Origin of the sequence: Sorangium sp. So ce406 (assembly GCF_051474675.1) — a bacterium.
GTDB classification, from domain to species: domain Bacteria; phylum Myxococcota_A; class Polyangia; order Polyangiales; family Polyangiaceae; genus Sorangium; species Sorangium cellulosum_G.
The window spans coordinates 8,277,980-8,335,183 of the sequence record NZ_CP150340.1 but is presented as its reverse complement, the minus strand read 5'-3'; the positions used below and the strand labels follow the sequence as shown (position 1 = coordinate 8,335,183).

General features: G+C 72.9%; 49 protein-coding genes (2 of these 49 only partly in view). 31 read left to right on the top strand and 18 right to left on the bottom strand.

What is annotated here, in order from left to right; translation table 11 throughout:
* The 3 genes in view from WME96_RS31020 to WME96_RS31010 are tightly spaced (at most 15 nt apart) and all read left to right on the top strand, a layout consistent with a single transcriptional unit that may run on beyond the window.
* A protein-coding gene (locus WME96_RS31020; RefSeq protein ID WP_080682436.1) for an FHA domain-containing serine/threonine-protein kinase crosses the window boundary here: on the top strand, positions 1-510 show its 3' portion. The gene continues 1,176 nt to the left of window position 1, outside the view; the window shows 510 of its 1,686 coding nt (coding positions 1,177-1,686); its start codon lies off the left edge, out of view; its stop codon occupies positions 508-510.
* A 15-nt stretch (positions 511-525) separates the two neighbouring features.
* Positions 526-1,164 carry a hypothetical protein gene (locus tag WME96_RS31015; RefSeq protein ID WP_433927756.1) on the top strand — a complete coding sequence of 213 codons (639 nt, stop codon included), beginning with the start codon at positions 526-528 and terminating at the stop codon, positions 1,162-1,164.
* A 12-nt stretch (positions 1,165-1,176) separates the two neighbouring features.
* Positions 1,177-2,988, top strand: a complete 1,812-nt coding sequence (locus WME96_RS31010) for a hypothetical protein (RefSeq protein WP_437285200.1) — start codon at positions 1,177-1,179, stop codon at positions 2,986-2,988.
* Here WME96_RS31010 and WME96_RS31005 read toward each other — a convergent pair.
* Positions 2,945-3,952, bottom strand: a complete 1,008-nt coding sequence (locus WME96_RS31005; protein ID WP_437285199.1) for an FG-GAP repeat domain-containing protein — start codon at positions 3,950-3,952, stop codon at positions 2,945-2,947. The two genes, WME96_RS31010 and WME96_RS31005, sit on opposite strands and share 44 nt — an antisense overlap.
* 61 nt (positions 3,953-4,013) lie before the next feature.
* Here WME96_RS31005 and WME96_RS31000 point away from each other — a divergent pair, with 61 nt between their 5' ends.
* The 7 genes from WME96_RS31000 (at position 4,014) to rbfA (ending at position 12,777) form a co-directional block, all read left to right on the top strand.
* Positions 4,014-5,198 carry a phosphoglycerate dehydrogenase gene (locus WME96_RS31000; RefSeq protein WP_437285198.1) on the top strand — a complete coding sequence of 395 codons (1,185 nt, stop codon included), beginning with the start codon at positions 4,014-4,016 and terminating at the stop codon, positions 5,196-5,198.
* A gap of 357 nt (positions 5,199-5,555) precedes the next feature.
* Positions 5,556-6,140, top strand: coding sequence for a ribosome maturation factor RimP (rimP, locus tag WME96_RS30995; RefSeq protein ID WP_437285197.1), 585 nt, complete (start codon positions 5,556-5,558; stop codon positions 6,138-6,140).
* Positions 6,141-6,170: 30 nt separating this feature from the next.
* A complete protein-coding gene (gene nusA / locus WME96_RS30990) occupies positions 6,171-7,814 on the top strand; it encodes a transcription termination factor NusA (protein WP_061615128.1) in 1,644 nt (547 codons plus the stop codon).
* A 35-nt stretch (positions 7,815-7,849) separates the two neighbouring features.
* Positions 7,850-8,839, top strand: a complete 990-nt coding sequence (locus WME96_RS30985; protein WP_437285196.1) for a YlxR family protein — start codon at positions 7,850-7,852, stop codon at positions 8,837-8,839.
* A gap of 15 nt (positions 8,840-8,854) precedes the next feature.
* Positions 8,855-12,004 carry a translation initiation factor IF-2 gene (gene infB, locus WME96_RS30980; RefSeq protein WP_437285195.1) on the top strand — a complete coding sequence of 1,050 codons (3,150 nt, stop codon included), beginning with the start codon at positions 8,855-8,857 and terminating at the stop codon, positions 12,002-12,004.
* Between the two features lie 9 nt (positions 12,005-12,013).
* The gene (locus WME96_RS30975; RefSeq protein ID WP_437285194.1) at positions 12,014-12,406 is read left to right on the top strand and encodes a DUF503 domain-containing protein; all 393 of its coding nucleotides are present in this window, start codon (positions 12,014-12,016) and stop codon (positions 12,404-12,406) included.
* The gene (gene rbfA / locus WME96_RS30970) at positions 12,403-12,777 is read left to right on the top strand and encodes a 30S ribosome-binding factor RbfA (protein ID WP_061608726.1); all 375 of its coding nucleotides are present in this window, start codon (positions 12,403-12,405) and stop codon (positions 12,775-12,777) included. Before WME96_RS30975 ends, rbfA begins: the two co-directional genes overlap by 4 nt.
* Positions 12,778-12,816: 39 nt before the next feature.
* On the opposite strand, the gene aat is transcribed toward rbfA, so the two are convergent.
* From aat to WME96_RS30945, 5 genes are all read right to left on the bottom strand, one after another.
* The gene (gene aat / locus WME96_RS30965; protein WP_437285193.1) at positions 12,817-13,539 is read right to left on the bottom strand and encodes a leucyl/phenylalanyl-tRNA--protein transferase; all 723 of its coding nucleotides are present in this window, start codon (positions 13,537-13,539) and stop codon (positions 12,817-12,819) included.
* A gap of 62 nt (positions 13,540-13,601) precedes the next feature.
* Positions 13,602-14,603 (bottom strand): glycosyltransferase, encoded by a 1,002-nt coding sequence (locus WME96_RS30960; protein ID WP_437285192.1) that lies wholly within the window; start codon positions 14,601-14,603, stop codon positions 13,602-13,604.
* Positions 14,604-14,660: 57 nt separating this feature from the next.
* Positions 14,661-15,986 carry an ergothioneine biosynthesis protein EgtB gene (gene egtB / locus WME96_RS30955; RefSeq protein ID WP_437285191.1) on the bottom strand — a complete coding sequence of 442 codons (1,326 nt, stop codon included), beginning with the start codon at positions 15,984-15,986 and terminating at the stop codon, positions 14,661-14,663.
* A gap of 54 nt (positions 15,987-16,040) precedes the next feature.
* A complete protein-coding gene (locus tag WME96_RS30950) occupies positions 16,041-16,802 on the bottom strand; it encodes a hypothetical protein (protein WP_437285190.1) in 762 nt (253 codons plus the stop codon).
* A 92-nt stretch (positions 16,803-16,894) separates the two neighbouring features.
* Positions 16,895-19,792: a carboxypeptidase regulatory-like domain-containing protein gene (locus tag WME96_RS30945; RefSeq protein ID WP_437285189.1), complete on the bottom strand. Its 2,898-nt coding sequence runs from the start codon at positions 19,790-19,792 to the stop codon at positions 16,895-16,897.
* Positions 19,793-20,170: 378 nt separating this feature from the next.
* Here WME96_RS30945 and WME96_RS30940 point away from each other — a divergent pair, with 378 nt between their 5' ends.
* Together WME96_RS30940 and WME96_RS30935 are read left to right on the top strand one after the other, a co-directional pair.
* The gene (locus tag WME96_RS30940) at positions 20,171-21,598 is read left to right on the top strand and encodes a sigma-54-dependent transcriptional regulator (protein ID WP_437285188.1); all 1,428 of its coding nucleotides are present in this window, start codon (positions 20,171-20,173) and stop codon (positions 21,596-21,598) included.
* Positions 21,595-22,599, top strand: coding sequence for an ABC transporter ATP-binding protein (locus tag WME96_RS30935; protein WP_437285187.1), 1,005 nt, complete (start codon positions 21,595-21,597; stop codon positions 22,597-22,599). The genes WME96_RS30940 and WME96_RS30935 overlap by 4 nt, the downstream gene beginning before the upstream one ends.
* Before the next feature lie 191 nt (positions 22,600-22,790).
* On the opposite strand, the gene glmM is transcribed toward WME96_RS30935, so the two are convergent.
* From glmM to WME96_RS30905, 6 genes are all read right to left on the bottom strand, one after another.
* The gene (glmM, locus tag WME96_RS30930; RefSeq protein ID WP_437285186.1) at positions 22,791-24,233 is read right to left on the bottom strand and encodes a phosphoglucosamine mutase; all 1,443 of its coding nucleotides are present in this window, start codon (positions 24,231-24,233) and stop codon (positions 22,791-22,793) included.
* Between the two features lie 145 nt (positions 24,234-24,378).
* Positions 24,379-25,434, bottom strand: a complete 1,056-nt coding sequence (locus WME96_RS30925) for an SDR family NAD(P)-dependent oxidoreductase (RefSeq protein WP_437285185.1) — start codon at positions 25,432-25,434, stop codon at positions 24,379-24,381.
* Between the two features lie 155 nt (positions 25,435-25,589).
* The gene (locus WME96_RS30920) at positions 25,590-26,906 is read right to left on the bottom strand and encodes a bifunctional folylpolyglutamate synthase/dihydrofolate synthase (RefSeq protein WP_437285184.1); all 1,317 of its coding nucleotides are present in this window, start codon (positions 26,904-26,906) and stop codon (positions 25,590-25,592) included.
* Positions 26,903-27,760 (bottom strand): acetyl-CoA carboxylase, carboxyltransferase subunit beta, encoded by an 858-nt coding sequence (gene accD / locus WME96_RS30915; RefSeq protein WP_437285183.1) that lies wholly within the window; start codon positions 27,758-27,760, stop codon positions 26,903-26,905. The genes WME96_RS30920 and accD overlap by 4 nt, the downstream gene beginning before the upstream one ends.
* 10 nt (positions 27,761-27,770) lie before the next feature.
* Positions 27,771-28,436, bottom strand: a complete 666-nt coding sequence (locus WME96_RS30910) for a CoA transferase subunit B (protein ID WP_437285182.1) — start codon at positions 28,434-28,436, stop codon at positions 27,771-27,773.
* 29 nt (positions 28,437-28,465) lie between these two features.
* Positions 28,466-29,224, bottom strand: coding sequence for a CoA transferase subunit A (locus WME96_RS30905; protein ID WP_437285181.1), 759 nt, complete (start codon positions 29,222-29,224; stop codon positions 28,466-28,468).
* A 280-nt stretch (positions 29,225-29,504) separates the two neighbouring features.
* Here WME96_RS30905 and WME96_RS30900 point away from each other — a divergent pair, with 280 nt between their 5' ends.
* The gene (locus WME96_RS30900; protein WP_437285180.1) at positions 29,505-30,896 is read left to right on the top strand and encodes a penicillin-insensitive murein endopeptidase; all 1,392 of its coding nucleotides are present in this window, start codon (positions 29,505-29,507) and stop codon (positions 30,894-30,896) included.
* Positions 30,897-31,043: 147 nt separating this feature from the next.
* Entirely contained in the window at positions 31,044-31,670 is a 627-nt protein-coding gene (locus WME96_RS30895; protein ID WP_437285179.1) for a hypothetical protein, read from the top strand.
* A gap of 108 nt (positions 31,671-31,778) precedes the next feature.
* Here WME96_RS30895 and WME96_RS30890 read toward each other — a convergent pair whose 3' ends face one another.
* The gene (locus WME96_RS30890; RefSeq protein WP_437285178.1) at positions 31,779-32,960 is read right to left on the bottom strand and encodes a hypothetical protein; all 1,182 of its coding nucleotides are present in this window, start codon (positions 32,958-32,960) and stop codon (positions 31,779-31,781) included.
* Positions 32,961-33,008: 48 nt separating this feature from the next.
* On the opposite strand from WME96_RS30890, the gene WME96_RS30885 reads away from it, so the two are divergent.
* Together WME96_RS30885 and WME96_RS30880 are read left to right on the top strand one after the other, a co-directional pair.
* On the top strand, positions 33,009-35,837 hold the full coding sequence (locus tag WME96_RS30885) for an ATP-binding protein (RefSeq protein WP_437285177.1): 2,829 nt from the start codon (positions 33,009-33,011) through the stop codon (positions 35,835-35,837).
* 96 nt (positions 35,838-35,933) lie between these two features.
* Positions 35,934-36,425 carry an acyl-CoA thioesterase gene (locus tag WME96_RS30880; RefSeq protein WP_437285176.1) on the top strand — a complete coding sequence of 164 codons (492 nt, stop codon included), beginning with the start codon at positions 35,934-35,936 and terminating at the stop codon, positions 36,423-36,425.
* 9 nt (positions 36,426-36,434) lie between these two features.
* On the opposite strand, the gene WME96_RS30875 is transcribed toward WME96_RS30880, so the two are convergent.
* On the bottom strand, positions 36,435-37,154 hold the full coding sequence (locus WME96_RS30875; RefSeq protein ID WP_437285175.1) for a M15 family metallopeptidase: 720 nt from the start codon (positions 37,152-37,154) through the stop codon (positions 36,435-36,437).
* 243 nt (positions 37,155-37,397) lie between these two features.
* Entirely contained in the window at positions 37,398-37,793 is a 396-nt protein-coding gene (locus WME96_RS30870) for a VOC family protein (RefSeq protein ID WP_437285174.1), read from the bottom strand.
* Between the two features lie 260 nt (positions 37,794-38,053).
* Between WME96_RS30870 and WME96_RS30865 the strand changes: the two genes are divergently transcribed.
* Both WME96_RS30865 and WME96_RS30860 read left to right on the top strand, forming a co-directional pair.
* Complete coding sequence (locus WME96_RS30865; RefSeq protein WP_437285173.1) at positions 38,054-38,572, top strand: DinB family protein; 519 nt, start codon at positions 38,054-38,056, stop codon at positions 38,570-38,572.
* A gap of 343 nt (positions 38,573-38,915) precedes the next feature.
* On the top strand, positions 38,916-39,587 hold the full coding sequence (locus tag WME96_RS30860) for a DUF2378 family protein (protein ID WP_437285172.1): 672 nt from the start codon (positions 38,916-38,918) through the stop codon (positions 39,585-39,587).
* Positions 39,588-39,621: 34 nt separating this feature from the next.
* On the opposite strand, the gene WME96_RS30855 is transcribed toward WME96_RS30860, so the two are convergent.
* On the bottom strand, positions 39,622-39,846 hold the full coding sequence (locus tag WME96_RS30855) for a hypothetical protein (RefSeq protein ID WP_437285171.1): 225 nt from the start codon (positions 39,844-39,846) through the stop codon (positions 39,622-39,624).
* Between the two features lie 335 nt (positions 39,847-40,181).
* On the opposite strand from WME96_RS30855, the gene WME96_RS30850 reads away from it, so the two are divergent.
* Entirely contained in the window at positions 40,182-40,625 is a 444-nt protein-coding gene (locus tag WME96_RS30850; RefSeq protein ID WP_437285170.1) for a gamma-glutamylcyclotransferase family protein, read from the top strand.
* A 149-nt stretch (positions 40,626-40,774) separates the two neighbouring features.
* On the top strand, positions 40,775-42,577 hold the full coding sequence (locus tag WME96_RS30845) for an ATP-binding protein (RefSeq protein WP_437285169.1): 1,803 nt from the start codon (positions 40,775-40,777) through the stop codon (positions 42,575-42,577).
* A 57-nt stretch (positions 42,578-42,634) separates the two neighbouring features.
* Here WME96_RS30845 and WME96_RS30840 read toward each other — a convergent pair whose 3' ends face one another.
* Positions 42,635-43,666: an isocitrate/isopropylmalate dehydrogenase family protein gene (locus WME96_RS30840; protein ID WP_437285168.1), complete on the bottom strand. Its 1,032-nt coding sequence runs from the start codon at positions 43,664-43,666 to the stop codon at positions 42,635-42,637.
* A 329-nt stretch (positions 43,667-43,995) separates the two neighbouring features.
* Here WME96_RS30840 and WME96_RS30835 point away from each other — a divergent pair, with 329 nt between their 5' ends.
* Entirely contained in the window at positions 43,996-45,051 is a 1,056-nt protein-coding gene (locus WME96_RS30835; RefSeq protein ID WP_437285167.1) for a serine/threonine-protein kinase, read from the top strand.
* 34 nt (positions 45,052-45,085) lie between these two features.
* On the opposite strand, the gene WME96_RS30830 is transcribed toward WME96_RS30835, so the two are convergent.
* Positions 45,086-45,952 (bottom strand): oxygenase MpaB family protein, encoded by an 867-nt coding sequence (locus WME96_RS30830; RefSeq protein WP_437285166.1) that lies wholly within the window; start codon positions 45,950-45,952, stop codon positions 45,086-45,088.
* Positions 45,953-46,279: 327 nt separating this feature from the next.
* Between WME96_RS30830 and WME96_RS30825 the strand changes: the two genes are divergently transcribed.
* The 10 genes from WME96_RS30825 to WME96_RS30780 form a co-directional block, all read left to right on the top strand.
* Positions 46,280-46,624 carry a sigma-70 domain-containing protein gene (locus tag WME96_RS30825; protein WP_433927697.1) on the top strand — a complete coding sequence of 115 codons (345 nt, stop codon included), beginning with the start codon at positions 46,280-46,282 and terminating at the stop codon, positions 46,622-46,624.
* Between the two features lie 216 nt (positions 46,625-46,840).
* Entirely contained in the window at positions 46,841-47,200 is a 360-nt protein-coding gene (gene hpf / locus WME96_RS30820; RefSeq protein ID WP_061617637.1) for a ribosome hibernation-promoting factor, HPF/YfiA family, read from the top strand.
* Between the two features lie 385 nt (positions 47,201-47,585).
* Positions 47,586-48,065: a PTS sugar transporter subunit IIA gene (locus WME96_RS30815; protein ID WP_437285165.1), complete on the top strand. Its 480-nt coding sequence runs from the start codon at positions 47,586-47,588 to the stop codon at positions 48,063-48,065.
* Positions 48,062-49,357: an HPr(Ser) kinase/phosphatase gene (gene hprK, locus WME96_RS30810; protein WP_437285164.1), complete on the top strand. Its 1,296-nt coding sequence runs from the start codon at positions 48,062-48,064 to the stop codon at positions 49,355-49,357. Before WME96_RS30815 ends, hprK begins: the two co-directional genes overlap by 4 nt.
* Entirely contained in the window at positions 49,354-50,415 is a 1,062-nt protein-coding gene (gene rapZ, locus WME96_RS30805) for an RNase adapter RapZ (protein WP_437285163.1), read from the top strand. Before hprK ends, rapZ begins: the two co-directional genes overlap by 4 nt.
* Before the next feature lie 11 nt (positions 50,416-50,426).
* Positions 50,427-50,696, top strand: coding sequence for an HPr family phosphocarrier protein (locus WME96_RS30800; protein WP_433927693.1), 270 nt, complete (start codon positions 50,427-50,429; stop codon positions 50,694-50,696).
* Positions 50,693-52,771, top strand: a complete 2,079-nt coding sequence (gene ptsP, locus WME96_RS30795) for a phosphoenolpyruvate--protein phosphotransferase (RefSeq protein ID WP_437285162.1) — start codon at positions 50,693-50,695, stop codon at positions 52,769-52,771. Before WME96_RS30800 ends, ptsP begins: the two co-directional genes overlap by 4 nt.
* Positions 52,772-52,875: 104 nt before the next feature.
* Positions 52,876-55,068, top strand: a complete 2,193-nt coding sequence (locus WME96_RS30790) for a bifunctional metallophosphatase/5'-nucleotidase (protein ID WP_437285161.1) — start codon at positions 52,876-52,878, stop codon at positions 55,066-55,068.
* Positions 55,065-56,534, top strand: a complete 1,470-nt coding sequence (locus tag WME96_RS30785; RefSeq protein ID WP_437285160.1) for a hypothetical protein — start codon at positions 55,065-55,067, stop codon at positions 56,532-56,534. The genes WME96_RS30790 and WME96_RS30785 overlap by 4 nt, the downstream gene beginning before the upstream one ends.
* Positions 56,535-56,605: 71 nt before the next feature.
* Positions 56,606-57,204, top strand: partial view of a hypothetical protein gene (locus WME96_RS30780; RefSeq protein WP_437285159.1) — the 5' portion only. It continues 1,276 nt past the right edge of the window; only the first 599 of its 1,875 coding nucleotides appear in the window; it begins with the start codon at positions 56,606-56,608; its stop codon lies beyond the right edge, outside the window.

Below are 57,204 nucleotides of genomic sequence, written 5' to 3'. Positions count from 1 at the left end.
GAGGTGCAGGTCGGCGAGTGCCGGATGAAGCTCGTGACGTTCGGCCCGGACTCGCCGCAGCACCGGCGCGCGAAGCAGTACCTCGCGAAGCGCGACGGCCTCACCGGCCTGCTCGTGCGCGAGCACCTGATGAAGGCGATCGACGAGGACGGCCTGTTCGCCGACTGGGCCGAGGTCCCGATGCAGGTCGCGCGCTACGAGCTGCGCGGCCCGAACCGTCAGGTGAGCGAGCGCCCGACGATCCTCGAGATGCTCGCCCTGCGCAAGGCGGCGCAGCGGGTGATCGATCTGACCGAGATGCTCCTCCTCAGCCTCACGCCCGCCGTCGCGGGCCGGACGGGGCCGCTCAAGTTCGTGGTCTCGATCGTCGGCCCGAGCATCGACGAGGCGCGCCACGTGGTCGAGCAGGTGGTCGCGCAGGTGCAGGGGATGCTCCCCGAGACGCTCGAGCTCGGCGCGACGCTGGTGAAGGGCGAGCCCGGGCGCCCGGCGCGGACGCTCATCGACTGAACCCGAACGCGTCCGATGAACAGCCGGCCTCCGTTCCCGTCCAGCCCGCCGTCTCAGCCCTCGCCGTACCGCTACCTCGGTCGCGGCGGCAGCGAGCGCCCGGTGCGGCTGCAGATCATCATCGCGCTCGTCGCGGGGCTCATCGTGGTGGCGGTGCCGCTCTACCTGTGGCGCCGCCCGCGGCCCGAGTCGATCCCGTCCGCGGACGCCGCCACGGCGGACGCCGGCGCCTACGCGTGGGACGCGGGGGCGCTCGCGGACGCGGGCGCCGGGCTGCCGGAGGGCGTCACGCTGTCGCCGTTCACCACGATCCGCTGCGAGAACCCCGGCCCGGGCAGCACCCCGCCCGACCGGTGCGATCACGTCACGTTCTTCGAGGACGCGCTCTCGCGCGCGATCCGCGACAACGTCCAGTGCGCGCCGACCGGCAAGACGAGCATCACGGTGAGCTTCGTCCTCGAGATGGACTTCCGGCGCAAGCGGACCAACCTCTACGTGGGCAAGTCGACGACGGTGAGCCGCGCGAGGACGAAGGAGCTGCTCCGCTGCGTGAAGCGGGCGATGCCGACGCCGGACTGGGGGACGATCCCGCACCAGTACGTGAAGTACAAGGTCAACGTCATGGCGACCTACCCTGCCAGCGAGTCCTTCTGAGGCGAGCGGGCCTTGCGTCGCGCATCGATCGTGCTGGTGCGCTGCGCGCTCTCGCTCTCCGCGGCGCTCCTCGCGGCCGCGGCGCACGCCCAGCAGCGCGCGCCGGCCGGGGCCGCTGAGCACGCGGGCTACTCGAGCTACGAGAGCGCCACGATCGAGCGCGCCCTCGCGCGCCTCGGCGCGACGCTCGATCCTGCCCCCGAGGGCAAGATCGTCGAGGGCATCGACGTGGTCCCGTTCGAGGTGATCGAGGACCGCGATCCGGCGCCCGGCTTCCTGAACTGGTTCCACGTCCTCTCGAGGCCGTACGTCATCCGGCGCGAGGTGCTGCTCTCCGTCGGGCGCCCCTACGAGCAGGCGCTCGCCGACGAGTCGGCGCGCATCCTGCGCGGCCTGAGCCAGCTCTCGCTCGTCCTCGTCTTCGCCGTGCGGGGCAGCGCGCCGGACCGGGTGCGGGTCGCCGTCGCCACCAAGGACGTCTGGAGCCTGCGCCTCAACTCGAACTACCGCTTCGCCGGCGGGGAGCTCGAGTACCTGTTCCTGCAGCCCGCCGAGACGAACCTGTTCGGCGTCCACCACACCATCGCGGCGCAGCTCGCGCTCGATCCGGGCGCGCTCTCGCTGGGCGTCGCCTACGCGATGCCGCGGGTCGGGGGCAGCCGCGTGCGGCTGCGGACCGAGCTGAACGCGATCGTCGGTCGCGAGACCGGCGAGCTCGAGGGCTCCAGCGGGACGTTCGTGTACGGGCAGCCGCTCTACGCGACCGAGGCGGAGTGGGCCTGGGAGGCCGAGGTCACCTGGCGCGACGAGGTGACCCGCCGCTTCATCGGCACGCGGCTCGCCACCTTCGACGCCGCGGCGACGCCGGCCGACGACCGCATCCCTTACCGCTACCGGAGCGATCTCCTGGTCGGCGGCTACACGGTCACGCGCAGCTTCGGCGGCCGCGGCGCGGGGAGGTCGGCGGGCGTGAAGCACGACGTCTCGGTGGGCATCGAGGCGAGCCGCAAGGTCTACCGCGTGGACGAGCGCGCGGGCTTCGCCCCGTCGGCGGTCGCCGAGTTCGAGGAGCAGGAGATGCCTGTGAGCGACACCCGCGTCGCGCCGGTGCTCAAGTACTCCACGTACTCGACCCGCTTCTCGCGCGTGCTCGACTTCAACACGCTGGCGCTGCAGGAGGACTACCGGCTCGGCCACGAGCTCTCGATCGCGATCTACCCGGTCACGACCGCGCTCAACTCGACCCGGAGCTTCCTCGGCGTCTCCGCCGCCGCGGCGTACACGGTCGCGCTCGGCGACGGCCTCGCGCGCGCGGTGGTCGAGACGGTCACCGAGCTCGATCGATCGCAGATCTTCGACGCGTCGATCGAGGCGCGCGCGCGCGTGCACACGCCGAGCTTCGGCGTCGGGCGGCTCGTGTTCGACGTGCGGCTGTTCGACCGTTACCGGAACTACCTCAACCGGCGGCTGGTGCTCGGCGGCGACACGCGCCTCCGCGGCTATCCGTCGGCGGCGTTCATCGGCGAGGACGTTCTCTCCGCGAACCTGGAGTTCCGGACGCGTCCGATCGAGATCTGGTCGTGCCAGATCGCCGGCGCTGCCTTCTTCGACGCCGGCGACGCCTTCAACGGCTACGACGACCTGCGCCTCAAGCAGTCGGCGGGCTTCGGGATACGGGCCCTCTTCCCGCAGCTCAACCGCGTGGTCATGCGCGCCGACTGGGGCTTCCCGCTCACGCGCGGCTACAAGGAGCCCGACGCCCTCCCGGGCGACATCGTCGTTACCTTCGGTCAGGCGTTTCCGATGCTCCCTGCGGACGAGTAGCCGCGCCGCCCGCGCCGCGCGGTCCCTCCCTGGCCGGCGCGCCCGCCGGGGGGGTCTCGGCCACGTGCGCCACCCGGGCGCGGTGCGCCGCGAATGCCGGCTGCAGGCCGGACGGCACCGGCTCCCGATCGAGCACCGCCAGCGTCTCCTTCTCCGGCCTCCCCGCGAGCAGCGCGTGCCAGGCCTGCTCGAGCGCGCGCCGCAGGCGCGCCGCGTCGTCCTTCGGCGGCTCCTGCCGCTTGCCCCCCGGACCGTGGTCGTCCGCCCCCGCGCGCGCCTCGTGGAACGCGCGCGCAGCGTCGCCCCGGTGCGTGTAGCGGCCGCCCTCGAAGCCCGCGACGTCGAGGAGATCCGGCGCGATGGGATCCCCTTCCTTCACGGGTGCGCGTCCGGCCAGCTCCAGTATTCCGTCCTGGTCGACGTCCAGCGCGAAGCGCGGCGGCGTCGCGAGCTCGACGGCGTACCTCGAGGCGCCGAACGGCTGCACGGCCCATATTTCCAGGTCGCCTGCCTCGTTGCCGAGCACGACGTCCGGAGCGCCGTCGCGGTTGAGATCGGTCCCGGAGCGGAACATCCCGAGCTGCTCCGCCGCGTCCGGCGCCGCGCCTGGCAGGAGCGACGGCACGAGCCGGGTCGCCTGACTCCTGTCCACGCGCCCGCTGTCGAGGGGCCCGGCCGCCATGACCACGCCCCGCGGCGTCGCCACGCGTACGGCCGGGGTGCGGCGCCCGAGCGCGTCGGTGCCCGCATAGCCGCGCAGCACCACCTCGCCGCCTCCGCGCGGGAGCTCGCCGCGGAGCTCGACCTCCAGCTCGAGCCCGAGCTCGGCGGCCTCCACGTCGATGGCGCGCAGATGCGCGTCGAGGTCCGGGGGCGCGACGTACGCGCCGAGGGGCGGCTTGCGCGCGGCGCCCCAGGGAGAGACCTGATGATCGCTGGCGCAGGAGAGGAGCAGAACGCCCATCGTCAGCGTGAGCTTTTCTGTTACCGTTCCCGTCCGCATGCGCCTGCTAGTCGCCGATAAAATGGATCTCTCGGCTCTGGAAGAGCTCAAGGTACTCGGGATCCAGATCGAGTCCCGGCCGGAGCTGACCAAGGACACGCTTCCGGCGGCCCTGGACGGAATCGGCATCCTCGTCGTTCGTTCGACGGAGGTCACGGCGAAGGCGATCGAGGCGGGACGGCAGCTCAACCTGATCGTGAGGGCGGGGGTCGGCGTGGGCACGATCGACGTCGCGGCCGCGAGCGCGCGCGGCGTCTACGTGGCGAACTGTCCCGGCAAGAACGCCACCGCGGTCGCGGAGCTCACGATGGGGTTCATCCTCGCGCTCGACCGCCGCCTGGTCGACGCGACGTCCGAGCTCCGGGCCGGCCGCTGGGAAAAGGCGAAGTACTCGGTGGCCCGAGGCCTGTTCGGCCGGCGGATCGGGATCGCGGGGCTCGGCGCCATCGGCCGCGAGGTGCTGCTGCGCGCCCGCGCGTTCGGCCTCGAGCCGCACGCCTGGTCGCGCTCCCTGACGCCGGGGCGCGCCGCCAAGCTGGACGTCAGCTACGCCCGGACGCTGGAGGATCTGGCCGCCCGCTCGGACATCTTCACCATTCACCTGACGGCGACCCCGCAGACGCGCGGCATCGTCAGCCGGAGCGTCCTCGAGGCGCTCCCCGACGGCGCCATCGTCGTCAACGTCGCGCGCCCCGAGGTGCTGGACTACGCCGCGCTCGAGGAGCTCGTCCCGCGCAAGGGGCTGCGGGTCGGCCTCGACGTCTTCGCCAGCGAGCCCGACAGGCCCTCGGCGCCCTTCGAGTCGCACCTCCTCGGGCGAGGGCTCGTCTACGGGACCCCGCACATCGGCGCGCAGACCGAGCAGGCGCAGCGCGCCGTCGCCCTCGAGACGGCCCGGATCATCCGCGCCTTCATGACGGAGGAGGAGCTCCCGAACGTGGTCAACATCTGCGCGACCTCGCCCGCTCGCTACGCCGTCGTCGTCCGGATGCTGGACAAGGTCGGCGTCCTCGCGAACACCCTCAGCGTCATGAAACGGCACGGGATCAACATCGAGGAGATCTCAAACACCGTCTTCGAGGGGGCGACTGCCACCTGCACGAAGATGCGGGTCTCCGGCCGGCCGAGCGAAGCCTGCCTGAAGGAGATCGCGGCGTTCGAGGAGGTCCTGCATGTGGATATCGTCGCGCTGCCCAACCTCGCGTGACCGTGTGACGGGTGACCGCGTGACCCTGGCGTAGCCGCCGTGAAGCGCCGCGCCGTCGCGCTCCGGCGCGGCGCGGCGCGGGGAAATCGCACGGACGAGCCGGCCGGGAGATCCCCGGCCGCGCAGGGGCGGTTTGCCCGTATCCCCCCTTGCATGAAGGCCCGCATTCGACTAGCTTGTCCGCCGACAACTAGGCGGATCCGCTGAGCCGGGTTCCCAGTTCGGGAATCGGCTCTTTTTTTTTGGCGCAGGGGCGCCGGGCACCGTCGCTCGGGATCCATGGCGCTGAAAAGTCCCGGATTCCCCAGGGCTGACGTCTCTCACATGCCGGAACCGATGGAGCCTACGACCAGAGCCGTGTTCGATCTTGGTCGCGTCCGCGACGCGATCGCGCCGGTGCTCGCCTCGCACGGGGTCACGCTCGTCGATCTCGAGTGGACCACCGAGCGGGCTGGCTGGACGCTGCGGCTCACGATCGAGCGCGAGGGGTCGGCGGATGCGGGCGGCGGCGTCACCCTGGAGGACTGTGCGGACGTGTCGCGCGACGTCTCATCGGTCCTCGACGTCGAGGATCTCATACCCAATCATTACAACCTCGAGGTCAGCTCTCCAGGCCTCGATCGGCGGCTGCGCACGGAGGCCGAGTTCGCCCGCTTCCGCGGTCGGACGGCGAAGGTGAAGCTGTCGCGCCCCGCGCCGGACGGTCAGCGGCTGCTCCGGGGCGAGCTCCTGGAGTCCTCGGAGGGGCGGGTCGCGGTCCTGGTCGACGGCAAGCGGATCGAGGTCCCGTTTTCGGATGTCGTGGAGGCGCGCCTCGTCTTCGAGCTCGCGTCGCAGCCCAAGCCCAAGAAGGGGCAGCGTCAGGGCAAGGAGGCCGCCAAGGGGTCGGCTCCGCGGCCGGCCTCACAGCGGAGCGAGCGCGGCTCCGAGAAGCGCAAGTAGAGAGAAGAAAGATCAGGAGACAGGGACGTCATGGCAACGATGGCAGCGATGCCGACCTCGGAGACGAGCCTCGGCAGCATCCTCGATCAGGTCGCGAAGGAGAAGGGGATCGACAAGAAGATCCTTGTCGAGACGATCGAGGCCGCGATCTTGAAGGCCGCGCAGAGCGTCTTCGGCCCCACCCGCGAGCTCGAGGCGCGCTTCAACGAGGACACCGGGCAGATCGACCTCTTCCAGTACATGACGGTGGTCGAGGCCGTGGCGGAGCCGGAGCGCGAGATCTCCATCACTGACGTGGACAAGCTCAAGCTGGACGCGACCCTGGGCGAGGAGCTCGGCTTCCAGGTCTTCTGGCGCCCCGAGGACGCGGAGAAGGCGCGCGATCAGGACAAGGAGTACGGCGACATCCTGAAGCTGAAGCACGGCCGCACGACCTTCGGGCGCATCGCCGCGCAGACGGCGAAGCAGGTCCTGCTCCAGCGCGTGCGCGACGCCGAGCGCGATCTCATCTTCAACGAGTACAAGGATCGCAAGGGCGAGCTCATCCGCGGCATCGTGCGGCGGTTCGAGAAGGGCAACAACATCATCGTCGACATCGGCCGCACCGAGGGTGTGCTCACGTTCCGCGAGCAGACGCCGCGCGAGACGTACCGGCCCGGGGACCGCATCGTCGCGTACGTGAAGGACATCGATCGCGAGGCGCGCGGCCCGCAGGTCATCCTCTCCCGCTCCGACCCGCGCCTCGTCGAGAAGCTCTTCGAGGCCGAGGTCCCCGAGATCTACGAGGGCATCGTGCGGATCGTGTCGGTGGCCCGTGAGCCGGGCGCCCGCTCGAAGATCGCCGTGACGAGCCGCGACGCGGACGTCGATCCGGTGGGCGCGTGCGTCGGCATGAAGGGCTCGCGCGTGCAGGCGGTGGTCCAGGAGCTCCGCGGCGAGAAGATCGACATCGTGCCGTTCGACCGCGATCCGGCGCGCTACGTCATCGCCGCGATCCAGCCGGCCGAGGTGCACAAGGTGATCGTCGACGAGGCGGACGGGCGCATGGAGCTCGTGGTCCCCGACGAGAAGCTGTCGCTCGCGATCGGGCGCAAGGGCCAGAACGTGCGGCTCGCCGCGCAGCTCACGAACTGGAAGCTCGACATCATCAGCGAGACGAAGTTCAAGCAGATGGAGGAGGAGGCGATCTCCGCCCTCCAGCAGATGGACGTCGTGACGGAGCAGATCGCGAAGTCCATGTACCGGCTCGGCTTCCGCGCGCTGGAAGAGGTGAGCGAGGCGTCCGTCGAGGAGCTCGCCGCCATCCCGGGCCTCGGCGGCGCCGAGGCCGCCGAGCGGATCAAGGCGCAGGCGGACACGACGATGGAGCGGCTCCGGCAGGAGCGCATCCGCTCCGCGAGCTCGCGCACCGAGCCGCTCACCGATCGCGAGCGGCTGATGTTCATCCGCGGCGTGGGCGATCGGACGGTGGTGCTGCTGGAGGAAGCCGGTTACCGCAGCGTGGAGGACGTGCTGCGGGAGGACGAGGACCGGCTGGCGATCCGGACGGGGCTCGGCATCAAGAAGGCGCGCGCGATCAAGCAGGGCGCGCGGGATTTCGTTGAAAGCGAGCAGAAGGTGCTCGATGCGGCGCGGGCGGATGTTCGTCGCGCCGCGGAGGCGAGGCACGCGTAGGCTGGGGGTCGAGAGGACCGAGGATGGAATCAGCGGTGAGCAGACAGAACGGCGCAGGTGAGCGCGAGCCCCTCGGGGGGCGCGTGCGCACCTGCGTCGGCTGCGGGGAGCGCGTCGGCGTCGATGACGTCCGCGGCGCGCGTCCGCTCGTCCGGCTCATCCTCGGCCCCGGCGGCGTGATCGCGGTCGACCCGGGCGACGGCGGCTTCGGGCGCGGCGCGCACGTGCACCCGCGGAAGGACTGCCTGGCGGGCGCGGTGGCCCGGGGCCTCGCGCGCGCCGCCAAGGGGCGCGTCCACGCGATCGTGGGGAGCGCAGGCCTGGACGTGGAGGGCGCCGGCGCTCAGGCCGCGCCGGGCGCGGAGCCGCTCACGACCGTCTCGCTGGCGCGTGCGATCCGCGAGGCGACGGAGCGCCGGATCCAGGGGCTCCTCCGTTCCGCGGTTCGCTCGCAGCGCGCGGCGATCGGGGCGGGCGCTGTTGTGGCGTCGTGCGCGCGGGGCGAGGCCGCGCTCGTGCTGGTCGCGTGCGACGCGGCGGCGGGCGCGGATCTGCCGGAGGTCCGGCGGGCGATCGCCGAGGGGCGCGCCGTCGCATGGGGCAACGAGCTGGCGCTCGGCGCCCTCGCTGGCGGCCCGCGCGAGCGCGGCGTGGCCGTGATGGCCATCTCGTCGGCGTCGATCGCCGCCGCTGTCGCGAGCGCGGTTCACGTGGTGGATACTTGCGCCCGGATCGAGCGGGGCGAAGACACAGCAGAGGGTGGGCGGGGCAGCGCCGGTCGGCGAGGTCGACCGGCGCGCCATGCGTCCACGCGGTCGGAGCAGGGCGCGCGGCCTGCTAGCGGCGAGGAGCCGCCGGCGTCAAAGAGTGGGGTCGGTCGGCTTCTTGCAACTGCGCCGGGGACCGGGGAAGGCGGCGCGGTCGGGGGCAGGGGGGTGGTGTCCGGTTCCGCCGGACGCGCCTCGACGGTGGACAGAGTGGCCGCAAATCGTCGCCCGCGCGGATGGGTGAGGCGGATTGGTTAACGTGGAGCGAGGTGCATGAGCAAAGTCCGGGTCTACGAGGTCGCCAAGCAGCTGAACATGGACCAGAAGACGCTGGTCGCGCTCTTCCAGTCCATGGGTATAGGCGACGTGCGCAATCACATGAGCGCCGTCGAGTCCGACGTCGTCGAGCGGGTTAAGCGGCACCTCGAGCGGCAGAAGTCGCCTGAGGTGGTGGAGGAGCGGATCCGCCCGACGGTCGTCAAGCGCCGCGCGCGGCCCGGGGCCGAGCCCGAGGTCGAGGCGCCCGTGCGCGCGGCTCCGGAGCCGGCGCCCTCTCGGCCCGCGGCGGTGCCGGCCCCCGTTTCTTCGTCGCCCGAGCGCGCTGCTCAGGAAGAAGCGCAGGTCCGTCGCCCCGCTCCGCCGCCGCCCACCGCTCCCGCAGCAGCGCCCCCGGCGCCCGCGCCCGAGCCGGTGGTCGCCGCGAGCCCGCGCGAGCCCGAGCTGGCCACCGCCCCCAGCGCGCCCGCTCCCGCAGCGCCCGCCCCCGTCGCGGCTGCCCCCGCAGCGCCGCCCGTCGCGGCCACGCCGGCAGCGCCGCCCGCCGAGCCGGCGCCGGTTGCGCCGTCCGCCGCGGCCGCTGCTCCGGCGGCGCCCACACCCGCCGCGGCGCCTGAGGCCGCCGAGGCGAAGGCGGCCTCGCCGGAGCCGAAGCCGGCAGCTCCTGCCGCAGCGACGCCGCCGGTGACCGCCGCGGCGCCTGCGCCCGCTGCGCCCGAGCCCATCGCGGCGCAGGCTGCGGCGCAGGCCACCGCGCCCGCGGCGCCTGCAGCGCCCGCGCCCACCGCGGCGGCGCAGGCTGCAGCGCCCGCTCCGGCGCAGGCAGCGCCCGCCCCCGCGCAAGCGGCCGCACCCGCGGCGCCTGCGCGTGGGACGTCCGCGCCTGCCGCGTCCGCGCCGACCCGGCCGCAGTCCGCGGCGCCCGCGCCTGCTCCGGCGCAGGCGTCGTCTCGGCCGGCGTCCTCTGCGCCGCAGCGGCCGGGAGCGCCCGCGCCGACGACGAGCGCGTCCCGTCCGCCGCCCCGTCCGACGTCGCCGCCCGCGGCGCCCGCGGCCAAGCCGGAGGACGCCGCGGCCGGCTCGTCCGCGCAGGCGCCGCGCCGCCCGTCCTCGCCGCCGAAGACCGGCATCGAGGTGTGGCAGGGTCGTCCCGGCGTGACGATGCCCGCTGCCCGCCCCGGCCCGCCGCCCGCGCGGCGCACGACCTACGATCCGCGCGCCAACGCCCAGCAGGCGCGCCCCGGCGGCCCCAGCTTCGGGCCGGGCGGCCGGTCCATGCCCGGCGGCCGGAACACTCGCCCGGGGACGTTCGGGCGGCAGCGCCCCGGCGGCGGGCTCCCGCGCAAGCCGGTCCAGGTCTCCACGCAGGAGATGGCCTCGCACAAGAAGGTCATCAAGATCGAGGAGCAGGTCACCCTCCAGCAGCTCGCCGCCAAGATGAGCCTGAAGGCGACCGACGTGCTCATGCGGCTCCTGTCGATGGGCATGACGGGCGTGAACATCAACAGCACGCTCGACGCCGACACCGCGAAGATCCTCGCGAGCGAGTTCGGCTGGAGCGTCGAGGACGTGGCCGTCAGCGAGCAGGACACGCTGACCGCGGCCATGCAGGCGGGGGTCGACGTCGACGAGGACGTCGAGATCCGTCCGCCCATCGTCACCGTCATGGGTCACGTCGACCACGGCAAGACGTCGCTGCTCGACCGGATCAGGAAGGCAGCCGTCGCCGAGGGCGAGGCGGGCGGGATCACCCAGCACATCGGCGCTTACCGCGTCGAGACGCCCCGCGGCACGATCGCCTTCCTCGACACGCCGGGCCACGAGGCGTTCACGGCGATGCGCGCCCGCGGCGCCTCGCTCACGGACATCGTGATCCTGGTGGTCGCGGCCGACGACGGCGTGATGCCCCAGACCAAGGAGGCGATCTCGCACGCCCAGGCGGCGAAGGTGCCGATCATCGTCGCGGTGAACAAGATCGACAAGCCGGGCGCCGATGCGGACAAGATCAAGCGCGACCTCGCCTCGCTCGGGCTCCAGCCCGAGGAGTGGGGCGGCGAGACGATGTTCTGCAGCGTCTCGGCGAAGCAGGGGATCGGCATCGACCAGCTCCTCGAGTCGGTCCTGCTCCTCGCCGAGGTCCAGGACCTGCGCGCCAACCCGAAGAAGCGCGCCAGCGGCACCGTCATCGAGGCCCTGCTCGATCGCGGCCGCGGACCCGTCGCGCGCGTCATGATCCAGGACGGCACGCTCCGCACGGGCGACATCCTCCTGGCTGGCGCCGCGTGGGGCAAGGTCCGGGCGATGACCGACGAGCTCGGGCGCTCCGTCGCCGAGGCCGGCCCCGCCACGCCCGTCGAGGTCCTCGGCCTCAACGAGGTGCCGAGCGCGGGCGATCCTGTCCACGCCGTGAAGGACGGCAAGACCGCGGAGGAGATCGCCGAGACCCGCCGCAAGAAGGCGTCGAAGACGCTCATCCCGCAGGACTCGCGCGTCTCGCTCGAGTCGATCACGAAGAACCTGCAGGAGGCCGATCAGCTCGAGCTCAAGCTGATCATCAAGGGCGACGTGCAGGGCTCGGTCGAGGCGATCACCCACGCGCTGGCGAAGCTCTCGACCGAGAAGGTGAAGGTCACCATCGTGAACGGCGCCGTCGGCGGCATCACCGAGGGCGACGTCAACCTGGCGGTCGCGTCGAAGGCGATCATCGTCGGCTTCAACGTCCGGCCGGCCGGCAAGGCGGGCGCGCTGGCCGAGAACGAGGGCGTCGAGATCCGGCTCTACAACATCATCTACAACGCCGTCGACGACATCCGAAGCGCGATGGAGGGGCTCCTCCCCGCGACGAAGGTCGAGAAGGTCCTCGGCCGCGCCGAGGTCCGCCAGGTCTTCAAGATCACGAAGGCGGGCATCGTCGCCGGCTCGATGGTCATCAGCGGCTCGGTCAAGCGCACCGCCGAGGCGCGCCTCATCCGGGAGAACGTCGTGGTCTGGACGGGGCGCCTCTCGGGGCTGCGCCGCTTCAAGGACGACGCGAAGGAGGTGGTCGAGGGGTTCGAGTGCGGCATCTCGCTCGACGGCTACTCGGACATCAAGGAGCGCGACATCATCGAGAGCTTCGAGATCGAAGAGGTCAAGACGAAGCTCTGAGTTTCCTAGATGTTCGTCGGCGTCCTCCGTCTCCGTCTCGATATCGTCGGGGCCCGCTCCCTCAAGGACAAGCGCAGCGTGGTGCGCTCCTTGAAGGAGCGGGCGCAGAGCCGCATGCGCGTGTCGATCGCCGAGGTCGGCGTGCTCGACGACCCGCGGCGGGCGACGCTCGGCGTCGCGGTCGTCTCGAACTCGGCGGCGATGTGCGACAGGGTCCTCGCGGACGTGGCCGCGATGGCCGGGTCGCTGCCCCACGCCGTCCTCACCGATCGGGCGACCGAGATCGTGCCGTTCGGCGAGGGAGGCATGGGGGTGCAGGGCGGCATCGAGCAGGCGCTCGATCGCGGAGATGATGATCTGGGAGCGCCCTCGGGCATCGAGGACGCAGAGGACGACGAATGAGCGGCACGGTGAAGCGGGCGACGCGGGTGGCCGAACGGCTCCGCGAGGATCTGTCCAATCTGCTGCGGGAGCTGCGCGACCCGCGGCTCGCCGGCGTGCTCGTGTCGCGCGTGGACATCACGGACGATCTGCAGAGCGCCAAGGTCCACGTGCGCCACGAGTTCGGGGCGGAGGACGAGGCGTCGCGCCGGGCGCTGCTCAAGGGGCTCGACGCGGCGTCGGGCCGGCTGCGACGGGACGTCGCCCGCACGATGGGGCTGCGCGTCGTGCCGACGCTGCGCTTCTTCTACGACGAGGGCCCCGACGCCCAGCGGCGGATCGAGGAGCTGCTGCGGGAGATCAAGGACGACTCGGGCGGCGAGCGCTCCTAGCGCCGGGGACGGCCCGGGCGCGCCGCGCCCGGGGGGCGATCACCGGGGGATGAGCCGGTCGATCGCCTGAGCGGGATCGAGGTCGAAGCGCCACGGTCCCATCTTCGTCGGGGCGTCGAGCGCCGTCTTCAGGGCGCGGAGGAACTCGCGCCGCGGCCACTCCACGGCGCCGAAGCGCTCGAGGTGGTCCGTGTACACCTGGCAGTCCACCAGCGCGAAATCCCAGGCGACGAGGTTCCCGAGCAGCGTCGCGAACGCGACCTTCGAGGCGTCGGGCGCACGCGCGAACATCGATTCGCCGAAGAACATCCGGCCCAGCGAGACGCCGTAGAGGCCGCCGACGAGCTCGCCGTCCGACCAGCTCTCGATGCTGTGCGCGATCCCGGCGGCGTGCAGCGCGGTGTACCCGGCGATGAGCTCCTCGGTGATCCACGTGCCGCTCTGCCCCGGCCGGGGCGTCTCGCTGCAGGCCCGCATGACGTCCCCGAACGCCGTGTCGGCCCGCACCTCGATCCCGCCCCGCCGCACCCGCTTGCGCAGCGAGTGCGGGATGTGCGCCTCGCGCGGCGGCAGCACGAAGCGCGGATCCGGAGAGAACCAGAGCAGCGGCAGCCCCTCGTGGGGCCACGGGAAGATGCCCCGGCGGTAACCGGCCAGGAGCCGCTCCGGCGAGGCCTCGCCGCCCACGGCGACGATCCCCTCCGGGGTGGCGCGCTCGGGCGGAGGGAAGTCGAGCTTGCTCGTGAGCAACGGGACGCGCATCGCTGTGGAGCGAATCCTCCCATCAGCGCGGGCGCTTGCAAAGCGTCGCTCGGCGCGCGCGCTCAGGAGGCGCACACATAGTCGGAGCCTTCCACGAAGCCGCGCGCCCCGAGGTGATCGCGGATGAGCGCGCGCGCCCCCCGCGCCCCCACGGCGACCACGATCGTCTGCGCGCCTCGCTCCAGCCGCGACGGGTCGACGATCGGCGCGCCCTGCGCGGTCCGGCCGATCTTGCGCGGATCGATGTCCACGAACCGCTCCGGCGGAGCGCCGTTCCGGGCGAGCGCCCTCGCCAGCTTCCGGCCGGTCTTGCCCGCGCCCCACACCGCCACGGGGCGCGTCGTGCCCAGCTTCCTCGCGAGGTAGTGCGCCTTGGCCTCGAGGAAGCGCTCGATCGCGTACCGCGGATCCGCGAACGTGGCGCGGCCCTCGCGGTGCCGCCAGCGCAGGCCGAGCTCCGGGAGCTTCGCCATGCGCACGCCCGCGGCGTCGAGGCGCAGCCACAGGTCGTAGTCCTCGGCCCACGGCGCCTCCCGGAACCCGCCGACCTGATCGAGCGCGCTCCGCCGCAGCATCACCGACGGGTGGCACAGCGGCGACTCCACGAACATCTCCCGCGCGTGATCCTCGGGCGTGATGATCGAGTTCAGCCAGTCCACGTAGCGCAGCATGCCCTCGCCGACCGGCCCGGCCGCGAACGCCTCGACGCGGGCGCCGACGACGCCGAGCCGCGGATCGCTCCGGAGCGCCTCGACCTGCCGCGCGAGCCGATCGTCGACCGAGATGTCGTCGCCGTCCATGCGCGCGAGGAGCTCGCCCCGCGCTGCCTCCGCCGCGCGGGAGAGCGCCCGCGCGATCCCCACGCCGCCCGTCGCGACCGGGACGACGCGGCGGTCGCGCTGCGCGATGCGCGCGACCGTGGACGGGCCGGCGTCGGTCGAGCCGTCGTCCACGGCGATGACCTCGAGGTCGAGGTCGCGCTCGGCGAGCACGCTCTCCAGCGCCTCCTCGATCGTCGCCTCTGCCTGCCGGTACGGGAGCAAGACGGAGACGAGCGGCGCCACGCCAGGACCATGGCGGCGCGCCGGCGCAGCGTCCAGGAGAAGGGGCCCGCGCCCGCGTCAGACGTCGCGGGCCAGCCGGATGCCGCTCATCTGCCAGCGCGCGTCCGGCGGGAAGAAGTTCCGGTACGTCGCGCGGATGTGGCTCGCTGGGGTCGCGCAGGACCCGCCGCGGAGCACGAGCTGGTTGCTCATGAACTTGCCGTTGTACTCGCCGAGCGCCCCCGACCACGGGCGAAACCCGGGGTACGGCGCGTACGCGCTCGACGTCCATTCCCACACGTCGCCGAGCATCTGCCGCGGGGCTCCCGGCCGCGATGGAGCGACCGCGGGCGCGGGGTGATAGCGCCGGCGATCGGCGAAGTTCCCCTCGAGCGCCGCCTCGCCCCGCGCGGCGCCGCCGCGGCTCTCCTCCGCGCCGGCGAGCGCGCCCTGCGCCGCGGTCTCCCACTCGGCCTCGGTCGGGAGCCGCGCGCCTGCCCACCGGGCGTAGGCGTCGGCCTCGTAGTAGCTCACGTGGCAGACGGGCTCGTCGACGTCGACCTCACGGAGCCCGTGGAGCGTGAACAGCTCGAACCCGTCGTCGCGGCGCTCCCAGTAGAGCGGCGCCTCCCACCGGTTCGCCACGACCGCATCCCAGCCGCTCGACAGCCAGAGCTCCGGCCGCGCGTAGCCGCCGTCCCGCATGAACGCGAGGTACTCGCCGCACGTCACCGGCCGCTCCGCGAGCGCGAACGCGCCCACGAACACGCGGTGGCGCGGCGCCTCGTTGTCGAAGGCGAACGCGCCCCCGCCATGGCCGATCCAGCGTACGCCCTCGGCGTGATCGAGGTAGCGGAGCTCCCCGGCCGCGCCGCCGCCCCGGTCCGGCTGCGCGCCGCCGAAGATCGCGGGGCGCAGCGGGTTCTGCGCCATCGCGTGCTTCAGGTCGGTCAGGATCAGCTCCTGGTGCTGCTGCTCGTGGTGCAGCCCCACCTCGATCGTGAACGCGAGGTCGGCGACGTGTCGACCCGCGGCGAGCTTGTCGAGCAGCTCCCGCATGCGCTCGTCGACATGGCGCCGGTAACGGTAGGTCTCCTCCACGGTCGGCCGCGACAGGATCCCTCGCTGCGGCCGGCTGTGCCGCTCCCCCACGCTCACGTAGTACGAGTTGAAGAGGTACCCGAACTGCGGGTGAAACGGCGTGTACCCGGCGCGCTCCGCGAGCACGAACGTCTCGAAGAACCAGGCCGTGTGCGCGAGGTGCCACTTCACCGGGCTCGCGTCCGGCATCGACTGGACGACGTGGTCCTCGGGGCAGAGCGGCGCGCAGAGCGACTCCGTGAACGCCCGGACGGCGTCGTACCGCGCTCTCAGCCCGACCGCGGCGCGTTGCGCCTGTTCCATCGCGTTCCCTCGGGTCCTTGGTTTCGCGAGGCGCCTCGCCGCGGCGAGCGGAGCCTAGCGCTTCTTGAAGTCGCCGAGATGCGTGATGTACCAGCGACCCTGCCAGGAGATGATCGTGTGGACGTCGATGCTCGCCGGCTTTCCGTCGATCTCGTACTTCAGCTTGCCGTGCAGGGAGCGGTAATAGCCGATCTTGTTGACCTCGTCTCCCGGCGGCACCCACTTCGGCCTGGAGCCGACCTCGAAGCCGACGAACCGCGCGCCCTCCCAGCCCTTGCGCTTCCGGTGCATCGTCTTCACGTCGTTGAGGTAGGCGGCGTGGAGGTTGTCCCAGTACTTGCCGGGGTCCTTCACGTCCTTGAGCGGGATGAACGGCTCCTTTGGGAACCAGAACGGATCGGCGAGCGCCGGCTCGTTCTTCACGATGGCGTCGAACAGCGCGCTGGCGCGCGAGGTGAGCTCCTGGCTCTCGAGCGGCGGCAAGATCTTGTTCGTTGCAGAGAACGCCGCGTCGCCGGCGTCCGCGGGAGGCGCCGATCCCGGCTGGAGCGGCCCGTCGGCCGCCGCGTCGGCACCCGTGCGAGCGCCTCCGTCTTGCGGCAGCTCTGGCGTCGCTGCGTCCTGCGGAGGTGGCGCCGACGCCGCGCCGGCCGCGCCCGCGCCCGCGCCTGACGTCGCTGTTGCTGCTGCCGTCTTCGGCGAGGTGCCGGCCGAGGGGAGCTGAGCGCTCTCGGCCGGCCGGGCGTCCGGCGCCGGCGTGGGCGCCGCGCAGCCCATGACCACGGCGAGCGCGCCCACGACGACCTGCTTGATCATGCGCATGCCCCTATCGCAGCGCCCCAGCGTCGACAAGCGATGCTGGGGCGCTGGGGCGCGGCCGGGCCGCCCGTCCGACGGGCGGACGTGGCTCACTTCTCGAGGATGATGAACTGCACGCGCCGGTTCTTGGCCTTGTTCGCGGGCGTGACGTTCGGCGCGACCGGACGATCCTGCCCGTAGCCCTTCGCGACCAGCCGCGAGCCGTCCACGCCGGCCCTGGTCAGCCAGGTCCGCACCGAGTTCGCGCGGGACTCGCTGAGGGTCTGGTTGTGCTCTCGCCCGCCGGTGTTGTCGGTGTGCCCCTGGATCTCGACCTTGCGGATGTTCGGATTCCGCTGGAGCACGTCCGCGATCTCCTCCATCAGCGCGTTCGAGTCGCCCAGGATCTTCGCCGAGTCGGTCTCGAAGTGGATCTGCTTCGAGATCTTGATCTCGTTGCCCTGCACCTTCACGAGCGAGACCTTCGGCCGCTTGTTCACGGTGAGCTGCGCGCGCGTGTCCTCGCTGGTCCGGACGTCGGCCTGGTTGACGTGGTTCATGTAGCCCTGCGCCTCGACCTTGAGCGTCACCGCGCCGGCCGGCAGATCGGGGAAGCGGAAGGCGCCGCTCGCGTCGGTCGTCGCGGTCTGCTCGCGCCCCGCCGCGTCGACGAGCCGGATCGTCGCGCCGGCGACCGCGTCCGCGCTCTCCGCGTCCTTCACCGTCCCGACGACGTTGCCGGTCTTGGGGAGCGCCTCGAGCGAGCAATCGACGTCCACGAACGTGGTCCCTTGCGGCTGCGCCGGGTTCGGCGCCATGCCGGGCAGCCCCGACTGCGGTCCGAATTGACCGGGCTGCCCCGGCTGCGGTCCGAAGCCGCCGGGCTGCGGACCGAAGCCACCGGGCTGCGGACCGAAGCCGCCGGGCTGCGGACCGAAGCCGCCGGGCTGCGGACCGAAGGCGCCCGGCTGTCCGGGTTGCGGACCGAAGGGCCCCGGCTGCGCGCCGAAGGGCCCCGGCTGCGCGCCGAAGGCGTCGGGCTGCCCGGGCTGCGGGCCGAACGCCCCAGGCTGCCCAGGCGCTGCCCCGCCGGCGAGGATCGTCGCCTGGCACGTGCCCGGCTTGTAGCCGTTCGCCCGGACGTTGAACGTGTAGGTGCCCGGCTCGAGGTGCCGCGTGAGGAAGCGGCCGTCCGGCCCTGTCGCGTACGGCGGCTGCGGGACGCCCTCGACCGTGACGATCGCGTCCGCCACCGCCGCGTCGGGCCGGTTCTGCTCATGCACGAGCCCGCGCACGAAGGTCTGCGGCGCGGGCACGAGCTGCGGCGGCTCGCGGACGATCTGCGGCGCGGGGGCCGGCGGCGGCTCCTTCTGCTTCGTGTCGTACGCGTAGCCGATCCCGAGATACAGCGTCCACGGCGCCTGCGGCGCGACCTCCTCGATGAACACGGAGGTCGCCGACAGCCCGAGGTCGAACGCCGCGTGCCCGGACAGCCCGCGGAACGCCTTCTCGAACGGCGTCACGCGCACGCCGAGCGACAGCCGCGACGGCGCCGCCGCGTAGCCCGGCCCGCCCTGGTTCTGCGGATCGGGCGACGCGAAGTCGTCGAGCCCGAGGCAGACGTCGCCGCGCGACACGCGGCTCGTGTGGCACTCGTAGCCCTGCCGGTTCACCGGGATATCCAGGGTGTACTCGAGGTACGGCTGCACCTTCGGCAGCGGCATCTCCACGCCCAGATAGGTCTGGAAGAAGTCGACCCGGTTGATGCCGAGCCCGAACCGCTCGATGCGCGAGATCGGCTGCCGATCGCGGCCGTCCCTGAACGCCAGGGCTCGCTGCTCCTCGACCTCCTCGACGAGCACGCCGGAGTTGTCGAGCTTGTAGCCGAGGTTCAGGTTGACCCGCAGCGGGAACCCCTTGCCCTGGGGCTTGCGGAGATCGAGCGTCGCGAGCCCGCGGAAGACCGCGCTCGTCCCGCCGCCGGCCAGGCCGACGTCGCCCGTCCCGTTGAGCAGGAGGAGCTGCGCCTCGCCGCCGAAGGAGAGCGGCTTGCCGATCTTCGTCGGCGTGAACGCCTTCACGCCGAACGTCGTGTCGCCGAGCACCTGCAGCAGCCGGGGACGACCCTGATCGTTCGCGTTCGCGAACGTCCGGATCGCCGCGTAACCCTCGAGGAAGGGCAGGGGGGTCGCGTTCAGGGCGAACAACGCGCCCACGTGGCTCGCCGAGTCCTCCAGCGCGTCGGGGCCGCACGTGATCGGCTGGCCCGCGGGCGTCGACTCCGTCGGATCGCAGAGGAAGCCGCTCGTCGAGAACCAGTCGAGCAGGAACGACACCCGGAACGTGCCCGGCGCGCCGGAGCCCGCGGTCGACGTCCTGAGGAGCCCGGTCGAGCCCCAGAGGTTCGGCTGCGCCGTCAGCGACAGCGCGCGCTCCTGCTCGTCCCACGCCGTGGAGGAGGGCGCCGTCGCGCTGGCTCGCGCGCCCTGAGCGCCGGCGGACGCCTCCGCGCCGAACGTGAAGCTCGCGTCCGGCGGCGGCTGACCTTGAGAGGGCGCCGGCCCGAACTGCGGAGGCGGAGCGCCGCCCGGGAAGCCCGGCTGCGGCCCGAACTGCGGAGGCGGAGCGCCGCCCGGGAAGCCCGGCTGCGGCCCATACTGCGGAGGCGGAGCGCCGCCCGGGAAGCCCGGCTGCGGCCCGAACTGCGGAGGCGGAGCGCCGCCCGGGAAGCCCGGCTGCGGCCCGAACTGGGGAGCGTCGCCCGGAGAGCCCGGCTGCGGCCCGAACGGGCCAGGCTGGGTGGGAGGAGGCTCGGACCCGAACGGCCGAGGCGGCGCCGGCTGCTGGCCGGGGGGCGGCTGCGGTCCGAAGGGCGGCTGCGGTCCGAAGGGCGGCTGCGGCTGCTGCGCCTCGGCGGCGCCCGCGAGCGTGAGACAGCCGACGAGCGGCAGCGCCGTGAGCGCAGCGCGCCGGGGCCTGTCGGCGAACACCTTCAGAAGCGTATGCATCGAGCCTCATCCGCGAGGTCGATCAAGGAAACGCCCGCCAATCGGGACGGTGGAGACCTCGCGCGCGGCCCGTTGTACCACTGCGGGCGGCCCACGAAACAGCGGTTTTCGTCGGCGGCAGATTCGCGACAAGCCGCGCCGCGCAGCTCAATAAGTGCGGCCTCGCTGCGGCATCCGCGACCGCGCCTCGAGGTGATGCCCAGTCGTCGGCGCCTCCCGCGAGCGCTCTGCGCGCCACGTCCTCCGTCGAGCCGCGCTCTGCCGCACGGGCGACCCGGTCGCAAACGTGCTGGACCGCTGCGCCCGCGGTCCGGGCGCTCCTTGGCCGAGGCCGCGCCGCCGCCCAATCCCGCGGGCGCGCATGCTAGGAAAGCCACCATGGCATCCCGCGGGCGTATCCTGATCGTCGACGACGAGGCCAACGCGCGCGCGGCGCTCTCCGAGATCCTTCGCGAGGAGGGGTACACCACCGAGACGGCGGCGGACGGCTTCAAGGCGCTCGGCAAGCTCGAGGAGTTCGCGCCCGATGTGGTCCTGACCGACCTGAAGATGCCCGGGCTCGACGGCATCCGGATGATGGAGAAGGCGCAGCTCGCGCTGCCGGACGCGACGTTCGTCGTGATGACCGCGTTCGGCACCATCTCGAGCGCCGTCGAGGCGGTGAAGAAGGGCGCGTACAACTACCTGACGAAGCCGCTCGATTTCTCGGTGCTGGCGGTCGTGGTCGAGCGCGCCGTGGAGCGGGCGAAGCTGCTCCAGGAGAACTCGCGGCTGAGGGAGCGGCTGCGCGAGCGCAACGCGTTCGGCCACGTGATCGCGAGCCACCCGGGCATGGTGAAGCTCGTCCGGCTGGTCGAGCAGGTGGCGCCGAGCCGCGCGAGCGTGCTGATCGTGGGCGAGACGGGCACGGGCAAGGAGCTCGTCGCCGAGATGATCCACCGCGCCAGCCCGCGGGCGAAGGCGCCGCTCGTCCGGCTGAACTGCGCCGCGCTGAGCGAGTCGCTCCTCGAGAGCGAGCTGTTCGGCCACGAGCGCGGCGCCTTCACCGGCGCGGTCGGGCGCCGCGAGGGCCGCTTCGAGCAGGCGAACGGCGGCACCCTGTTCCTGGACGAGGTGAGCGAGATCCCGCTCGCCACCCAGGTGAAGCTGCTGCGCTTCCTGCAGGAGCGGACCTTCGAGCGGGTCGGCGGCAACGAGACCCTCAAGGTCGACGTGCGCATCCTCGCCGCGTCCAACCGCGACCTGCGCCAGCGCATCGCCGAGGGCCTGTTCCGGGAGGATCTCTATTACCGGCTCAACGTCGTCACCCTGGAGATCCCGCCGCTCCGCGACCGACGGAGCGACATCCCCGAGCTCGCGACGTTCTTCCTGGGCCGCTATGCGCAGGAGAACGGCAAGCGCATCGAGGGCTTCACCGACGAGGCGCTGTCGGCGCTGACGAGCTACTCGTTCCCCGGCAACGTGCGCGAGCTGGAGAACGCGATCGAGCGCGCGGCGGTGCTCTGCGACGGCCCGCGCATCGAGCTCCGGCACCTGCCGGCCCAGATGTCGTCCGAGCCGGCGGAGGCGGCCGACGCGATGCCCCGCATCCCCGGGAGCACCATCTACGACCTGGAGCGCTACGCGATCCTGCGCACGCTCGAGGCGTGCAAGGGTTCGACCTCCAAGGCGGCGACGATCCTCGGGATCAGCCCGCGCAAGATCCAGTACAAGCTGCACGAGTACAGCGCGGCGAACGCGCGCGGCCGGGCGAGGCCGGGCGACGGGGCGCCCGGCGAGCATCCCGAGGGTGAGGAGGGCGCATGAGCAGCGGAGCGGAGCCTCTCGTCGAGCAGCGCGCGGAGCGCGCCGCGCCGGCGCGCTCCGGCGACGAGGCGGCGGACGGCGAGCTCTTGATCGACGTGCGCGGCCTGATGAAGACGTTCCGGGTGGGCTTCTTGCGCCGGAAGGCGGTCGAGGCGGTCAAGGGGGTGAGCTTCGGCGTGCGCCGCGGCGAGATCTTCGGCTTCCTCGGCCCGAACGGGGCCGGCAAGACGACGACGATCAAGATGCTGACGGGCCTCATCTCCCCGACGGGCGGCGAGGCGTACCTGTTCGGCGCGCGCGTCCCCTCGCCCGAGGCGCGCCGGAAGATCGGCTTTTTGCCAGAGAATCCGTACGTTTACCCGTACCTCACCCCGCGCGAGTTCGTCGAGCTCTGCGGCCGCCTGTCGGGGATGCGCGGCGCGGCGTTGCGCCGGCGGACGATGGAGGTGCTCGATCAGGTGAAGATCGCGTACGCGGCGGATCGTCAGGTGCGCCGGCTGTCGAAGGGGATGCTGCAGCGCACGGGGCTGGCCGCCGCGCTCGTCGCCGACCCGGAGATGCTGATCCTGGACGAGCCGATGAGCGGCCTCGATCCGGTGGGTCGCAAGGAGGTGCGCGATCTCATCTTCGCGGAGCGCGACCAGGGCCGGACCATCTTCTTCTCGACGCACATCCTGAGCGACGTCGAGGCGATGTGCGATCGCGTGGCGATCCTGCGCGAGGGCCAGGTGGTCGTGAGCGGCGCGATCCGGCAGCTCCTGCGCGGCGACGTGCTGCGCACCGACGTCACGCTGGCCGGCGCGAGCCGAGCCCTGCTCGCGGAGCTCGGCGCGAAGGGGTTCGCGACCTCGGTCCGGGGCGACGTCGTGGTGGTCGACGTGGAGGGCGAGGCGCGCGTGCGCGAGGTGCTCCAGGAGGCCCTCACGGCGGGCGCGCAGGTCGTCGAGGTGACGCCGCGCCGCGAGACGCTGGAAGACCTCTTCATGCGTCGCGCGCTGTAGTTGCCCCTCAAACCTTCCTGAAACCGTAGGCCCTCGGGGAGGGAGCTCGCCGCGCGGGGTGGGGGATGGGCCGATGTCTGAGCCTTGGCCATCACGCCTCCGGCGCAGCCGGAGGTGTGGTGGCCAAGGCGAGTTCGGCGGGGCCCCCACCCCGCGCGGCGAGCTCCCTCCCCGAGGGCCGGGCAGCCGCGCTAGGCCGTGGCTCCCGCCACGTCCTGCTTGGCCGCCTCGATGATCTCGAGCGCATACGCTCCGATGGTCGACGCGTCCTCCCCCTCGACCATGACGCGCAGCTTCGGCTCCGTTCCGCTCCAGCGCACCAGGATGCGCCCCTTGTCGCCGAGCGTCTTCTCGATGCGATCCACGGTGAGCCGCGTCCGCTGCATGCTGTCGAGCGGCAAGCGCGTCGCGAACGTCGCGTTCTCCAGCACCTGAGGGACCCGCTGCATCGCCTTCGAGGCGAGCTCGCTCAGCGGCTTGTCCTCCTCCGCCATGATCGCGAGCACCTGCAGCGCCGCCACGATGCCGTCGCCCGTCGTCGCGTGATCCAGGAAAATGAGGTGCCCCGACTGCTCCCCGCCGAACGAGTAGCCGCCGTTCCGCATCGCCTCCACGACGTAGCGGTCCCCGACCGCCGTCCGCACCACGTGCCCGTTGTGCGCCTTGAGCGAGCGCTCCAGGCCGAGGTTCGACATCACCGTCGTCACGATCGTGTTCCGCGGCAGCTTGCCCGTGCGCAGCATCCGCAGCGCGCAGAGCGCCATGATCGCGTCGCCGTCCACGACCTCGCCGCGCTCGTCGACCATGATCACCCGGTCCGCGTCGCCGTCGAGCGCGATGCCGATCGCCGCGCCGCGCTTCAGCACCTCGGCCTTCACGTGCTCCGGGTGCAGCGCGCCCGTCTCGCGGTTGATGTTGCGGCCGTTCGGCTTCACGCCGAGCGCGGTCACGTGCGCGCCGAGCTCGCTGAACACCAGGGGCGCCACGCGGTAGGCCGCGCCGTGCGCCGCGTCGACGACGATCTTCACGCCGTCGAGCGACAGCGCCGTGGGGAACGTGCTCTTGCAGAACACGACATACCGCCCCCGCGCATCGTCGAGCTTCACCGCGCTCCCGATCGCGGCCCCCACCACCCGCGCCTCATCGAGCTCGTGGCTCTCCATGAGCCGCTCGATCTCCTCTTCCTCCGCGTCGGGCAGCTTGTAGCCGTCGGGCCCGAAGATCTTGATGCCGTTGTCCTGGTACGGGTTGTGGCTCGCGCTGATCACGACCCCGGCGTCGGCCCGCATGCTCTGCGTGAGCTGCGCGACCGCCGGCGTCGGGATCGGCCCGCTCAGCATCACGCGCCCGCCCATCGCGCACACGCCGGACGCGATCGCCGTCTCGAGCATGTAGCCGGACAGCCGCGTGTCCTTCCCGATCACCACCCGCACCTGCCGGGACTTCCCGTGGCTCGCGACGAACGCGATCGCGCGCCCGAGCCGCAGCGCCATCTCCGGCGTCATCGGCGGCTGGTTCGCCACGCCGCGCACCCCGTCGGTGCCGAAGAGCTTGCGGCCTGCGGACTGCTTCTGCGGTTCGCCCGTCGCCGACGGAGCGCTCTCCTTCTGATCCTTCTTGGTGTGCTTCGGCACGGTCCCTCTCTGTGGTTTTGCGCTGAGGAGACCACCCTTAGCAACCTTTGCCAAGGCAGCCTACGGGCAATCGCCGGCGCGGGACCGAGGCGCGCTCGTCGCGCCGTGCGCCGCGCCGGCTCGGCGGCGCGGCCGCTGGTCGCGCTCATCGCGCAGCTTCCGGCGGCACCTCGTTGTTGCGCCGCGCTGCCTCGTTGCTCAGGCGCAGCAACACCGACCTCTGCGCCGGCGTGCGCAGGTCCCTCCCGCGCGTCGTGCCCTCGACGCCGCGCGGCGCCGGCAGGAGCGCGTTGACCAGGCCCATCAACCGCACCGTCACCTGCGGCGCGATCCCGTGTGCCCAGCTCAGCAGGTGCGCCGACAGCCCGAGCTTCACCTCGGGGCGCCCCTCCCGCGCCGCCGCCACCACCCGCCGGGCCGCGCGCCGCGCGTCGATCGTCGCGACGGGGATCGACGAGGCCAGGCCGAACCAGCCGAACTCGAGCTGCTGGTTGCCGCCGAACTCGGCGTTGTAGATCGACCCCGTGCGCATCGGCCCGGGGATCACCGTCGTGACGCGCGGGCCGCGCGCGCTCCCGTGGGAGAGCTCGGCCTGGAGGCTCTCCGAGAAGCCCATCATCGCGAACTTCGACGCGTTGTACCCGAGCAGGTGCGGCACGGCGACGCGCCCGCCGATCGACACCACGTTCACGATGCGCGCCGCGCGCCCCTGCTTCTCGAGGTGCGGCAGCGCGCTCAGCGTCGTGTGGACCGCGCTCCAGTAGTTCGAGCGCATCGCCTCGTTGAGCTCCTCCACGCTGAGGTCCTGCATCGGCGCGACCTGGATCACGCCTGCGTTGTTCACGAGCACGTCGATCCGGCCGAACGCGCGCGCCGCGCCGTCGATGAACGCCTCGGCCGCGGCCCGGTCGCCGAGGTCGCACGCCGCCGCATGCACCTCGATCCCGAGCGCCCGCAGCCGCTGCGCGGCCCGGTCGAGCGCGCCGGCGTCGCGCCCGGCGATCGCCACCCGCGCGCCGTGCCGGCCGAACTCCTCGGCCAGGAGCAGCCCGAGGCCGCGGGAGCCGCCCGTGATGACCACGACCCGGCCGCGCAGGTCGAGCCGCCGCATGGCGCGGAACGCCGTCCGCGCGAGCGCGGCGGCCCCGAGGGCTGCCGCAGGGAAGAGCACCGGCGAACGTCGCTTCTTGATGAGTGCCATGGCGCTGGAGCCGGCATCGCGCGTGCCAGCCGGCGCGCCGGCGGGCAGCGACGCGCCTGCACATGGGCGCTGCCGCGGCGGTCCTCTGCGGTGCTCGCTGGCGGTGCTCGCTTGCGCCCGCTCAGCGCTCGCGTCTGCTCCGTGCTCGCGCCCGCTCAGAGCGTCACGACCGGATCCGGCGCGATGCCCAGCAGCGCCGACCGCACCTCGCCGACCAGGTAGATCGAGCCGGTCACGACGACGAGCCCGCCCGGCGCGGCGCCCTCGATCGCCCGCGCCACCGCCGCGCCCGGGTCGCCGATCGGCTCGCCCGGCGCGACCTCGCGCAGCGCCTCGAGCGGGGCGGCCGCGCGGCCCTGCGGCGTCACGTAGAACCGGCGCTGCGCGCGCGGCGCGAGCATCTGTAGCATTTCGCCCCACCCCTTGTCGGCCATCGCGCCGAACACGAGCGAGGTGCGCGCGGCGCCGGGGCCCTCCTCGTCGAGCCACGCCGCGAGCGCCTGCGCGCCGTGCGGGTTGTGCGCACAGTCGAGCAGGACCTGGGCGCCCCCCGCGTCGAGCCGCTCGAGCCGGCCGGGCCAGCGGGCCGCGGCGAGCCCCGCCGGAAGCGCCCGCTCGAGCTCGGGCCACCGGCCGGCGAGCTGCCAGGCGACGCCGCACGCCACGCCCGCGTTCTCCGCCTGGTGCGCCCCCCGCAGGCCGAGCTCCACCTCGATCGCGCTGCGCGCCGGCCCCGCGACGCGCGTCGCGCGCGGTCCCGCGCGCCCCACCGCGATCTCGCCCGCGCGGCCGCCGCGCTCCGCCCGCGCGACGCGGACGCGCGGCCCGGCGCCGACGGTCTGCGCGGCCGCCTCGATCGCGGCGTCCGCCTCGGGATCGAGCGGGCCGAGCACCGCGGGCGCGCCCGGCTTCAGGATGCCGGCCTTCTCCCTGGCGATGTCGGCCAGCGTCGGGCCGAGCAGCGCCTCGTGATCGAACGCGATCGACGTGATCGCCGTGCAGAGCGGCGCCGCGATCACGTTGGTCGCGTCGAGCCGCCCGCCGAGCCCCACCTCGAGGATCGCGAGGTCGACCCCGGCGTCGCGGAACGCCACGAACGCGGCCACCGTCAGCGCCTCGAAGAACGTGAGCGGCGAGGGGACCCGCTCGAGCGCGGCCGAGAGCGCGGCCTCGAGCGCCGCGTCGCCGATCATCTCCCCGCCGATGCGGATGCGCTCGGCGAAGCGCGACAGGTGCGGCGACGTGTAGAGGCCGGTGCGGAGCCCGGCCTCGCGCGCGATCGACTCGACCATCGCGCACACGCTGCCCTTGCCGTTGGTGCCGGCGACGTGCACCGCGGCGAGGCCGGCGTGCGGGTCGCCGAGCGCCGCGAGCGCCTCGCGCACCCGGTCGAGCCCGAGCACCATGCCCCGGGGCGCCCGCTGCCCCAGCGCCTCGAGCAGCGCCGGGAGCCGCGGCGCCGCGGGGCTCATCGCCGCGCCCGGCGACCGCCCGCGAGGTGATGGAGCAGCGTCCCGAGGTACGCCTTCATCTCGAGGCGCGGCACGATGGCGTCGACCATCCCGTGATCGAGGAGGAACTCGGCCCGCTGGAAGCCCTCCGGCAGCGTCTGCCGGATCGTGTTCTCGATGACCCGGGGGCCGGCGAAGCCGATGAGCGCCTTGGGCTCGGCGATGTTCACGTCGCCGAGGAAGGCGAAGCTCGCCGCGACGCCGCCCGTGGTCGGGTGGAGCAGCACCGAGAGGAACGGGAGCCGCGTCTTCCGGTACCGCTCGAGCGCGGACACGCTCTTCGCCATCTGCATCAGCGAGAGGATGCCCTCCTGCATGCGCGCGCCGCCCGACGACTGGAGCAGCACGACCGGGAGCTCCTCGCGCGCCGCGCGCTCGAACAGGCGGGCGATCTTCTCGCCGACGACCGAGCCCATGCTCCCGCCCATGAAGGCGAAGACGAACGCGCCGTACGCGATGTCGCGGCTGTCCATCCTGGCCCGGCCGATCTCGATCGCCTCCTTCGCGCGGCCCTTCTTGTGGAGCGCCGCGACGCGGTCGCGGTAGCTCTTGCCGTCGCTGAACCGGAGCGGATCGTTCGGGGCGAGGTGGTCGTCCCACTGGGCGAGCTCGCCGTCGTCGAGCAGGAGCCGCCGCCAGCCGTCGGCGTCGAGCTTGTGGTGGTGGCCGCACTGCGAGCACACCTCGAAGGTGCGCGCGAGCTCGGCGGCGTCGTGCGTGTGCGCGCAGCCGTCGCAGCGACGGAACACGCCCGCTCCCAGCGAGCGCTTCTCGCTCGCGTCGGTCGTCGGCAGGGTCTTTTCGGGCCAGGTCATCGGCGCACCTTCAGGCGCTCCCGAGGTCCATCTCCTTCACGTCGGAGGGGACCCGGAGCGTTGGTTGTGTCTTCTCCTGCACCTCTCGGGCGCTCACGCCGGGCGCGAGCTCGCGCAGCACGAGCCCCTCGGGCGTCACGTCGAGCACGGCGAGGTCGGTGATGATCCGGTGGACGACGCCCCGCCCGGTGAGGGGCAGCGCGCACTCGTTCAGGATCTTGGGCGCGCCGTTCTTCGCCGCGTGATCCATGATCACGACGACGCGCTTCGCGCTCACCACGAGATCCATCGCCCCGCCCATCCCCTTCACCATCTTGCCGGGGATCATCCAGTTGGCAAGATCGCCCTTCTCGGAGACCTCCATGGCCCCGAGGATCGCGAGGTCGATGTGGCCGCCCCGGATCTGCGCGAACGACTCGGCGCTCGAGAAGATCGCCGAGCCGCGCAGCATCGTCACCGTCTCCTTGCCGGCGTTGATGAGGTCCGGGTCCTCCGACCCCTCGACCGGGTAAGGGCCGATGCCGAGCAGCCCGTTCTCGCTCTGGAGCACCACCTCGATCCCGGCGGGGATGTAGTTGGCGACGAGCGTCGGCATCCCGATGCCGAGGTTGACGTAGTAGCCGTCCCTGAGCTCCAGCGCGGCGCGCTGCGCGATCTGTTCCCGCGTGAGTCCCATCGTGTCCCCTGTCCCTGCGCCGCGCGCGGCTAGGCCGCCGAAGCCTTCCGCACCGTGCGCCGCTCGATCCGCTTCTCGTAGCGCTCGCCCTGGAAGATCCGGTGCACGAAGATCCCGGGCGTGTGGATGTGATCCGGGTCGAGCGAGCCGACCTCCACGAGCTCCTCGACCTCGGCGATCGTCACCTTCGCGGCCATCGCCATCATCGGGTTGAAGTTCATGGCGGTGTGGCGATAGACGAGGTTGCCGAACCGGTCGCCCCGCCAGGCCTTCACGAGGGCGTAGTCGCCGCGGATGGCCGGCTCGAGCACGTAGTCGCGGCCGTCGAACTGCCGGATCTCCTTCTTCTCGGAGTACCTCTTCACCGTGCCGTCGGCGTTGTAGAGCACCGGCAGCCCGCCCTCGCTGATGGCCGTGCCCGCGCCCGTCGGGGTGTAGAACGCGGGGATCCCGGCGCCGCCGGCGCGGATGCGCTCGGCCAGCGTGCCCTGCGGCGTGAGCTCGACCTCGAGCTCGCCGCTCAGGTACTGCCGCTCGAACTCCTTGTTCTCGCCGACGTACGACGAGATCATCTTCCGGATCTGGCGGTTCTGGAGGAGGACCCCGAGCCCGAAGCTGTCGACGCCGCAGTTGTTGGACACGACCACGAGATCCTTCGTGCCGAGCTCCCGGAGCGCCGCGATGCAGTTCTCCGGGATGCCGCAGAGGCCGAAGCCGCCCGCGAGGACCGTGGCGCCGCTCGGGATGTCCCTCACCGCATCCAGCGCGCTCTTGTAGACCTTGTCCATGGCCGCACGAGAGGTAGCCCAACTGGCCGCGAGGCAAAAGCCTCCGCTGCCGCCGCGGCACGCCGTCACGCCGGCGCCGCAGCGCGGCACAGGGGACGGGCGGCGCCGGCCGTGCTCGTCGCCCCGCGGCGCCGCGCGTCGAGCCGCGCCAGCGCGCGGCGAGCGCCGGCGCGCTCGCCTTGGGTGGAGGCGCTCTTACGTCCACGGTCGCTCCACCGCGCGGCGCGACAGGGCCGCCGGCTTCTTGGCCCCGCCCGACGAAACCCCGTAACGGACCGGTGTGCCTCGACCGCTCCCCCTGCTGCTCACGATGCTGGCGCTCTCCTTGCCCGGCTTCCGGTCAGCCGACGCCGCGACGGAAGCGCCGGCGCGATCCATCGCGGCGTCACCTTCGCGCGGGGCGTCGCCGCGCGCGGGCGCCGGCGGGAAGGGCACCGGCGCGAAGGGCGCCGGCGCGAAGGGCGTCACCGCGCGCACGCCGCGCGCGCGCCTCGCGAAGGACCCGGCCAAGGGGCACCGGCCGCGCGCCAGCGACGCGGGCGCGAGGTCGACCGAGCCCGCGAAGCGCAAGGCCGCGCCCCCGACGCCCGCCTCGTCGGTCGGCCATCCGAACGAGGGGCGCCTCGAGGGGGGCGTGCGGCTCGACACCTCGCGCAAGGACATCCGCGTCGTGCCCGCCTACGCCCACGCCGACGTGCGGTGGGGGCTGCCGTCGCTCGTCGGGATGATCGAGCGCGCGGCGCGCGGCGTGGCCAGGAGATACCCGGGCGCCGTTCTCGAGGTCGGCGACCTGTCGCGCCCGCGCGGCGGCGAGGTCCACCGGCACGGCTCCCACGAGAGCGGCCGCGACGTCGACCTCGGCTTCTACGCGCTCGACGCGCGCGGCAAGCAGGTGCACGCGCCGTTCTTCCTGCGGTTCAACGCCCGGCTCGCGTCGACCAACATGCCCGGCGCGCGCTTCGACGTGCCGCGCAACTGGCTGCTCGTGCAGCACCTGCTCACCGATCCGCGCGCCCGCGTGAGCCACATCTTCATCTCCGATCCGCTGCGGCACGCGCTGGTCACCCACGCCAAGCGCATCGGCGTCTCCCGCGCGCTGCTCGTCCGCGCGCAGCTCGCCATGATGCAGCCGACCGGCTCCGAGCCGCACGACGACCACATGCACGTGCGCATCTCCTGCCCCGGCGCCATGCGCGGCACCTGCATCGAGCTCGCGAAGAACGCGCCCTCGTTCCGCACGCGCGCGCGGATGGCGAAGGGGGCAAAGGCGCTCCGGACCCCGGCCGCGGGCGCGCCGGGAAGAGCCGCGCGCGCCGAGAAGGCGACCGCGGCGACGGCGGCGCCCGCGAAGCGGCCCCGGGAGACCGAGGCGAGCGGGCGCGATCCCGCGAAGCGAGCGCGCCCGGAAGGGCCGCGCCGCGACGGCTCCCGCCGGGAGGAGCCGCGTCCCGAGAAGGAGGCGCGCCGGGCCTCGCCGCGAGCGGGCGACGGAGAGGCGCTCCCGCTCGCCGCCGCGCGCGCGGCGGCGCAGCAGCCCATGGGCGGCCTCGATCTGTCGTTCCTCCGCCGCTCGGCGCCCTCCGCGTCCCAGGAGGAGCTCGAGGCAGACTCCGACGGCGCCGACGCGGGCGGCGCGCTCGACGAGAGCGGGGCGCTCAAGATCACGGACTGAGACCCGCGATCTCTGCGCCCGCGCGGCGTGGCCGATCGGATAACGCCGTGCGTCGAAGGTGGTCCCGCATTCCCTAACCGGGAGTCCTCCCATCTAGACCTGGCGAGAAGTCCGCGTGCACACTGGGGCAGTTGAAGGGGGATGTTCATGCGTCAAGCGGACTCCCACACCTCGATTCCCACGCTTCCATCCGCTCCGTCGCTCATCGCCAGGGGCAATGATCGCCGCGCGCTGCTCGCCGCGCTCACGTTCGTCGACAGGCCGCCCCGGAGCGCGGCAGCGCTCGCGGCGTGGTTCGAGAAGCACCTCGTGGCGCCCGGGTGGATGCCGCGCCCGGGCCATGTGACCGAGGGCTTCTCCGAGCAGGTGACGCTCTGCCCGGCCGTCTCCGCGGACCCTGACGAGTCCGAGCTCCAGGGGCTCGTCGACGCGGCGCGGTTCCGCGTGCTCGCCTCGCTCCGCGCCTTCATGCCCCCGGCCGCGGACGATCGCTTCCTCGCCGCTGCCGTCAGCGGCGGGCGCGTGCGCCCCGCCGGGGACGCCGCGCTCTGGGAGCCGTCCCCGCGCGAGGAGGACCTGCTCAGCGACATCGTCCTCAGCCTGTTCGCCGCCGACATCCTGAGCTACCGCGAGTTCCACGACGCGTACCTCTGCGTCTGCAAGACGTGCCTCCGGATCGACTTCGATCCGAGCACGTCCGGCCGCACCGGCTGCCCCGAGCACCAGCCGACCGCCACGGTCAGCGTGATGCGCCGCAGCCGCCCGCCGATCTGAGGCCCGGCCCGAGGGCGCGCTCACCGGCACAGGTCCCGGGGCTCCCGCCCGCATGGCCCTCGCGCTCCCGCCCGCGCGGCCCTGGCGCTCGCGCCTGCGGCCCGGCGCTCAGAGGCAGCCGAGGCGGCACCTGGACGCCTCCTCCAGGCACGTCGACAGGCAGCTCTGGTAGCGCTCGTACAGGCTGCTCTGCGTGGGCTCGCTGCCGCATCGCGTCGCCCTGCACGCCTTGTGGCGCCGCTCGCACGCGCCCACGCACCCGGCGTTGCCGGCCGCCGGGAGGTTGCCGGCCGCGGCGGGCGCGCGGCGCTCCGTGGCCGCGGCGGGCGGCGGCGCGCTCGGGGGCTCCCCGTCCGGCGCACCGCCCTGCGCCGCCCGCTGCGCGGGGAGCACGGGCGCCGGACCGCAGCGCGCGAAGGCGCGGCGCATCACGTCCTCCGCCGCGCCCGGCGGGATCTCGCACGCCCGCGCCACGCTCTCGATCCGGCGCTCGACCGCGGCGGCCGCGCGCGCCGCGACCCCGTCCGGCCGCGGCGCCGGCGGCGCGGCGCTCGCGGCCGCCGCGCTCGCGCGGCCGTCGCTCGCGCGCGCGGCCTCCTCGCCCGGCGCGCTCGACGCCCTGCCGATCAGGAAGGCGACGACCAGGCTGACCACCACGAGCCCCAGGGCCGCGAGCAGGAGGCGGGAGTCGACGCGGCGCGACGCGCGCGCCGGCGCTCGCTCGGCGGCGCCCTGGGCGCCGGCCGGCCGGTATGCCGGCGCGGCGCCGGGCGCGCGCGCCCTCGTGGGCTCGGGCACGGGGACGCCCGGCGTGCGCGTGGTCGGCGGGATCGGCGGCGGCGCCAGCGTCGGCGGGATCTGCGCGACAGGCGAGGGGGCCTGCAGCGGCGAGAGGTTCGGCAGCGGCGCCGGCCGCGGGATGTCGGTGTGCGCCTGTCCGACCGACGACGCGGGCGGCACCGTTCGTAGGTCGGGCCACTCCACGAGCGGCCTCACGGCGCGGAGGTGCTCGACGAGCGACCAGAGCTCGCGCCGCTGCTCGAAGCGGCGGACGAGCTCGTGCGCCGCGCCCTTGATCCCCCGCTCCCAGGGGATGTCCGGCACGCCGAGCTCCTGCGCGAAGCGGCGCAGCTCGGCCAGGCTGAAGCATGCCGCGATGCGCCCGCGGATCTCCGCGGCGTCGCGCGCCGTGCTGCCCGCGCTCCGCGGCCCTCCCGTGACCTCGTCATCCACGCCCTGCAGCTTACCGCACACGCCACGGAAGCCGAACCTGGTATAGGCTCCGAACATCGTGTCCCGCGCTGCGGCAGCCGGGGGACGTGGAGGCCAGAAGGGGAGATGAGCCGAGAGGACAGTGCAATTGGCGCGGCGCCGCCCGCTCGCGCACCGCTGATCGGGCGCGAGGCCGAGCTGTCGGCGCTGGCGCGCGCCCTCGAGGCGGTCGAGAGGGGGCGCTCCACCCGCGCCGTGACGCTCGTCGGCCCCCCGGGCATCGGCAAGACCAGGCTCGTGCGCGAGTTCCTCGAGCGGCAGCGCCAGGGCTCCACCGCGCTGCGCGTCACCTCGGGCAGCGCCGGCGACATCGCGTCGGCGTACGGCATCTTCACGCGGCTCCTGCGCGCCCGCTTCGGCCTCTCGGACGGCATGGACAAGGACGCCGCCCGCGCCGAGGTCCGCGCGCAGGCGGCGCACGTGATGGGCGACCGCAAGGTCGGGGACGTCATCTACTTCCTCGGCCAGTTCATCGGGCTCGCGTTCGGCGACAGCCCGCTCACCCGCGCGGTGCAGGACGACCCCGCGCAGGCCGACCTCATCCGCCGCGCCGTCCTGAAGGCGTTCCTCGAGGCGGACGCCGCCCACGGCCCGCTGTGCCTCGTCTTCGAGGACCTGCACGCCGCCCACGACGACTCGCTCTCGCTGCTGCGCTACCTCATCGAGTACCTCGCGGGCCCGGTGCTGATCGTCTGCGTGGCCCGCCCGGAGCTGCTCACCCGCCAGGACGACTGGGGCAAGGTCGGCGAGCGGCGCCACGCGCTGATCGAGCTCTCGCCGCTCGCCGAGGCCGAGTCGGCGGCGATGGCGAGGGCGCTGCTCGCGCCCTGCATGCCGAGCGGGAGCGAGGACGTCGTCGTCGTCGACGCCGCGGGCGCGCAGTCGCAGCCCCGGCCGGGCGCGCCGCCCGAGCTCGTCGAGGCGGCGTGCGCCTTCGCGAACGGCAACCCGGCGCTGCTCGAGCAGATGGTCCGCATCTGCCACGATCAGGGCGTGATCGAGGAGCTCTCGCCCGACTCCGCGGGCGGGCCGCGCTGGCGCGTGCACCTCGGGAAGCTGTCGACGGCGAGCCTGCCGATGACCGTCGAGGACGCCGTGAACGTCCGCCTCGCGGCGCTCGACCAGGAGAGCCGGCTGCTGCTCGAGCAGGCCGCGACGATCGGCCCGGTGTTCTGGAGCGGCGCGCTGTTCGTGCTCGGCCGGGCGGGCTGTCAGGCCCCCGAGCTGTGGGGCGAGGAGGAGAGCGACAGGGACCTCGACCGGATCCACGCCGCGCTCCGCTCGCTGTGCGACCGCGGCTACCTGCGCAAGCAGGGCGAGTCGAGCTTCGCGGGCTCGGACGAGTACGTGTTCGTGCACGACAACGAGCGCGAGGCGCTCCAGAAGCGGATGGGCGCCGCGGCCCAGCGGCGGTATCACCACGCGGTCGCCGAGTGGCTGGAGCAGCAGGTGGCGGTGCGCGCCAGCGAGGAGTTCCTGGCGCAGCTCGCGATGCACCGCGAGCGCATCGGCGACGCGGTGCGGGCGGGGCTGTCGCTGCTCGACGCCGGGGACGTGGCGCGCGGGCGCTACTCGAACGCGAAGGCCGCGGAGTACTACGCGCGCGGGCTGTCGCTGCTCGGCGACGGGCACGTCGCGCGCCGCATCGACGCGCTCCACGACTACGGCGACGTCCTGCAGCTCGCCGGGCGCATCGACGACGCGCTCGCCGCCTTCCGCGAGATGCTGACGCTCGCCTACCGGCTCGACAACCGGCGCAAGGGCGGCGCCGCGCACAACCGCATCGGGCGGCTCTACCGCGACAGCGGCTCGCTCGACGAGGCCGGCAAGCACCTCACGACCGCGCTCCGCCTGTTCGAGGGCGCGCGGGACGAGCGGGGGAAGGCCTCGACCATCGACGACATCGGCAAGCTGCACTGGCTCCGGGGCGAGTACCAGGAGGCGCTGAAGTGGCTGCGCGACGCGCTCGCCCGCCGCGAGCAGATGGGGGATCGCCGCTCGATCGCGCTGTCGCTGAACAACCTCGGCCTCGCCCTGCAGGACTCGGGCGAGTTCAAGCAGGCGCTCGCGACGTTCGAGCGGTCGCTCGCGATCCGGCGCGAGATCTCGGACCTGCTCGGGGTCGTGATGAGCCTGAACAACCTCGGCATGGTCGCGCAGGATCAGCGCGACCACCGCCGCGCGCTCAAGCTGTTCGAGGAGGCGCTCGAGGTGGCGCGGCAGGTCGGGGATCGCAACCGCACGGCGCTGATCCTGACGAACATCGGCGGCACGCTCTACCGGAGCGGCGATCCCGACCAGGCGGTGCGCGTGCTGCAGCAGGCCGAGGAGCTCTGCGACGAGCTCGGCGACCGGCTCGGCCTCGCCGAGGCGCGGCGGGCGCTCGGGAAGGCGTACATGCTGCGGGGCGACCTGGAGAAGGCGCGCGACTCGATCAGCCGGGCGGTGGACCTGTTCGCCTCGGTGCGGAGCAAGGTGCACCTCGGGATCGCGCTGCGGACGCTCGGGGAGATCACGGCGGCGGGCGGCTGGGGCAGCGCGAACACGAAGAGCGCGCGCGCCTATTTCGCGCGCTCGGTGAGCATCTTCGAGGAGACGGGGAACGAGCTCGAGCTCGCGCGCACCTTCCAGGCCTACGCGCGGTTCCTGACGACCGACCGGAGCTTCGTCGCCAACATGGCAGCGCGGCGCGAGGCGGTGACGATGAACGAGCGGGCCGAGGCGATCTTCGGGCGGCTCAAGATCACGGCGGCGCGCCTCGAGGACGAGCCCACGCTCCCGACGGGCCCGCCGGGGCTCGCGAAGCCGGTCGCGTCGAGCCCCGGGCGCGCGGCCTCCTCCGCCCCGGAGGAGCCGTCGTTCCCGGGGCCCGGCACGGCGTCGACGTCGAGCTGACGCCGGAGCGGGGACCGACGGCGCGCGCGGGCCGGGTGCGGCGCGCGCGGGCCGGCGTGCTCTGGCGCGGGCGGCCGCCCGTGATACGCCTGCCAGGTGAACGTCCAGCCCGCAAAGCGCGCCGCCGATTCGGTCACGACCATGACCGAGTACGTCCTGCCGACGCACGCGAACGCGCTCGGCTCGATCTTCGGGGGCCAGGTGCTCGCCTGGATCGACCTGTGCGCTGCCATCTGCGCGCAGCGGCACACCGGCAGCACGGTCATCACCGCCGGCATCGACGACCTCTCGTTCGACCGCGGGATCAAGGTCGGCCAGGTCGTCCGTCTCGCGGCGCGGGTGACGGCCACCTTCCGCACGTCGCTCGAGATCCTCGTGTCCGTCGAGGGGGAGGACGCGGCGACGGGCGACGTCTGGCCCACGGTCACGGCCTTCGTGACGTTCGTGGCGGTCGACGCGTCGCTGAAGCCGACCGCGGTGCGGCCGCTCCGGCTCGAGACGGACGAGGATCGCGCCCTCGCCGAGGCCGCGGCCGAGCGGCGCGCCCGCCGGCTCTCCCGGCGCAGCGGCGGCCGCGGCGGCGCGTGACCGCTCGCGCTACTTCGCCGTGAAGCGATCGGGGTTGCCGAGGAACTCGAAGTGCATCGTGTCCTCGAGGTCGTCGTGGCCGAGCCAGTCGAAGCCGTAGCGCTCGAATGCCTTGATCCAGCAGCGGGTGAGCGCGGTGCGCTCGTAGGCGGTGCGCTTCTTCTCCTGGCAGAGCGGGCTCGTGGGCCACGGATCGACGCAGCCGCAGCACGGGTTGCGGTCGGGATCGATGTCGACGGCGATGCCGAAGAGGTGGTTCGAGATCTCCGCGCCGCGGTAGCTGTTCGCCGTGCGGAACCCGCCGACCGCGCGCGGCGTGTAGCGGCGCGGCTTGCCGGAGCACGTCGCGCGGATCCGCTTCTCGACGCAGTGGAGCGCGGGGGCGATCTTCTCGTGGATGGAGAGCGGCAGGCCCATGAACTGCACGGTCGTGGCCTGGGAGTGCGCGCTCTCCGGGTTGAAGCGCCGCGTCTCCTCGGTCTCGACGTGGCCGTAGCGCTCGGCGAGGTAGCGGACCGCCTTGGCGTGCTTCGTCGGGACGAGCATGCCCTTCTGGACGAAGGTGCGCCGCTTCAGGAACTTCTGCGGGCTCTGCGGGCGGCACTCGATCGGCTTCGGCTTCTTGCTCTTGCCCTTGCTCTTGGCCCGGGCGGCCTCCTTGGCCTCGGCCACGGGCCCGTCGCCGAGCCCCAGGGGGCCGGCCGCGAGCAGGGCGATCGCTGCTGCCACGAGCAGATGCACCCGTGTCCGGCCGTTCGCGTTCACGCGCGGAGGTTAAGCAGGCCGAGCGAAGGGCGGCAAGGACTTGCCGCAAGCGCCCGTCAGGAGAGCGCTGTCAGGAGGCAGGGGGCGCACCCAGCCGAGGGATGGCGCGCTGCGTCTCCGGGAGGGCGCGGCTGCACGGCAGCGACACCATCGCGCGCGACGGACCGCGGACGGCGAGCGCGCCGCGCGGCCGCCCAGCGACCGGTCTCATGGGACGCTCCACGGCGAGCAGATCTCCACGAGCACGCCGTTCAGATCGCGCACGTAGGAGATCCGCTGGCCCCAGGGCACGTCGTGGGGCTGCTCGACCGGCGTCGCCCCGGCCTCGACCGCGCGCTGGAACGCCGCGTCGACGTCCTTGTTGGCGACGCAGATCTCGAACCCGGGCGGGCGCGCGCCGGCCCGGTTCTTCACGAACTCGGGGAGGTTTTTCTGGGCGAAGTCCTCCCGCACGAACCCGAGCGGCACCTCCCCCTGCATCTGGCAGTAGTCGTTGTTGCCAGAGACGAACTTCCGCTCGAAGCCGAACGCGCGCTCGTAGAACGCCGCTGCCTCCAGCGCGTCGGGCACATAGACGATCACACCGCCGAATTCTCCGCTCATGAACACCTCCTCGCGGGCGTCCGGCCCGCACGCACCGGCATCATGGAACCGCCCTCCTGACAGCGTGCTGTCAGGAGACGAGGGCCCCCGGCGCGGTCCGCGGCGGCGGCGCGCGAACTCGGCAGGCGCGGCCGCCGCGCCGATGCCGGGCCGCGCCGTCACCGTCGCTGTCGCGCCGCCGCCGGGCGACATGCGGTGGCTCGAGGGACGGACGGCGCGCGATACTCCCGCGCATGAACTCGCTGTCCACAGTTCGCTCCATGGCAGAGAACAACGCCTGGTCGAACCACCGGCTCCACCGCGCGTGCGCCGAGCTCACCTTCGATGAGCTCACGGCCGAGCGGACCAGCTTCTTCCCCTCGATCCACGAGACCCTGACGCACATCCTGCACGTCGACTGGTACTACCTCGACGCGCTCGAGCGCGGCGGCCGCGGCCTCGACATCTTCAAGGACGTCGCGCCGTTCACCGACTTCGCCGCGCTGCGGCAGGCGCAGCGCGAGACCGACAGCCGCCTCGTCGCCTTCTGCGAGCGGCTCTCCAGCGACGCAGCGCTCGACGACGAGGTGCAAATTCAGCGCGAGGATTACGTGCAGGTCGATCGGGTAGGAGGCGTGCTGTTGCACCTCTTCGTCCACCAGATCCACCACCGTGGGCAGGCGCACGCGATGCTCGCCGGCACGCGCGTGAAGCCGCCGCAGCTCGACGAGTTCTTCATGGCGGCAGAGCTGCCGCTGCGCGAGGCAGAGCTCCGCGAGCTCGGTCTGCCGGTGCGGTGACGCGGTGCCTCGGGCGGGGCGCACGGTGATGTACCTGGGCATACGCGCGCTCGCGGCCCGAGCGGAGGCGCCCGACCGTCCTCGCCGCCGCCTCCGGTTGCAGCGCTGAAGCGGCGTTGCATCCATGCAAGGGAAATCTGACGAGAACCCCCGTGTTCGCGCGGTACTCGTCTCAGGGGGAGACGGCATGGCCATTGCACCGTCGGACGATGTTCCCTCCGCTGCGGTGGTTGCCGCAAGTGGTCCTGAGTTGAAGTTTTTTGCGCGTGAGCTCCCCATGAAAGAGGTCCGCAGCGATCAGCGCCGGCAGGCGAACGAGACGCCGATCCCCAGGAGCGGTGTCATGCGCACCGTCCCTCGAAGCGTCATGCCGGCGAGCGCGCCGGCCAGTGAGGGGACGCTCGTCGGGCCGAACGGCGCGTCCTTCGAGGTACGTCCGTCCGATCCGCTCCTCGGCAACGTCGACATCGACGGTGTGGTGGCGAGTGTCCCCGAGTTCTACGCGATGAAGGGGATGTTCTTCAACGCGCTGGCGGCGACGCTCGGGGAGCGGTTCGTTCAGGTGGTGCCGACGCTGTCGAGCCCGCCGCGGGGCGGGCTCTACCTGCCGTTCTCGGACTATCCGATGCGCGACTTCCTGCGTCTCTATGACGCAGCGGCGCGCCTCTCGCACCCGAACCGGAGCTCGCGCGAGGCCTACCGTCGCCTCGCGCGGCAGCAGGTGTCGGCCTTCCGGGAGAGCGCGCTCGGCCGGATCACGATGCACCTCGCGACCGATCCCGGCGCCGCGCTGATGCGCTACACGGGCAGCCTCGGCGCCCTCGTGAAGGGCCCGTCTGCGCGGGCGCGGCAGCTCGGGCCGTCGGAGGTGCAGATCGACATCGGCGGCTTCCGCGGTGTGCTGGAGTACCCGCTCGGGAATTTCGAGGCGCTCGTCCTGGGCTATGGCGCCAAGCCGACGATCTCGGTGGATGTGCGAGGGCCCGATGCGCTTCAGTTCGTGGTGAGCTGGTAGGGCCGCGCCGGCGGGAGGGTCGGCGCTACGGTGGTCAAGGGGAGGGGGATCCGGTGGCGGAGCGCTCGATGAAGAGCTGAGCGCTCGATGAGAAGCGGAGTGCGGGCAGCGGGGGATAGCGAAGGATCGAGGCGGGGTATCGAGCGACATCGGCGCTCTTCGCCTGGGTGACGCCGAGCTTCTGCCCATTGAGATCGGTCCAGCGCCGCTGGCGACCTGCCTCGGCGGAGAGCCCGAGTCGATCGACTGCCGCCTTCATGCCCTTGCGCGAAGGACTTCATGGGACACGTGCACCTCCAATAGATGGGTGTGTTGGGCATCCTTCGCGTGCCTTGGTATGCCGAGATCCTCGTCAGGCAACGCAGGCTCGCATGATATCCATCAACCGATGCTCCGGGCTCCACATCGGCTCTCCGACAACCTCGTTCGAGGCGCTTTCCGGAGCCGCAGCTCCTCTCGCCAGATAGGTGCAACATTCCTCTGGAGCTCCAGCGCCCGCGACGTCGTCGACCTTCCCCCCGCCGGCCTTGCGCTCGCTCCCTGCCTTTGCGAGGGTCGTTGCCGGGCCGGCGAGCCCGTCGCGAGGACCACGACATGACCACCAGCGAGATCGCGCTCTTCGTCTACGACAACCTCATGAAGGGCGAGGACCAGCACGAATGGCTCGCCTCGGCCCGCCCGCTCGGGGAGGCGACCACGACCCCCCAGTACGCGCTCGTCGACCTCGGCACGAGCGGCGCCCTCGTCCAGGGCGGGTTCGTCGCCGTGACCGGCGAGCTCTACGCCCTCTCGCCCGCCGCGCTCGCGGCGCTCGACGTGCACCGTGGACACCCGATCTTGCACCGGCGAACCGCCATCCGCCTCGCCGACGGGCGCGAGGCCCAGGCCTACCTCCTCTCGATGGAGCAGGCCGCAGGGTGCCGGCGCGTCCGCGAAGGCGACTGGCGGAAACGCCGCGGCGCACCCGGCGCCACCCGCACCCGGGACAACAGCCCGCTCGTGAGCTGGGCAAAACGCCGCTTCGACCCCTCCCGCTGACAGCACGGCCCGCCGCCTCCGGCCCGCTGCGCGCCGCCCCGCCACCCGCGCGCCGCCGCCCCGCCACCCGCCGCTCGCCGCGCCATCCCGCCCGGATAGCATCCACACCCCTCCGCTCGAGCGGCGCCTCCCTGCGCAGGTGCTAGGGCATGGTGCGAGGACACGTGACGAGGACCTCGGGGCATGACCGCCTCCCGGGCGCGACCGGAGAGCCCGCATCGGCCACCGACCAGCTCGCGGAAGCGGTCGCCGAGGCGTCCGCCGCGCTCTCGGGGAAGCTCGACCGGCAGGAGCTCCACCCCACCCTCGTCGCGCTGGCCGCCCGGCTGCTCGGCGCCGACGTCGCGCTCGTCCACGGCGCGCCGGCAGACGGCGCGCTCCCCACCCGCCTGCTCGCCTCGCACGGATCGCCGATCGCGCTGCCGGGCGAGCGCGCCGCGGCGCTCGACGACCTCCCGAGCACCCCATCGCTCGTGCGGCGCGCCGCGGAGGGCCGGCGCGTCGAGCACACGGCGGCGGACGAGGCGGCGCGCGAGCGCTTCCACGACGTCCGCGCCATCGAGGCGTGCCTGGGACCGTGCTGGGTGCTGTGCGCCCCCCTGCTCGGCGCACGCGGGCTGCTCGGCGTCCTCACCTGCGCCTTCGCCGGCCGCAGCGCGCCGCCGCAGGAGCTCCTCCCGCGCGTCCAGGCGCTCGGCGCGCTGTTCGGCCTCGCGCTCCAGGCCGCCGAGCGCGCGGCGGAGCAGCGCGCCGAGCGCCACCCCGCGGACGCGCTCGACGACGCCCCCGCCGCGCGCTCGCCCGCGCTGCAGCGCGCCGAGGCCCTCCTGCAGGACGCCCGGGCCGCGCTCCGCGAGGCGGACAGCCGCCTCGCCGCCGAGCGGGAGTGGCTGCGCATCATCATCGAGGATTTCCCCGTCGCCATCGCGATCTTCGACGAGCGCGGCGGCCACTCGCTCCTCGCGAGCCGCCGCTGCGAGCAGCTCTGCGGCGGCCCGCATCCCCTCAAGACACCCGGGTGGCCCGAAGGCGCGCCGGGCGTGCGGCTGTGCCAGCCGGGAGGACGCCCGCTCCTGCACCACGAGATGCCCCTCGTCCGCGCGGCGCGCGGCCAGGGGACGACCTGCGAGGAGCTGTGGTTCCGCAGGCCGGACGGGAGCTTCGTGCCCGTCATCGTGAGCGCCGGCCCCATCCGGGACGACAACGGCGCGATCCTCGGCGCCGTCGCCAGCTACGAGGACGTCACCCACTACGCAGAGCGCGCCCGGCTCCGCGAGGAGTGGACCTCCATCGTCGCGCACGACCTCAAGCAGCCGCTCACCGCGATCTCCGCCTACGCGGGCATGCTGTCGCGGCGGTCCCAGGACACCTCGGGGTGGAGCCAGAAGATCCTCGCCAGCGCCCGGCGCCTCGAGCAGATGATCGACGACCTGTTCGACGCCTCGAAGATCGAGGCGCGGCGCTTCTCGGTCGAGCCGCGGCCGACGGACCTCGGCGCCCAGCTCCGCGCCGCCGTCGAGCTCGCAGCAGCCGAGCGGCCCGATCGCGCCGTCGTGCTCGCCGTCGACGAGGGCGTGCCGCCCGTCCTCGTCGACCCGGCGCGCATGGACCAGGTGATCGGAAACCTCCTCCTGAACGCCGCCAAGTACGGCGACCCGAGCGCGCCGACCCGGGTGACGCTCTCGCGCCGCGGCGCCGAGGTGGAGGTGGCGGTCGAGAACCGCGGCCAGGGCATCCCGCCGGACGAGCTGCCGCGGCTGTTCCAGCGGTTCCAGCGGCTCTCGTCAGGCCCGTCCAGCAAGGCCCCGCCCGGCACCGGCCTCGGGCTCTACATCTGCAAGGGCATCGTCGAGGCGCACGGCGGCCGGATCTGGGCGCAGAGCACGCCGGACGAGTCGACGTCATTCCACGTCGCGCTCCCGCTCCCGGGAGCGCCCGCGGGCGACGGTTGACCCCGCGGCCCCCGCGCCCGCCGCGGTGACGCCGGCCGCGAGGCCCGCCGCGTTCGATCAGCCGTTCTTGATGCGCGCCACGATCGCGTCCGTGAGCGTCTTCGTGTCCGCCTTGCCGCCGAGATCGCGGGTGCGCACCCCGTCCGCGTTGAGCGCCCCGTCGATGCCGGCGCGCAGGCGGGCGGCGAGCTCCCGCTCGCCCACGTGATCGAGCATCATCGCGGCGGCCAGCATGAGCGCGATCGGGTTCGCGACGCCCTTGCCGGCGATGTCCGGCGCCGAGCCGTGCACCGCCTCGAAGATGGCGGCGTTGTGCCCGATGTTGGCCCCCGGCGCCATGCCCAGGCCGCCGATCAGGCCCGCGATCTCGTCCGACAGGATGTCGCCGAAGAGGTTCGTCGTGACGATGACGTCGAACTGCCACGGGTTCAGCACGAGCTGCATCGCGCACGCGTCGACGATGCGCTCGTCGGTCGCCACGCGGCCCTCGAAGGCCCGGCCCACCTCGCGCGACGTCTCGAGGAAGATGCCGGTGAGCGCCTTCATGATGTTCGCCTTGTGGACGATGGTGACCTTCTTGCGGCCGTGCTTCTCGGCGTAGTTGTAGGCGTACTCGGCGATGCGGCGCGAGCCGACCCGCGTGTTCACGCCCGAGCCGATCGCCACCGCGTGCTCGTCGCTCCCGATCGGGATGTAATGCTCGAAGCCCACGTACAGGCCCTCGAGGTTCTCCCGCACGAGCACGATGTCGATGTTCTCGAAGCGCCCGCCGGGGATCAGCGTGCGCGCGGGCCGCACGTTCGCATAGAGCTGGAACTCCTGCCGCAGGCGCACGTTCGACGACCGGTATCCGCCGCCGATCGGCGTCTCGAGCGGCCCCTTGAGCGCGAGCTGCGTGCGGTGGATGCTGTCGAGCGTGGCCCGGGGCAGCGGGTCGCCGAAGTCCTTCACGCCGGCCATGCCGGCCACGCACGTCTCCCACTCGAAAGGCGAGCCGAGCGCGTCGAGGGCGCGCAGCGTCGCCTCCACGATCTCGGGGCCGATGCCGTCACCAGGGATGAGGGTCGCGGTCTGCTTCTGTGATGTCACGGGCTGTGTCTCTCGGGCTCGGGGTCCATCGCGTCGACCAGGAAAGGCGCACGCATAGCCGAGGTCCGCGCCGCGATCTACCTCCCGGGACGGTAGATCGAGCACTCGGACGGAACATCGTGAGGTGCGTTCTGACCTCTGCGCGCTCCACATGTTTCGAGTGTTTCACGCGCTCCGCGCTGCTCCGCGCGTGTCCATGTCGCTCCGCGCTCGTCCGGTCTGTTTCGTGTCGTGGTCCGCGTTGTTTCACGTTGGTTCACGCTCGATGGCCCGCCGGGGCGCAAGTCCCTTGAGGATCCCCGCCCGCGCCCCCATCATGTCGCGCGCCCATGATCTGCCCGCGCTGCCACCGCGGTTACGCCGACCGTTCGTACGCGTTCTGCCCCGACGACGGCGCCCGCCTGGTCCAGTCCCTGTCGGCCGCGCCGCCCGCGCAGCCGACGCGGCAGTTCGGCGCCGTCCTCGAGGATCGCTACGTCATCCAGGGCTTCATCGGCGCGGGCGGGATGTCGCGCGTGTACCTCGCCGTGGACAGCCACACGAAGGAGCAGGTCGCGATCAAGATCCTGAACCGCAGCTTCGCTGCCGACCGGACCCAGCGCGAGCGGTTCCTCCGCGAGCTCGAGGTGGCGGCCGAGCTCGGGCACCCGAACATCATCCGGGTCCTCGACGCGGGCGATCGCAAGGACGGGTCCCCCTTCATCGTGCTCGAGCTCCTCACCGGCGAGTCGCTCGGCGTCCTGCTCCGCCGCGAGGTGGCCGTGAGCGAGGCCGTCGCGCTGCCGCTGATCCGGCAGGCGGCGTCGGCGCTCGCCTCCGCGCACGCGGCCGGGATCATCCACCGCGACGTGAAGCCGGACAACATGTTCCTCGTCCGCTCCGCGGGCGGCCCGCGCGTGCTCAAGATGATGGATTTCGGCTTCGCGAAGCTGCGATCGGGCCCCACGACCGCGGCGGGCCTCGTGCTGGGCACCGTCCCCTACATGGCCCCGGAGCAGGCCCTCGCCGATCCCGTCGACGGCCGCACCGACGTCTACGCGCTCGGCATCACGATGTTTCGCATGCTCGCGGGCCAGCTCCCGTTCTCCTCGCCGGACGACGTGGTGGTCGTCGCCCAGCACGCGTGCACCGCGGCCCCGCGGCTGAGCACGATCCGCCCCGGCATCGATCGGCGCATCGAGGCGCTGGTCGCCACCGCGCTCCGCAAGCTGCCCGGCAACCGCTTCGACTCGATGCAATCGCTCCTGGAGGACGTCGAGCGCATCCTCGGCGTCCGCCCCGGCGAGCCGATCGGGGCGCCGCTCAGGAAGACCCCGGACGTCTACGAGCCGGTGAACCCGGCCGCGCGCGAGGCGCTGAAGTTCCTGCGCCGCCAGCTCCCCTGAGCGGACACGCCGCCGCGCGCCGGGCGCGCCCCGATCATCGCGCGCCGAGGTCCTCGACGCGGTAGCCGTCCGGATAGGTGCGGGTCTTCTTCCTGGTGAGCAGGCGCGGCTCGCGCCGGCGGGGCATCGCCCGCAGGACCGGGCCGCGCGCACGGAGCGCCCCCTCGACGAGGCGGCGCAGGGCGGGGGAGGGCCGCGGCAGCCCGAGCGCGTCGAGCAGACGATCGTCGAAGAGCGCGTGGACGACCCGCGCCCCGAGGGGCCGCAGGGCCCCCGGCAGCACCCAGCTCAGCATGAGGTCCCGCGTCGCGACGGCGAGCCTCCGGTTGTCGTCGGAGAACCGCATGTGCTCCGCCTCGAAGTCCACGTTGAACCGCTCGAACGCCTCGTAGCTCGGCGGGATGTCCCTGATGTTCATCAGCGCCCCGACCTGCTTCCAGTAATGGTACGTCGCGAGCTTCTCCTTCCCGGTCAGCGGGCGCCAGCCGAAGCGCTCGTTCCAGCGCACGGGCTCGAAGACGAACGTCGACAGCGTGTACAGGTACTCGTCGTTCGGGATGGCGTAACGCCCGTGCTGCCGGTTCATGCGCCGCAGCGCCGCCCGGCCGCGCTCGCTGTCGTATCCGTTCTCCAGCATCTCGGAGAGGATGAGCACCGTGTCGTCGTAACGCTTCTGGGTGCGCTCCAGGAACTCGCCAGTCCGCACGAGGAGCGGTGAGCTCTTCGCGATGCCGAAGACGCGGACCAGCGCGAGCTCCAGGGCGCGCTGCGTGTCCCACGGGAAATCGTAGCACGTCGAGAGAAATATGATCTCCTGGTGATCCTCGACGGGGTCGAGGTTTGCCTCGATGTGGTCGCGGATCGCATGGCGCGATCGCGACTCGGGGGGGAGCCAGCGCATGGAGATCTCCTGTCGCGTATCCGCTCGATGTCGACTCGGTATCTACCATCAACCCTCCGCGGCTCCCGGCGGAAACGTCGTTGACGTTGTCGAGCGGTTATCGAACGGATGAAATGGGCGGGGGCGGACGTGGCGCGCGGACGTGGCGCGCCGCGGGCCCAGGGCGGGGGAGGCGGGCGCCCGGCGGCGAGCAGGCGGTGACCGGCGGCCGCGGCGGCCGGGCCGGCGGCCGCGACGATCGCGGACCTGTGACCCCGGCGCTCGAGGGGCTCAGTCGTGCGGGCGTCGGGGCGTGCGTGGGCTGCGCGCAGGTGCCACCCTAGCTCCGTGCGGCCCGTCATTGACGACATGATCCAGGAGCTCCTCACACGCCACCGCTCGAGCGGCCGGGTGGACCTCAACGACATCGCCGAGGTCATCGATCGCCGGGCGGTCTCGTACGAGGAGGTGGAGCACATCATCGATCGGCTCGAGTCCGAGGGCCTCCGCGTCGCCGAGCCGCTGGACCCGGGCGACGTCGAGGTGCTCCGCGCCGTCCTCGAGAGCGCCAGGCGGCTCGCCGCCGAGCTCGGGCGCAGGCCCACCATCGGCGAGATCGCGCTGGCCTGTGGCCATGCCCCGCACGCGGTGCGCCGGGCGCTGGAACAAGCGGGGCGCGCCAAGGCTTGTTGAGGGGGGCGGCCCGCGCCGGTCGCGTCGCGGCGCGGCGCGGCAAGGCGCAGCGACGGCGCAAGGGAGCGACCCAGAGCGAAACCAACAAAACGAAAGGGCACCTTCGTTGATGGAAGACCGGAGCTCTACAGCGGTGTTACTATGGAGATGGAGGGGTGCTCTGTAGCCGTAGTCGATTGTTTCATCTACGCATCAGGGGGAAGGAAGGCTGGCCCGATGAACATCACGATCACGTTCCGGCACATGGTGGGTACCGAGGCCGTCAAGAAGCACGCGCACGAGAAGGTGGCCAAGCTTCAGAAATTCCTGAGGCAGGCGATGACGGCGCAGGTGACCCTCTCGGTCGAGGGCCTGGAACACGTCGCCGACGTGCGCCTCTCCTCGGGCAGCCTGGCCTTCCAGGCGACCGAGCGGGGTGAGGACATGTACGCTTCGATCGACATGGTGCTGGACAAGCTCGAGCGGCAGATCCGCGATGGCAAGGGACACACCATCGCCCGCAAGCGCAATGGCACGAGCGCGGGCGAGTACGCCGCCGAGGTGGAGCGAGAGGCCGCGGCGCGCTCCAGAACGTGAGCCAGCGCGCCTGCCGCTGAGGCCGCGGCGCGCTCCTGGAGGTGAGCCGCCGCGCCCGTCGCGGGCGCGGCGGCGCGGGGCGCTCGTCGCGCCTGCGACGGGCGCGGCGCGCTCCCCTGCACAACCTGCCCGGGGAGCGCTGCCGTCGCGCCCGCGACGAGCGCGGCGGCAGCCCGCAGCGACGCGTCGACCACGACGCGGGCGCAGCAGCGGAAGAACACCTCCCTCCGGACCGCTCCTCGCGATAGCGTCCTTGAGTCGCGTACCCGAGGTACCCAGGGTACGATGGCAACGTCGGCGCGCCTGGCCCTGGCCGAGCGCTGCGCCGGCCGTGCCGCGTGCGCCACCCAGAGCCCCCTCACCTCGCCAGAGCGCCGAAACCAGCATGCAAGTCTGCGACATCTTGACCGCGCACCAGGTATCCGTCGCCAGCGAGCAGGAGGGGGTCGTCCGCTCGAAGGCGGACGCGCTCCGCCGGCTCGCCGCCCTGCTCGCGACAGGGCAGCAGGGAATCAAGGGCGAGGACGTCGAGCGGGTGCTCGCCGAGCGCGAGCGCCTCCAGTCCACCGGGGTCGGCAGCGGCGTGGCCATCCCCCACGGCGCCATGGAGGGCGTCGAGCGGCTGATCGGCGCGGTCCTGCTCTGCCCGAAGCCGATCGACTTCGACGCGATCGACGGGGCGCCGGTGTCCATCCTCGTCGCCGTGATCGGGCCGAAGCGGGCCACCGGGGAGCACCTCAAGACCCTGGCGCGCATCTCGCGGCTGCTGCGGGACGAGACGTTCAGGAAGCGGTTGCTCGGCGCCTCGACCGGGCGGGCGGCGTTCGAGCTCATCGCCGCGGAGGAAGGGAGGTCGGTACCGTGAGCGACGCGCGCGGCAGCAGACAGGACGGGGACCGGGGCGACCGGGGCGCTCCGCCGGGCGGCGGAGGGCGGGTGGACCGCCCCGTGCTCACGGTGCGGAGCCTGATGGCCGACGAGGGGCTCGGCATCGAGCTCTCGCTGATCGCGGGCGCGGCGGGCCTCGACCGGCCCATCATGAACACCCGCATCCAGAAATCGGGCCTCGCGCTCGTCGGCCACTTCCACGGCATCGTCCCGACGCGGGTGCAGATCCTCGGCCAGACCGAGCTCTCGTTCCTCCACAAGCTCTCACGCGAGGACCGGCTCCTGTCGCTGCGCGGCTTCTTCGAGCTCGGCCTGTGCTGCGTCATCCTCACGCAGGGCGACCAGCCGTTCGAGACGAACAGCTCCGGGATCGGCTTCTTCCCCGTGCCGGAGCTCGCGCAGTGCGCCGAGGAGTCCGGGACGCCGCTGCTGATCTCGGCGGTGCGGTCGAGCGTGACGATCACCGCGCTGCACGCGCTGCTCGACGATCGCCTAGCGCCGCGCATCCGCCTGCACGGCGTGCTCGTCGACGTCTTCGGCGTGGGGCTCCTGCTCATGGGGTCGAGCGCGATCGGCAAGAGCGAGTGCGCGCTCGATCTCGTGATGCGCGGCCACCGGCTCGTGGCCGACGACGCCGTGGAGTGCGACTACCGCCCGCCCGGCATGGTGTTCGGCGCCCCGGCGGAGCTCCTCCGCTACCACCTCGAGGTGCGCGGCCTCGGCATCCTCAACGTGAAGGACCTCTTCGGCGTCACCTCGATCCGCGAGCGCAAGCGCATCGACGTCGTGGTGAAGCTCGTCGAGTGGTCGAAGGACACCGAGTACGACCGGCTCGGGCTCGACGAGCGGTACCACACGATCCTCGGCGTGAAGATCCGGGAGCTCGTCATCCCGGTGCGGCCCGGCCGCGACATGGCGTCGATCCTCGAGGTCGCCGCGCGCAACGAGCTCCTGAAGAACGCCGGGTTCCACGCGGCGCGCGAGTTCTTCGGCAACGTCGAGGGCGAGCTGCTCGGCGAGCGCACGCCGGAGGAGTCGTCGGTGCCGCCGCCCGTCCGGTTCGCGGAGGAGGGGACCCAGCGGAGCGCGGCGCCGCCCGGCCCGCCCCGGCCGCCGCGGCCCGGCTACGACAGGGACGCGCCGAGCCCGCCGAGCAGCGCCTTCCGGCAGCCCCCGGATCGGGCGAGGCCGCCCCCCGACCGACCGGGCTCCGGGTTCGTCGCCACGGAGTCGTCGGTGAGCCTGCCGCGGCCGAGGAGGCGAGGGTGAGCGGCGCGAGCGGTCCTCCGCAGCCGCCGGCGCACGCGCCGTCCGAGGCAGCGCCGGGGCGGGTCGTCGTGGTCACGGGGCTGTCCGGCGCGGGCAAGTCGACGGCGCTCCACGCGCTGGAGGACCTCGGCTTCTTCTGCGTCGACAACCTCCCGACGTCGCTCGTCCGGCCGGCGGTCGAGGCGTGCGAGGCGGGCGGGATCACCCGCATCGGGCTCGGCATCGACGTCCGGGTCGGCTCGTTCCTCGCGGGCGCCACGGCGGCGCTCGACCAGATCCGCGTCGGCCGCGACGTCGTGATCCTCTTCCTCGACGCCTCGGACGAGACGCTGCTCCGGCGCTTCAGCGAGACGCGGCGCCCCCACCCGCTGACCACCGGCGGCAGCGGCGCCATCGCGATGCTCGACGGCGTCCTCCTCGAGCGCGAGCGGCTCGCGTCGCTGCGGGCCCGGGCGACCATCGAGCTCGACACGACGCGGCTGTCGACGCACGACCTGCGCCGCGTCGTCCTCGAGCGGCTGCGCCCGGCCAAGGTGGATCTGCCCGTGATGTCCACCCGCTTCGTCTCGTTCGGTTACAAGTACGGCATCCCGCTCGACGCCGACCTGCTCCTCGACGTCCGCTTCCTCGACAACCCGTATTTCGTCCACGGCCTGCGCGAGCTGACGGGCAACGACGAGCCGGTGCGGGACTACATCCTCAAGAACCCGGACGCCCTCGAGTTCATCGGCAGGACGGAGCAGCTCCTGTCGTTCTGCATGCCGCGCTACGCCAGCGAGGGGAAGAGCTACCTCACCGTCGGCATCGGGTGCACCGGCGGCCGGCACCGGTCCGTCGTGCTCACCAACGTCCTCAGCGACAGCCTGCGGCGGAAGACGGGGCTCCCGATCACGGTCGTTCATCGAGACGTCGCCCGGGCGAGCGGGAGTATAGTACCCTCGGTGGGCGAGGGGCTGGCCGGGACCCCGAGCGTGGACCTCCGGCTGACGCCGTCTGGGGTGGCCGCGCCGGAGTCTCGCCCGGCATCGGGCAAGAGCGTGACGGGGGGCGAGCGGTGACGACCGATGCGGTGACGAGGCGTTTCACCATCATCAATGTGCGAGGGCTGCACGCGCGCGCCGCGACGAAGCTCGTGCAGCTCGCGGGGCGGTACGACTGCGAGATCTCGCTGACCGGGCCTGATGGGCAGTCGGCCAACGCGAAGAGCGTGATGGGCGTGCTCCTGCTCTGCGGCTCGATGGGCACGCAGATCGAGGTCCGCGCGACGGGAGATCAGGCCGGCGAGGCGGTCTCGGCGATCGGCGAGCTCATCGCCGCGCGCTTCGGAGAGCCCGAGTGACGCGCGGCCGGAGCGCGCTCCCCGCGGGGCTCCCGGGCGACCGTCCCGTGGCGGCGGACGCCGCCGGCGGCGACGCGGTGGAGTCCGGCGTCCGGAGCGACGCGATGGCGCCGACGGCCCGGAGCGACCTGGCGCCGCCGACGGCCCGGAGCGACCCGGCGCCGGCTGCGGCCCGGCGCGACTCGGCGCCGCCCGGGGCCCGGAACGACTCGATGCCGCCCGGGGCCCGGACCGAGACGCTGCGCGGCATCTCCGGCTCGCCGGGCGTCGCCATCGGCTCCGCCGTCGTGATCGGCGGCCACCGGACGGATCACCCGCGCCGCCGCGTCAGCTCCAGCGAGATCGCGGCGGAGCTCGCGCGCTTCGAGGCCGCGGTCGAGCGCGCGCAGGACGAGCTCCGCGACATGTCGAAGCGCCTCGGCAACCACCGCGCCGAGGCGTCGATCCTCGAGGCGTACCTCCTGATGCTCGGCGACGAGACGCTCGCTGACGCCGTGAAGCGCCAGGTCACCGAGGAGCGGCGCTGCGCCGAGTGGGCGGTGGCGGCCGCGTGCGAGGCGATCGCGGGCCGCTTCGCCGCGCTCGACGACCCGTACCTGCGCGAGCGCAGCCACGACGTGAACTTCGTCGGCGAGCGCCTGCTGCGCGCGTTCACCCTCCCGCCGCAGGAGCCGCCGTCGTCGCGGGACACGTCGCCGCTCTCCACCCGCAGCCTGATCGAGCTGCAGAACTCGATCGCCATGCCGGCGACGTTCGGCGCGGCGATCCCGCGCTTCTCCGGGCCGACCATCGTCGTCGCGCACGACCTGTCGCCGGCCGACACGGCGGCGATGGTCGACGAGCCGGTCGTCGGCTTCGTCACCGAGGTCGGCACCCGCACGAGCCACACCTCGATCATGGCCCGCGCGCTGGAGATCCCGGCCGTGGTCGGCGTGAGCGACGTGCTCCAGCGCGTGATCACGGGCGATGTGGTCGTGATCGACGGCCTGCGCGGCACGGTCATCGTGCGCCCCGGGCCCGCCGAGCTCGCCGAGGCGCGGGCCCGCGCCGAGCGCCACGTCGCGCTCGCCAAGGAGCTCTCCGAGTCGCGGCACCGCGCGGCCCAGTCGAAGGACGGGGTCAAGGTGTCGCTCCGGGCCAACGTCGAGCTCCCGGCCGAGGCGATCCTCGCGCGCGACCAGGGCGCCGACGGCATCGGCCTCTACCGGACCGAGTTCCTCTACATCGATCGCACGTCCCCGCCCACGGAGGACCAGCAGTTCGAGATCTTCCGCGCCGTCGTCGAGGCGCTCCGCCCGAAGCCGGTCACGCTGCGCACGTTCGACATCGGCGGCGACAAGTTCGTCTCCACCTTCCAGGTGCCGCCCGAGATGAACCCGATGCTCGGCCTCCGCGCCGTGCGGCTCGCGCTCTCGCGGCCCGACGTGTTCCTCGAGCACCTGCGCGCCATGGTGCGCGCCTCCGCCTACGGCGACGTGCGGATCATGATCCCCATGGTCGCGGGCCTCGGCGAGCTCCGGCAGGTGCGCGCGATGCTCCGCCGCGCGCAGGAGCAGGTCCGCGCCCGCGGGCAGCCCTGCGCCGACGACATCCCGCTCGGCGTGATGATCGAGGTGCCCTCGGCGGCGATCATGGTCGATCACTTCGCGCGCGAGGCCGCGTTCCTGAGCCTCGGCACGAACGACCTCATCCAGTACGCGCTCGCGGTCGACCGGACCAGCCGCTCGCTCGCATACCTCGCCTCGCCGTTCGATCCTTCGATCCTCCGGCTGATCACGAAGGTGATCCAGGCGGGCCAGGATTTCGGCCGGCCGGTCTCGCTCTGCGGCGCCATGGCGAGCGACCCGCTGGCCGCCCTGCTCCTGCTCGGCCTCGGCCTCCGCGACTTCTCGATGGAGGCGGCGGCGATCCCGGAGATCAAGGAGACGCTCCGGCGCGTGTCGGTCGCCGAGGCCGAGGCGGTCGCGGCGGAGGCGCTCGCGTGCGCCACGGCCGAGGAGGTCGAGTGCTGCGTCGCCGCGGCGTTCGCCCCGGATCTCTTCGACCTGCTCACGGGAGAGCGCGGCGCGAAGTGACCTGCGTCGCAGGTCGACGGCCTCGTCGTCTTCACCTCGTTTTCGCTTGAGCTCGCGTGGCGGGCTTCCTAGCGTGACAGCGCTTCATGAAGTCCTGTAAAGCCATGGATGCGGCGCCGGGCGCGTCCCGCGTGTCGCGCGCGCTCGCCGCCGGCGCGCTCGCGCTCGGCCTGTGCGCGGCGGGCTGCGAGCAGGAGCAGCCGCCCACGCGGCTCGTGGGGCAGGCGCACCTGACGCTGCTCCACACGTCGGACATCCACTCGCGGCTGTTCCCGTACAACCTGCAGCTCGGCCAGGTCGACGCGGGGCTCGGCCTCGGCGAGGCGACCACGATCGCGAACGTCGGCGGCGCCGCGCGGATGTCCCACATCATCGGCCGCGAGCGCGCGCGGTCGTCGCGCGTGCTGCACCTCGACGGCGGCGACTGCTTCCAGGGCGCGCCGATCTTCAACTTCTACGCGGGCGAGGCGGAGATCCGCACCCTCGGCGCGATGGGCGTCGACGCGATGATCGTCGCCAACCACGAGTTCGACCGCGGCGCGCTGAACCTCGGCATCCAGCTCCAGCACAACGCCGGCTTCCCCATCCTCGCCGCGAACTACCAGCTCGAGGACCCGGCGCAGCCCGGCGCCTCGCCGCTCGGCGCGATCCTGCAGCCGTTCACGGTCTTCGACCTGGAGGGCCTCCGGGTCGGCGTCATCGGCATGGGCAACCTCTCCAGCCTGACGTCGATCTTCGAGGCGCCGAACCGGCTCGGCATCACCCCGCTCAACACCACCGAGGTCGCCCAGTTCTACGTCGACCTGCTCCGCCCCACGGTGGACGTCATCGTCTTCGTCACCCACCTCGGGCTCGACGTCGACGAGCGGATGATCGAGACGACGACGGGCATCGACGTTGTGCTCGGCGGGCACAACCACATCGTGCTCCAGCCGCCGAAGCGCGTGCGCGACTGCTCGCGGTACTACGACGAGGAGAAGCAGAGCCACTACATCCTGCTGAACGACGAGCGCTCCCCCGAGCGAGGCGAGAAGCTCCGGCGCTACTGCGCGCCGCGCGACGTGGTGCTCGCGCACTCCGGCGCGTTCGCGAAGTTCGTCGGCCGCCTCGACCTCGTGCTGTCCAGGGACCCCTCGGAGCTCGGCGCCGACTACGACCCGTTGAACGGCTACGAGGTGGTCTCGAACCGGTACGAGCTCTTCCCGGTGACCGAGGACGTGCCGGCGGATCCGATCGTCGCGTCGGTGCTCGAGCCGTACGGGCAGGGGCTCGACGCGCTCGCGAACCTCGACCTCCTGGTCGGCTACGCGCTCGACGGCTCGCGCCGCGTCTCGACGAGCGGCGGCGACTCGCCGCTCGGCAACCTGATCGCCACGGCGATGTGGCTGCGCCTCGGCATCCAGACCGATTTCGCGCTGACCAACACGACGGGCATCCGCGCCGATCTCGTGCCGGGCCCGGTGACGGTCGAGCAGATGTACAACATCTTCCCCTTCGACAACTCGATCTCGAAGATGCAGCTCTCCGGGCTGGAGGTGCAGGACCTCTTCGACTTCGTGGCGCGCCGCTCGGCCGGCCGCGGGTGCGTGTCGCAGGCGCAGATCGCGGGCGCGCGGGTCGTCATCGACTGCGCCGCCCGCGCCTCCGAGGGCGCCGCGCCCGGCGTCGCGACCCGCGTCTACATCGGCGCGCACGTGCCGCGGATCGCGTGCCCGAACGGCGACGCCGACTGCCCGGGCGGCGCGGTGGGGAGCTGCGACGTCGAGGCCAACCGGTGCTGGCAGCCGATCGACCCGCTCGCGACCTACGAGCTCGCGACGTCGAACTACCTCGCGCAGGGCGGCAGCGGGTTCCGGGTGCTCCAGCGCAACACGACGCAGTTCGACACGCAGGTGCAGCAGCGCGACGCGCTCATCGACTACATCCGCGCTGGCAGCCCGTGCGGCGCGGGCGACGACGGCAAGGTGCCGTCGTGCCGCGTGGACGGCGACTGCGCCGAGGCGCTCGGCGAGGGCTACGTCTGCGCGTGCCCCGAGTCGGTCGTCGAGGGGCCGGTGTGCCGGACCGGCGACGCCCCGTGCTCCGCGGGGGCGTGCGTGCTCGCGCGTTGCCGCGACGACGTGGCCGCCTACCAGCGCGACGTCTGCGCGGCGGCGCCCACGGCCGAGCTGCAGCGGCAGTGCGAGGGCGCGCTGGCCCCGTGCAGCGCCGCCGGCGAGCAGTGCAAGTACCTCGCGTGCGTCGATCGGCGGCTCGGCAACTTCTCCGACGGCCGCCTGCGGATGGTGGGCCAGTGACGGCGCGGGCGAGGCGCTGCGCGGCGCTCACGGCGTCCACGATGATCGCGGCCGCGGCCCTCGCCGGGTGCGGCAGCGACGGCGGGCCCCTCCCTGGGGTCTCGAGCTTCTGGGTCAAGGTCGAGAGGGTGAACGGGGAGGCGCCGCCGTCCGCCGACGAGCCCTTGCCGGCCAACCGGGGCGACACGGTGGACACCTGGGACTTCCGCATCGAGGCGCGCGACCCCGCCGGCCGCCGGGCGGACTTCGACGGCATGGTCCGGCTCAGCGTCGAGCCCGGGGCCGTGATCGACGTCGAGTCCGACGACGAGGGCGCCGCGGTCGGGCGCAACATCCTCCTGCGCGACGGCGTCGCGGTGGGCGCGGTCCACGTGACGGCCGTCTACGGCCCCACCCGGCTGTGGGCCGAGGACATCGGCTACCTGCCCGCGGCCCGCGACGTGCGCGACCGCCCTGCGTGCTCGAACGGCGCCAACGACGACGCCCCCGGCGACGTGCTCATCGATTTCCCCGCCGACCCCGGGTGCGCCTTCGCCGACGATCACAGCGAGGAGGGGGGCACCTTCAGCGCCGGCGCCTCCAAGCCCGTCGCCTACGCCCTGCCGCGCGTCGCCGACGTCCAGGGCGGCGGCTCGGCGACGCCCTACGCGTTCGAGGGGATCCAGATCAACACCGCGGCTCCCCAGCGCGTCGTTGTCACGCGCGTCGCGAGCGACGGCTTCTACGTCACCGATCTGGCCGGCCAGGAGAGCGGCTATAACCACCTCTTCGCGTACAACTTCAACACCCCCGCCAACATGCGTGTCTGCGATCGGCTCGAGTACCTCGCGGGCACCGTGAACGAGTTCTTCGGCTTCACCGAGCTCTCGTTCCCTTCCTACGAGATCGCGCGCGTCGAGGAAGGGGAGGCGTGCGAGGTCCCGGAGCCGGCCCTGCTCGACGGGCGGACGATCGCCGACGCCGGGGCCATGGAGCGCCTCGAGAGCGGGCTCGTGCGCGTCGAGGGGGTCCACATCAGCAAGAACTTCGGCCCGCGGCCCGCGCGCGACAATGTGTTCGCCCCGGAGCAGTCGAACTGCGACCTGAACGGCGACGGCCAGGTCGACTTCGAGAGCGCGGCCGAGGGGCGGTGCGCGAACGCGTGCTCGCGCGACCCCGAGTGCAGCGAGTGGACGAGCTACTCAGCGCGCGGCAACTACAAGGTCACGGACGGATCGACCATGATCCAGGTCCAGACCGGCACGGTGAGCGAGTTCAATCCGACGTCGCACCGGGGCCAGGCGCTCGGCGCGGTGACTGGCACGCTCCGGAACTTCTCGGGCGGCTCTCTGAACTGGACCATCGAGGCCCGCTGTCCGGACGACCTCGTCTGCGACGCGCCCGGCTGCGCGCCCGCCGCGAAGACCTCGAAGGAGGCCTGCGTGCGGCCGCGCAGCCTCAACGACAACGACGCGGAGACCAACTAGCCCTCTCTCGCTCGCCGCGGCCGCGCTGCCCCGCCGCATCACCCAGGCCCCAAGGAAGTCCACCGCCCGCCATGCACCGAAGCGCGCTCCTCGCCCCCGCTGTTTCCGCGGCCCTTCTGCTCACCCTCGCGCCGGCGGCGCAGGCCCAGCCCCAGCCCGCCCCCGACCCGGCCGCGCCGGCGCCCCCGCAGGCGCCCGCGGCCCCGGCGCAGGAGCCCGCCGCGCCGGTCCTGGAGCCCGCCGTGCCGGCCCCGCCGCCCGCCCAGGCGCCCGCCGCGCAGCCGTCGCCCCCGGCGCCTCCTCCGCCGCCCCCGGCGCCTCCTCCGCCGCCCCCGGCGCCTCCGGCGCTGTCCCGGGCGCCGATGCTGGCCGAGCTACCGCGCCCGCTGCCGGACCCGCCGCTCGACCCGGAGGAGCTGCCCGTCCGGGTGGGCGACGCCATGGACACGCGCCTCACCTGGACGCTCGGCGACGACGACCTGCTCCACGACACGGGCCAGACGCAGTTGCACTCGCCGAACCTGAGCGTCGGCGACCGCAAGCAATACCGGCTCTTCTTCGACAACCTGAACTCCCGCTTCAGCGGGCGCGAGAACCTGACGCACCTCGCGCTCTACAAGCGGATGCCGGGGTTCATCCCGCGGCTCGACACCGAGGCTTCGCTCGTCCT

Coding starts and splice junctions, on each gene's coding strand:
- WME96_RS31015 (WP_433927756.1), top strand. CDS start 526: ATGAACAGCCGGCCTCCGTTCCCGTCCAGCCCGCCGTCTCAGCCCTCG.
- WME96_RS31005 (WP_437285199.1), bottom strand. CDS start 3,952: ATGGGCGTTCTGCTCCTCTCCTGCGCCAGCGATCATCAGGTCTCTCCC.
- WME96_RS31000 (WP_437285198.1), top strand. CDS start 4,014: ATGGATCTCTCGGCTCTGGAAGAGCTCAAGGTACTCGGGATCCAGATC.
- nusA (WP_061615128.1), top strand. CDS start 6,171: ATGGCAACGATGGCAGCGATGCCGACCTCGGAGACGAGCCTCGGCAGC.
- infB (WP_437285195.1), top strand. CDS start 8,855: ATGAGCAAAGTCCGGGTCTACGAGGTCGCCAAGCAGCTGAACATGGAC.
- WME96_RS30975 (WP_437285194.1), top strand. CDS start 12,014: ATGTTCGTCGGCGTCCTCCGTCTCCGTCTCGATATCGTCGGGGCCCGC.
- rbfA (WP_061608726.1), top strand. CDS start 12,403: ATGAGCGGCACGGTGAAGCGGGCGACGCGGGTGGCCGAACGGCTCCGC.
- aat (WP_437285193.1), bottom strand. CDS start 13,539: ATGCGCGTCCCGTTGCTCACGAGCAAGCTCGACTTCCCTCCGCCCGAG.
- egtB (WP_437285191.1), bottom strand. CDS start 15,986: ATGGAACAGGCGCAACGCGCCGCGGTCGGGCTGAGAGCGCGGTACGAC.
- WME96_RS30950 (WP_437285190.1), bottom strand. CDS start 16,802: ATGATCAAGCAGGTCGTCGTGGGCGCGCTCGCCGTGGTCATGGGCTGC.
- WME96_RS30945 (WP_437285189.1), bottom strand. CDS start 19,792: ATGCATACGCTTCTGAAGGTGTTCGCCGACAGGCCCCGGCGCGCTGCG.
- WME96_RS30940 (WP_437285188.1), top strand. CDS start 20,171: ATGGCATCCCGCGGGCGTATCCTGATCGTCGACGACGAGGCCAACGCG.
- WME96_RS30935 (WP_437285187.1), top strand. CDS start 21,595: ATGAGCAGCGGAGCGGAGCCTCTCGTCGAGCAGCGCGCGGAGCGCGCC.
- WME96_RS30925 (WP_437285185.1), bottom strand. CDS start 25,434: ATGGCACTCATCAAGAAGCGACGTTCGCCGGTGCTCTTCCCTGCGGCA.
- WME96_RS30920 (WP_437285184.1), bottom strand. CDS start 26,906: ATGAGCCCCGCGGCGCCGCGGCTCCCGGCGCTGCTCGAGGCGCTGGGG.
- accD (WP_437285183.1), bottom strand. CDS start 27,760: ATGACCTGGCCCGAAAAGACCCTGCCGACGACCGACGCGAGCGAGAAG.
- WME96_RS30910 (WP_437285182.1), bottom strand. CDS start 28,436: ATGGGACTCACGCGGGAACAGATCGCGCAGCGCGCCGCGCTGGAGCTC.
- WME96_RS30905 (WP_437285181.1), bottom strand. CDS start 29,224: ATGGACAAGGTCTACAAGAGCGCGCTGGATGCGGTGAGGGACATCCCG.
- WME96_RS30895 (WP_437285179.1), top strand. CDS start 31,044: ATGCGTCAAGCGGACTCCCACACCTCGATTCCCACGCTTCCATCCGCT.
- WME96_RS30890 (WP_437285178.1), bottom strand. CDS start 32,960: ATGTTCGGAGCCTATACCAGGTTCGGCTTCCGTGGCGTGTGCGGTAAG.
- WME96_RS30885 (WP_437285177.1), top strand. CDS start 33,009: ATGAGCCGAGAGGACAGTGCAATTGGCGCGGCGCCGCCCGCTCGCGCA.
- WME96_RS30870 (WP_437285174.1), bottom strand. CDS start 37,793: ATGAGCGGAGAATTCGGCGGTGTGATCGTCTATGTGCCCGACGCGCTG.
- WME96_RS30865 (WP_437285173.1), top strand. CDS start 38,054: ATGGCAGAGAACAACGCCTGGTCGAACCACCGGCTCCACCGCGCGTGC.
- WME96_RS30860 (WP_437285172.1), top strand. CDS start 38,916: ATGCGCACCGTCCCTCGAAGCGTCATGCCGGCGAGCGCGCCGGCCAGT.
- WME96_RS30855 (WP_437285171.1), bottom strand. CDS start 39,846: ATGAAGGCGGCAGTCGATCGACTCGGGCTCTCCGCCGAGGCAGGTCGC.
- WME96_RS30850 (WP_437285170.1), top strand. CDS start 40,182: ATGACCACCAGCGAGATCGCGCTCTTCGTCTACGACAACCTCATGAAG.
- WME96_RS30845 (WP_437285169.1), top strand. CDS start 40,775: ATGGTGCGAGGACACGTGACGAGGACCTCGGGGCATGACCGCCTCCCG.
- WME96_RS30835 (WP_437285167.1), top strand. CDS start 43,996: ATGATCTGCCCGCGCTGCCACCGCGGTTACGCCGACCGTTCGTACGCG.
- WME96_RS30830 (WP_437285166.1), bottom strand. CDS start 45,952: ATGCGCTGGCTCCCCCCCGAGTCGCGATCGCGCCATGCGATCCGCGAC.
- hpf (WP_061617637.1), top strand. CDS start 46,841: ATGAACATCACGATCACGTTCCGGCACATGGTGGGTACCGAGGCCGTC.
- WME96_RS30815 (WP_437285165.1), top strand. CDS start 47,586: ATGCAAGTCTGCGACATCTTGACCGCGCACCAGGTATCCGTCGCCAGC.
- WME96_RS30790 (WP_437285161.1), top strand. CDS start 52,876: ATGGATGCGGCGCCGGGCGCGTCCCGCGTGTCGCGCGCGCTCGCCGCC.